This window comes from Ruminiclostridium cellobioparum subsp. termitidis CT1112 (assembly GCF_000350485.1).
GTDB lineage: Bacteria > Bacillota > Clostridia > Acetivibrionales > DSM-1351 > Ruminiclostridium > Ruminiclostridium termitidis.
Genome location: NZ_AORV01000072.1, coordinates 1 through 57,671, shown reverse-complemented (window position 1 = coordinate 57,671; position 57,671 = coordinate 1). Strand labels below are relative to the sequence as shown.

Sequence of the window (57,671 nt, the reverse complement as noted above, 5' to 3'; positions counted from 1 at the left end):
GTTTAAAAAAATAAAAAGTATAAAATCAATTTTTATTTGAATTTTTTACACTACAATTACAAATAATATTATCGGCGGTTTATGAATTTGGAATTTGTACTTTAGTATAAAGATTTGTTAAAAGGAGGGATGAGATGCTGAAAAAATACAGCGGGGTTTTAGGATTGCCGGTAATTTCAGCCAGAGACGGTCTAAAAATCGGAACAGTTAAGGATATGGTATTCAGCGCGGATAATAAAGGCATACTCGCCTTCCTTATGGAAAAAGGCAGCTATGCTGTTAAGGGCAATGTCATTTTGCTCAGAAGTATCATAAGTCTCGGGAACGATGCCGTAATTGTTGATGATCCTGCGAACCTGCTGGAATACAGACGGTTTAAAAAGTTATACCAGCTTCAGGAAAGAAAAAATCTGAGGGGCCTTAAGATATTTACACATACAGGTGAAGATCTGGGAGTAGTGCAGGATGTATTATTTGACTACAGAACAGGAAAAGTTGAAGGAGTTCAGGTATCGGACGGACTGGTTCAGGACATTATAATGGGCAGGAACATACTTCCGTTTTTCGGAAAGATTGAAATTGGAAATAGCAATATATTGGTAGAAAATGAAGCAGTTGAGGAAATGATGAGTACGGGCGGCGGTTTGAAAAGCCGGCTGGAAACCTAATTTTTTATAACAAGGAGGAAATATATTATGATGAGAAATTTTACCAGAGGACTTGTGATAGGCGGGTTAATAGGAGCGTCCATCAGCGTTCTGACAAATCCTGAAATAGTTGACCCGCATATGAGAAGAAAGATGATTAAGTCGGGAAGAAAGATTTGGCACAGATCAAACCATGTATTTGGTGACATGATGCATATGTTCAGATAATCAGAAGAGAAGACCACTAAAAGCCGAACAGTTTATGTTTGGCTTTTAGTGGTTTAAGGAGGGTTGCATATTGAGAAATATGAAGAAGACAGTATTTTACATAATACTGGTATTGCTTGTTGCAGGGATGATATTGTTTGCCTATTATTACGGTGATAAAATATTTAAAATTTTGTCTCCGTTGTTTATGGCTGTCTTTATAGCCTATGCAATCTATCCTATGGTTGTCAGATTTGAGCGCAACGGGGTCAAAAGGCATTATGCGATCATAATAATCTATATTTTTGCAGCATTATCACTTGCATTTTTTGTTATATTCATAATGCCGCATGTTATAAGCAATGCCAAAGAGCTGTTCAATACCCTGCCGGATATTGCGGGCAGATACCGGGAACTGTTCAATTCATACATTTCCAGGATAAAAACAAGCAGATGGCCTGACGAAATTAAAAATATGATTTTTGGTGAGCTGAACGTGGGCACCGGTTTTGTTCAGAATTATGCTTCGCGGGCTATGAAAAAGTCACTTGCCATACTGGCCTCGTCAATAGGCATATTCATGAATATAGTTTTATCAATGATAATAGCATATTATCTGCTCAAGGACATTGAAGACATTAAAAGATCCACTCTTATGCTGGCTCCGAAAAAAATGCGCAACGATTTGATCAATTTGGGAAGGGAACTCAATACCATCATTACAAATTTCATCCGGGGACAGCTGATAACGGCATTGATTGTGGGTTTGCTTGAGACCATCGGACTTTATCTCGTCCATGTCAAATATCCGTTTATACTCGGTGTTATCGGGGGAATAGCAAATATAATCCCTTTTTTCGGACCTGTGCTTGGGGCCATACCTGCTGTTGCGCTGGCACTGCTCCAGTCCCCTACAAAAGCGCTGCTGGCGGCAGCGGTTTTTATAGTAGTACAGCAAATCGACAACGCCTTTATTTCACCTAAAATAATAGAAGGTAAATTAGGGCTTCATCCCATAACAACTATAATAGCAGTGTTGATAGGCGGTGAATTTTTTGGCATTTTGGGCATGCTTCTGGGGGTTCCGGTGACAGCCATGATCAAGGTAATACTTAAAAGAGTAATAGATATAATTGTATAAATTTTGAGCAGCACGCGAGACCCGGATGGTCGAGTCGCTGCGACGGCAAGGAAATTTTTGCTGTGAACCCTACTATTTCAAGTAAGTCCTTTGTGTGGAAGCCATTGGTTGAAGCTTGTAACGGGAGTACCCCGTAATAAAAAAATTATTTTGCAGAAACCAACCGGCACAAAAACTCCTTGCCATAATGAAGTATCGCATATTATTATATTGCTATAGGCACCGGTCATATTTTGAGCTTTAAAAGTCAATACTTTAGACAGTGCTAAATTTACATGTTGGAGGATGGTATGAAACTTTCCAGAAAATTAAAGCTTAGGATAATCATCGGAATAGCTGCTGCCATGATTTTGTACGGAGTGCTTGACAAGTTTTTTAAATTCAATGTTAATCAAAAAGTTGTAGATAATGTGGCCATGGTATTGATGATACTGGCTTTTGGACTCCTGTTCAGCCGCGGTGATCAGAGCGGGAAGAATGAAAAGGCCGGCACCGGGGAAAATGCAGCCCCTGACGAAATTCAGGACCAAAGCCAAATTGAACAGACAGCTCTCGAGAATGATATGGTCAAGGACCAGGATAAAGGCGCTGCCAATAATGATGACAGCAGGAATGATCTGCGCTCTTGACAGAAGCGGGCAGATTTTATATCATAATTTAAGAATGTAAGATAAATTAAAAGAAGATAAATAAAAAGGCGATGAGCAAGAGGAGTAAGCAGTTGAATTTCCACAGAGAGGAACCGGTCGGGTTACAGTGCCCCAGGGTGAGAGGTTCCGGAAAACAGCCTGCCGAAGGTAGCTTGGGAGCTCTGCACCGAAAGAAGTACCTGCCATATAGTCCACTATATGATATCCGGTTTCAAAGTAGGCTGCAGCGGATTTTCGGACGTTATCCGATTGAGAGATTCACACCGGTTTTTAGGCATATTTAGTCATATAGAACTTGTGAAATTTTGGTGGTACCGCGAAACAGCAGCTTCGTCCAAATAATGGACGGGGCTTTTTATGTTGCACCGGTGCAAGGAAAGGAGAACAGATATGAATTTACAGGAAATACTTTCGTTGGTCATTATAGCCATAGGATTTGCTGTTGTATATTCGGCAAAGTTAATTGTAAAAAAGTTTCAGCTTGCTGAAAAACAAAAATGTGTCAATGCAAGTCAGATGTCGGAAGAGGAAATACAGAGTTGTAAGCTCAACAAGGCTGTATTCAATATTAAGTTAATGGGACTGATAATTTCCATACCCGGATTGATTTTGTTTATCATCAGTTTTAGATAATCTGTAAGTTTACAGGCATTATTAAGGTGTAAACCGATTTTATTGATCTCAAGAGATGGCAGTGAGATGGCAGTTTAAAAATAAATGGAGGATATGACTATGGATGAACAGCAAAACATCGCAAAGCAATACGACCCCAGTCAGGTCGAAGACAGGTTATACGGCAAATGGATGGAAGAGGGCTATTTTCATGCAGTCCCGGACAGCAATAAAAAACCGTACACTATCGTAATTCCGCCGCCCAATATCACGGGGCAGCTCCATATGGGACATGCACTTGACAATACATTGCAGGATATTCTCATAAGAACAAAGAGGATGCAGGGTTTCAGTGCCCTGTGGCTTCCCGGTACAGACCATGCAAGTATAGCTACCGAGGCAAAAATTGTTGATGCCATGGCAAGGGAAGGTATCACCAAGGAAATGCTGGGACGTGAAAAATTCCTGGAAAGGGCATGGGAATGGAAAAAGGTTTATGGGGGCAGAATCGTTGAGCAGCTTAAAAAGCTGGGAAGCTCCTGTGATTGGGAACGTGAACGTTTTACAATGGATGAGGGCCTGTCCAAAGCTGTTCAGGAGGTTTTCCTCAAACTTTACGATAAAGGACTCATATACAAGGGTGAAAGAATAACCAACTGGTGCCCTAAATGCAATACCTCCATATCCGATATAGAGGTCGAATACGAAGAGCAGGCGGGACATTTCTGGCATATCAAATATCCTGTAAAGGACAGCGAGGAATTTGTCGTCGTTGCAACCACCCGCCCTGAAACAATGCTGGGAGATACTGCCGTAGCAGTCAATCCAGATGATGAAAGATATACGCATCTGCTGGGAAAAACTTTGGTTTTGCCCCTGGTAAACAAGGAAATACCTGTTATAGCCGACTCCTATGTTGACAAGGAATTTGGCACAGGCTGCGTAAAGATAACACCTGCCCACGACCCAAACGACTATGAGGTGGGTTTGAGGCATAACCTTCCTCAGATAAGGGTTATGGACGACAATGCAATAATGAATGAAAATGCCGGTCAATACAAAGGTCTGGACAGATACGAAGCCAGGAAGAAAATGGTGGAGGATCTGGAAAAACTGGGTCTGCTGGTCAAAATTGAAGGTCATACCCACAATGTAGGTACCTGTCAGAGATGCAGGACTGTTGTGGAACCGCTTATATCAAAACAGTGGTATGTCAGCATGAAGCCTTTGGCTGAGCCTGCCCTGGAGGTTGTAAGAAACGGAACCATAAAATTCGTACCCGAGAGATTTTCAAAGATATATTTCAACTGGATGGAAAATATTCAGGACTGGTGTATTTCAAGACAGCTGTGGTGGGGACACAGAATTCCTGCTTACTACTGTCAGGAATGCGGACATATGATGGTAACGGGCACCGATCCCGATGTATGTCCAAAGTGCGGCAGCACAAGGATAGAACAGGACCCCGACACCCTGGATACCTGGTTCAGTTCCGCTTTGTGGCCTTTCTCCACACTGGGCTGGCCTGAGCAGACAGAGGATCTCAAGTACTTCTATCCTACCGATGTGCTGGTAACCGGCTATGACATCATATTCTTCTGGGTCGCAAGAATGATATTCTCAGGTATGGAGCATATGAAGCAGGAGCCTTTCAAGTATGTATTCATACACGGTATAGTAAGAGACCCCCAGGGAAGGAAAATGAGCAAATCCCTCGGAAACGGCATTGATCCGCTGGAGGTCATCGCCCAGTACGGCACCGATGCCCTGCGCTTTGCACTGACCATAGGCAATTCACCGGGAAATGATCTGAGATTCTCCACCGAAAAGGTCGAAGCCTCCAGAAACTTTGCAAACAAGGTCTGGAACGCATCCAGGTTTGTTCTCATGAACTTTGACGAGAAGCTGGACTTCGGCAAGGTTGATAAAAACAAGTTTACTGTTGCCGATAAATGGATTTTGAGCAGGATCAACACCGTAACAAAGGAAGTAACGGAAAACATAGATAAATTTGAGCTGGGACTAGGCTTGCAGAAGGTTTATGACTTCATATGGGAGGAGTTCTGCGACTGGTACATTGAAATGGTCAAGCCGAGACTTTATGACAGGGAGAGCGAAGGCAGGCTGGAGGCACAGTATGTTCTGAACTTTGTTCTGGGCAATGCCATGAAACTGCTGCATCCATACATGCCGTTCATCACCGAGGAGATATATACCCATCTTGTAAATGACGGCAGAAGCATCATGATTTCAGAATGGCCTGTATATGATGAGGCACTGAACTCCGCAGCCGATGAAGCAAAAATGAATATTATCATGGACGCCATCAGAAGCACCAGAAATATCCGCGCCGAGATGAATGTTCCGCCTTCAAGAAGGGCTAAAATGATATTCGTCGCAGCCGGAGAAACCGAGAGGGCCACGCTTCTGGAGGGAACCTCCTTCTTCCAGAGACTTGCCGGGGCATCGGAGGTCATGGTTCAGGCCGACAGGGCGGGAATTCCGTCAGATGCCGTAGGTACTGTCATAGCAGGTGTGGAAATATTTATTCCCCTGGACGAACTTATAGACATTGAGAAGGAAATCGAGAGACTGAACAAGGAAAAGGCAAACCTGGAAGGTGAGCTGAAGAGAGTCGAGGGAAAGCTCAATAACGAAGGATTTGTTGCAAAAGCGCCTGCCAAGGTTATTGAGGAAGAAAAGGCAAAGAGAGAAAAATACAAGGATATGTATTTGAAGGTTGTTGAAAGGCTGGAAAGCTTGAAGAAATAGCACGTAAATTTAACCGGCACTGCGGGTTGAATTTAATAATTGCATAGGGGAAGTAGATTTGCGGAGAGGCTGCCATACCAAGCATTAGCTGGCGGCCCCTCCTTTTTTATTGCAGTATCACCGGTAACAGATTCAGAAGCTGAAAAATATAATGTATTAAGGATTAAAGATGTGTTGAATAACCCGTAAAAGGATTTTCAATACTGTTTGTGATGCCGTACGGCGGCAGGATGGGGTTATTATGCCTGGATATGATCAGAACAAGGGTACAAACAGATTCAGAAATATGGTAGTAGGGGTCAATGCCGCGGTTCCACTGGATAACGGTACATATACGACCGGAATAAATTTTGACAATGCTGCGACCACTCCTGCATTTGTTTCGGTGGAAAAGGAAATTCACGACTTTCTGCCCTGGTACTCCTCAATACATAGGGGCAAAGGCTATAAATCCGTTGTCTCTACAGATGCATACGAGGCAGGAAGAGAGGTTATAAGGAATTATGTCAGGGCCGACAGGGATGCCGCCGTCATTTACACAAAAAATACCACCGAAGCAATTAATCTTCTGGCATGTGCAATGAACCAGCAGAAGGATGACAGGGATACGGTAATCTCAACATGGATGGAGCACGCAGCAAATGACCTGCCCTGGAGGGATAAGTTCAGGGTCGAGTATGTGGAGGTGGACCGGTACGGAAGACTGGACCTGAATGACTATGAAGCCAAACTGAAAAAATACCGGGGTAAAATACGTCTGGTCACCGTGACTGGTGCGGCTAACGTTACCGGTTATCTCAATGACATTTACCTGCTGGCCTCCATGGCACATAAATATGATGCCCCCATACATGTGGACGGAGCCCAGCTGGTTCCCCATGTCCCGGCTGATATGCGGCCGGCCGGCAGCCCTGAACATATAGACTACCTGTCCTTCTCGGCACACAAGCTGTATGCACCCTTCGGAAGCGGTGTGCTCATCGGGCCGAAGGCCACGTTTGAAGAAGGTGTTCCATATTGCATGGGAGGCAGTGCCATAAAACTTGTGACCCATGACCGCATCTGGTGGGAGGAGCCGCCTGCAAAATGTGAAGCGGGGACTCCGAATCTCATGGGTATTGTTGCAATGGCGGCGGCTTTGAAAACCATGAATAAAATCGGCATGCAAAATGCCTTTGAACACGAAAGGAGCCTTTTGGATTACGCCTATGGCCAAATGTGCAATATTCCGGACATACAACTTTACAGTCATCCTGACAAACAGGAGTCCATAGGCGTGATTCCCTTTACTGTGGAGGGGGTGCACCATTCACTGATATCGGCCATTCTGTCCTATGAGGCAGGAATTGCGGTGAGAAACGGCTTCTTCTGTGCGCACCCGTACTGCGAAAGGCTTCTGGGGTACACTGCAAAGCAGATTGAGGATATTGCAGAAAAAAATGCACTTTTTCCGGGACTGGTCAGGGTAAGCTTTGGCTTGTACAACACATATGGAGAAATTGATAAATTTATAAACTTTATGCACACAATTGTTGACAACAAGAAATTTTTTATAAATAAATACGGAAATTCCAGGGGTCTGTACAATATTAAAAACGAGGTGTAAAAATGGAGTAAAATATGATAAACTAAAGAGTAATACACAGGTTGACAATTAAAAATCCGTAATAAGGGTTATATATATACTGGAGGTTACAAATGAACTATGGATTTGTTAGAGCAGCAGCTGCGGTGCCAATGCTGAAGGTTGCTGACTGTGAATATAATACCGGGGAAATAATAAAAATTTCAAAAGAGGCTGAAAAGCTGGGAGCACAGTTTGTTGTATTCCCTGAACTGGCTGTTACAGCTTATTCCTGCGGCGATCTCTTTTTGCAGAAGACCCTTCAGAATGCGGCAATAAAGGGACTGGAAACTATTCTCACTGAAACAAGAGCACTGGAATGTGTTATAATAATAGGTATACCGCTTGTTATAAACAGCAGGATGTATAACTGTGGAGTTGCTTTGAAGGAAGGAAGGATTTTGGGAGCGGTTCCCAAAACCTATATACCCAATTACAGCGAATTTTATGAGAAAAGGTGGTTCTGCTCCGGCCAGGGGAAAAAGAATGAAACCATCGATCTTTTGGGTTTCAGTGTCCCCTTCGGTACAGATGTGCTTTTTGAAGCAGGGAACATAAGCGGGCTGTGCTTTGGGATCGAGATATGCGAGGACCTGTGGGCACCGGTTCCGCCAAGCAGTGCACAGGCTGTCAATGGTGCCACACTGCTGTTTAACCTTTCGGCCAGCAACGAAATAGTTGGCAAGCACGAATACAGGGAGAGCCTGGTCAACCTGCAGTCTGCCAGGTGCGCCGCAGCGTATGTTTATTCGTCCTCGGGGCCTAATGAGTCCACTACCGATCTTGTCTTCGGGGGACATGCCCTGATAAGCGAGTACGGGTCACTGATGGCCGAAAGTCAAAGGTTCTCCTTTGAAGAACAGCTGGTTGTCAGTGATATTGACATAGAGAGGCTGATAAATGAAAGGCTTAAAAATTCAGGTTTTACACAAGATACAACAGACAATGGGTTCAGAAAAGCAGTATTTAATATAAAAGAGCTTGAAACCGGAAATTTGCTTCGGAGAATAGATCCCCATCCCTTTGTACCTTCCAATCCGGGGGTACGGAATATAAGATGTGAGGAGATATTCAGCATTCAGACCTCGGGACTTGCCAAAAGACTGAAACACACAGGTCTGGACAAATGTGTAATAGGAATTTCCGGAGGGCTTGATTCCACACTGGCACTGCTGGTCATTGCCAAAGCCTGTGACAGGCTGGGACTGGACAGGAGAAATATACATGCTGTGACAATGCCGGGCTTCGGGACTTCCTCCAATACACTTAACAATTCTTTGGAATTGATGAGGCTGATGGGGGTAACGACCTATCAGATTGATATCAGGGAAGCCTGTATGAAGCATTTTGAAGATATCGGACATGATCCTGAGGTATATGATGTAACCTATGAAAATGTACAGGCAAGGGAAAGAACCCAGATTTTGATGGATAAAGCCAATAAAATAGGCGGTCTTGTCATCGGTACCGGCGACCTGTCGGAGCTTGCCCTGGGGTGGGCTACCTACAACGGCGACCACATGTCAATGTATGCCGTAAACACCGGAGTGCCCAAAACCCTGGTCAAGTACCTGGTACAATGGGCGGCCGACTATGTATTCGGAGATGAAACCAGGAAGGTATTGCTTAGCATCCTGGATACACCTATAAGTCCTGAACTGCTTCCAACTGATGAAGCAGGTGAAATAGCCCAGAAAACCGAGGACATTGTGGGCCCCTATGAGCTTCACGACTTTTTCCTCTATCATATGGTAAGATACGGCGCCAACCCGTCAAAGATATATTATATGGCAAAGCAGGCTTTTGAGGGAAAATACAGTGAAGAAATAATCAACAAATGGTTAAATACGTTTTTGAGAAGATTCTTCAGCCAGCAGTTCAAACGCTCCTGTCTGCCTGACGGACCTAAAGTGGGTTCCATAAGCCTCTCACCGAGAGGAGACTGGAGAATGCCCAGTGATGCGGAGGCGGGAGAATGGCTAGGCGATATGAAAAAGTAGCGTGCAACATATAATTCATATATTGCCGGAGGTTAAATTACTCCGGAACAATATACGGTAGTTGTGCAGACCACTAGATTTTAAGAACGTGGAGGACGAATAAATGCAAAGACGGTGGGTAAAATGGGTTGCTGTTATCCTGGCTGTTGTATTCATACTTACATCGGTTATTTCAGTTGGATTATCAGTATTTGCCGGAATGTAGAAACAGCAGTTGAAGGGGGAGATCCCCAAATTATTTTAAAAGTGAAAAAAATGATATAAATGGAAGTAAAATTAGTTATTTTTACCCATTTAAGACTATGGGTTTTTATATTAAAATTATTGTGTATTTATTGTTATTCTTATGTTAATTTGATTTTATTTTATTTCTGTTTACCTTCATTTTTTATAAGGGTGTGAATATGTTTGTTTGATACTTTTGTTACAAACCTCAAAAGTATATTCGATTTTCTATCGGTATATGTTCCTCTTAAGGAACCCCTGGAAGCTCTTAGATCATTAATTGATATAAGTATTGTTTCCTATCTGACCTACAAGCTTATCCAGCTGGTAAAGGAAACCCGGGCATGGCAGCTTGTCAAGGGTATTGTTGTCGTGCTTATTACTGCCATGCTCAGCCAGGCATTTGAGTTCAGGACACTTGCATATATTCTGAACAAAACCATAGAACTTGCCGGATTTGCCCTGGTAGTGGTTTTTCAGCCCGAGCTCAGGAGAGGTCTGGAGCAGATAGGCAGAAGCAATTTTAAGGACTTTTTCAAATTTGATGAAAAGGACGATGTGATAAATACAACCTTTACAATCGAAGAAATAGTAAAATCAGCTACCGAACTTTCAAGAACCATGACGGGAGCTCTTATAGTCGTTGAAAGAGAGACAAAGCTGGGTGAGATCATAAATACGGGAACCAGACTGGATTCAAGCGTCAGTTCCGAATTGATAATCAATATATTCACGCCGAATACTCCTCTGCATGACGGAGCGTTAATACTGAGGGATAACAAGCTGAAATCTGCAGCGTGTTTTCTTCCGCTCACAGACAATCCGAATCTGAGCAAGGAACTTGGCACAAGGCACAGAGCAGCGCTTGGCATCACCGAAGTTTCAGACTGTATTGCGGTTGTTGTTTCGGAAGAAACCGGCAAGATATCCTATGCCCTTAACGGCGGGTTATCAAGAAATCTCACACCCGATATATTGAGAAAAGCTCTGAATAAAAATTTGCTGGAGAAGAAAACAGTCAATAAGAAGTTGACTCTTTGGAAGGGGAAATCAAAGTGAAAGAATTCTTCAAGAAGGATTTGACTTTAAAAATATTTTCAATACTCTTTGCCGTGTTTCTTTGGTTTGCCATAAATCCTGTCAAGACAAATTATTATACCGTTCCGCTTACTATTATAAATGAGGAGAGCCTGCGTGCCAAAGGACTTGTTTTAAACAGCAAGGCATTTCCCGAAAAATATGTGACCATATCTGTGAGGGACAGGGTTGATGTGCTTGACCGTATAAAGGACACCGATTTTGAGGTTACTCTTGATCTGAAAAATGTAAACAGTGTCAATGATAAGGTTGTTCCGATAGATTCACCTGTTTACCTGGGACGTGAAAATATAAGCGAAACCAACATGGAGCTCAAACCAAAATCGGTGACTCTGGATTTGGGTAAGATAGAGGAAAATCCTTTTATTGTACAGGTTGAAACTTCAGGGAAACTTCCTGCGGATTACGAGATAATATCCAAGACTGCAACCCCCGACACCGTATCAATACAGGCACTTGATTCGGTTCTGGGCACGGTTGGTTCGGTAAAGGCCTATGTGGACGTAACAGGCCTGAATAAAACCCTTGAAGTCAAGAAGGAAGTTAAGGTTTATGACAAAAAAGGAATTGAAATACCCGAGCTCGGCAAAAAGATTTCTGTAGACATAAAAATAGAGGTTGGAAAGAGGGTTCCTGTAATACCGATCATTTCAGGCAATCCTGACAAGGATTACATTGAAGGAAGTTATTCGGTAAAACCCGATAATGTTTTAATAACCGGCGATCACACTCTGCTGCAGAAGGTCAATGAGATCAAAACCGCTCCTGTCAGCCTTGACAATATGACAAAATCTTTTACGGCACCCATCATATTGCAGCTGCCGGAAGGTATCAGACTGGTGGATTCAACGAGAGAGGTAAATGTATCTGTTGAGATTATCCCGCTGTCTGAAAGGACGATAGATGTGCCTGTAAGCAGTATTTCCATCGAGGGCAGGAAAACCGAGGACGCCCTCCTGAATTATGAAATAGTTTCACCTGTTACCGTTAAGCTGAAGGGTAGGATAGAAGATGTAAATTCTGTTTCGGTCCAGCAGCTGACGGCGGCAATAGATGTAGACGGACTTGATGAGGGAACCCACACTGTCCCGCTTAAAGTAACCCTGCCGGGGAATGTAACTCAAGTGGGGGAAACACAGGTCCAGCTTAAAATTACCAAAGGAACGGAATAGCGGTTGAATTTGAATTATTAATTAAAATAACAAATGAAAATAAAAATGTGAATGCATTTTAAAGGAAATGAATTAATGAAACTTGTGATATCAAATTTAATCTTGAGCTTGGACGGCCCGCAGGAGGCACTTAAGCAGCAGGCTGCAAAAAAGCTCGGAATAAAGCATCAGAATATAACAAATTTTAAAATAGTAAAACAATCCATAGATGCCAGGAAAAAACCTGGCATACGTCTTGTTTACTCCATTTCCTGTGAGGTGGACGACTGTTTCCAAATACCCGGGGACCGGGATATAAAAATACTTGCGGATAGCAGGGAAGAAATACTATTGCCTGGCAGCAAACCTGTTGAAGGAAGACCGCTGGTCATCGGGACAGGGCCGGCCGGGCTTTTTTGCGGTCTGGTGCTGGCTCAGAACGGCTACAGGCCAATAATAATCGAGCGAGGACAAAAGGTTGAAGAACGGGCCGGGACGGTTGAGCGCTGCTGGAATGCCGGCATTCTTGACACTGAGACAAATGTGCAGTTCGGAGAGGGCGGAGCAGGAACTTTTTCCGATGGAAAGCTTACTACCAGGATCAACGACAGAAGATGCGAAAAGGTACTTGAGGAATTCCACCGCTTTGGTGCACCAGAGGAAATCACATATAAGGCAAAGCCCCACATAGGGACCGACAATCTTAAAAAGATCGTTGCCAACATGCGGAAGGAAATCGAGAGACTGGGCGGAACGGTCCTGTTCAATACAAAGGCTGTGGATGTCAAGCTGAGGGACGGGCAAATATGCGGAGTGGTTACAAGTACCAATTCAACCATAGAAACAAATGCTGTTGTTCTGGCAATCGGCCACAGTGCAAGAGATACCTTCCGGATGCTCTATGACAGAGGTGTGCCTTTTGAGCAGAAGCCCTTCTCTATCGGTGTGAGAATCGAGCATCCGCAGGAGCTCATAAACACTGCACAGTATGGTGCGGCCAGCGGACACCCCGCTTTGGGCGCTGCCGACTATCAACTGTTTATGAAGGGTGCCGGCAGGACGGCATATTCCTTCTGCATGTGCCCGGGCGGAATAGTGGTGGCCTCTGCGTCAGAGCCAGGATCCATTGTGACCAACGGCATGAGCGAATACAGCCGGGACAGGGAGAATGCCAACAGTGCACTTGTTGTTTCGGTAGGGCCTGCAGACTTCGGCACGGGACATCCGCTGGGAGGGATAGAGTTCCAGAGACGCTGGGAGCGGCTGGCCTATGCGGCTGGCGGCTCAAACAACAGTGCTCCGGTGCAGCGGCTGGAGGACTTCCTGAACAACAGGACAGGAAGGCTGGGCAGTGTAAAACCAAGTTATACAGGTGAAACCCGCTGCGCCGATATCAATGAATGCCTGCCGCCCTACGTCACTGACTGTATGAAGCAGTCAATTAATTACTTCGACAGGAAGCTCAGGGGCTTCGGAATGAAGGACGCCCTGCTTACAGGAGTTGAGACCAGAACCTCGTCACCGGTCAGGATACCCAGAAATGATGCCTTTGAGTGTATGGGGATTGCAGGACTGTATCCCTGCGGAGAGGGTGCCGGCTATGCCGGGGGCATAGTTAGCGCGGCTGTGGACGGCATAAGGATTGCTGAACAGATTGTAAGGACCTATGCGTTAAAAAAATCTATTACGTGAAAAATCTATAACATAATACGGTGAAAAAATCTATAACATACGCGGCAAAAGTGTTATATTATATATAGCTTTTTTTATGAGAATAGTTCATAGAAATAAATGTCAATCAATACTTATATATCATGGAGGAAAATCTAATGGGAAAGTTATTCGGAACTGATGGGGTCAGAGGTGTTGCAAATCTGGAGCTGACTCCCAGACTTGCATACCAGCTGGGGCAGGCAGGAGCTTATGTGCTGACGGGAGAAACAAAACACACCCCAAAAATCCTGGTGGGCATGGATACCAGAATATCGGGCGATATGCTGGAAGCGGCGCTCATATCGGGTATTTGTTCGGTTGGTGCCCAGGTGGTAAGTCTCGGTGTCATACCAACTCCTGCCATAGCATACCTGACCAGACTTTATGACGCAGATGCCGGAGTTGTAATATCAGCCTCCCATAATCCTTTTGAATATAACGGAATAAAGTTTTTCAATTCAAACGGCTATAAGCTTCCCGATGCAATAGAGGATAAAATCGAAGAGATCATTTTAAGCGGAGAGGATGAGCTTCCCAGGCCCATAGGTCAGAATATCGGATTTAAAATATACAAGGAAACCGCGCTGGAGGATTATGTCAGCTTTGTAAAGGGAACTATTTCAGGTGATCTGGAAAATATAAAGGTTGCCATCGACTGCGCAAATGGGGCATCTTTTCAGGCTGCACCCATGGCTCTGTACGAATTGAAGGCCAATGTCAATGTAATAAATAACGAGCCTGACGGAATAAATATCAATGCAGGCTGCGGTTCCACACATATGAAGCAGCTCCAGGACTACGTGAGGAAAACCGGGGCCCATATCGGACTTGCCTTTGACGGGGATGCGGACAGAGTTCTGGCTGTCGACGAAAAAGGGAACATAGTTGACGGAGACCAGATCATGGCAATTATAGGACTCCACCTGAAACAGCAGGGCATGCTGGCCCACAATACCATAGTAGCCACGGTTATGAGCAATATGGGCCTGGACATCATGGCCAGGAATAACGGACTGGTTATCGAGAAGACAAAAGTAGGGGACAGGTATGTGCTTGAAGAAATGCTGAACCGCGGGTATATGTTAGGGGGCGAACAGTCGGGGCATATTATCTTCCTGGAGCACAACACCACCGGGGACGGACTGCTGACAGCAATACAGCTGCTGAAGGTATTAAAGGATTCCGGCAAAAAGCTTTCCGAGCTGGCAGGTGTTTTGCAGGTGCTGCCCCAGGTGCTTATCAATGCCAAGGTAACCAATGAAAAGAAAGACAAGTACCTTGACGACGAAGTTATAAAGAAAATGTGCCAGGAGCTGGAGGATGAATTCAACGGTGAAGGCAGGGTACTCATAAGGCCTTCGGGGACCGAGCCTCTGGTGAGGGTCATGATTGAGGGCAAGGATAAGGAAATAATCACAAGGCGTGCGAAAGAACTTGTGCGGGTTATAGAAGGCAGATTGTCATAAGCAGCTGAAACGTGAATAAAGCCCCCGTCAACAGCCGCCAATCATGCCACGGGCCGGAGGCTTTGGCGGGGATATGTATAATTATTTATGGAAATTCTCCGGAAATATTCGAAGCGCCAAAGAAAGGTGCATTAAAGCATTTAAGCTGAGCGAATATGTAAATAATTTCAAATAAGTTTAAAATATTCTTAAATTAGTTGACAATTTCGTCTGTATTACAATATATTATAATATATAGGTTGTAAAGCAGGAGAAAAACCTTGCTTTGAATGAGGGTTAATGCTTTATTGCCTGCGGTATACCGGCTAAAGGCAGTTATGAACAGGAGGTGGGAGAAAAAACAGGATTAAGGTGTAATTAAAAAGGCGCCAGGACAGAATTATCAGAAATTCCTGATTTCTGTTGACGAGGTGAAGGAAGCGGTTCACTAAACAGACGTGGACCGTATCGAAAGATTCGGCGGATACCTTCCGGTTGTTACAATCGACAGAGGCTGAGGAGCAATAATTGTTCCGCACAAAACTTGCAGGCGACTGCAGGAACAAAAAGGTCTCACGTAACTGATCCTGAATTCAATTCTAATTTTTTATTTTCAAATCCCAAGTAAATATTTTTAGGGATCCTGCTATGCCATCGGCTGGCAAGCATGGGTTTTAATTGGTGTTTTTCTTATACCGGCACGGGATTCATTCTTAAATTATGCCCTGGGTCGGATTAATACCCTTTTCAAATTATGCCTGTACAGGTGTGAGTATATGAGCTTGTACTGTCAGATGATAATGATAGTTAATCTTAAAGGCAGGTTTGAAAAAGATTCAAATTTAGTCTGAAATTCTGCAGTTATGCCCTGAGATCCCTAAAGAAGCTTTTATCCGGCTGTTCTTCAACAATAATGAACTGCACTTTTAAGCTTATGCTTTCAATTACAGATATATTTGTGTGAGGTCCCGGATGTTTAGCAGCAGTTGAAAATGCAAATACCTATGTTTATGAAAATTATTTAAATTTAAAAATCAAGGAGAATTAATTATGTGCGGAATAGTTGGATATATAGGAAATAAAAAGGCAATACCTGTACTTATTAACGGTCTTTCAAAACTTGAATACAGAGGATATGACTCTGCGGGAGTTTCGGTGAATGAAAACGGGGTTCTCAAGGTTATCAAGTGCAAGGGAAGGCTTTCGTGCCTGGAGGACAGACTGGAAGCTGAAAAGCTTGAGGGCTGTATGGGGATTGGCCATACAAGATGGGCTACCCACGGCGAACCCAACGATGTGAACTCCCACCCCCATATCAGCCAGAGCGGAGAAATAGCTGTTGTACACAACGGAATTATAGAAAATTACATGCAGATCAAGGAATTTTTAGCAGGTCAGGGCTATACCTTCCAGTCTGAAACAGATACCGAGGTTATTGCACACCTGGTGGAATACTACTATGAGGGAAGTCTTGTTGACGCTGTCATGAAGGTAATTGATGAAATAGAAGGCTCTTACGCTCTCGGTGTGCTTTGCAGGGATGAGCAGGATATGTTCGTATGCGCCAGAAAAGACAGTCCGCTGATTATAGGGCTTGGTGAGGGAGAAAATTTCATTGCCTCGGACATTCCTGCAATTCTTGAATATACCAGGAATATTTATATTCTTGAAGATAAGGAAGTAGCTATTCTGAAAAGGGACAGTGTACAGGTATTCAACAGCCTTGGCGCTCCTGTCAAAAAAGAGGTGTTCAAGGTGGACTGGAATGTTGAAGCAGCTGAAAAAGGCGGCTTCGAGCATTTCATGATGAAGGAAATGTATGAGGAGCCGAAAGTAGTAAGGGATACAATCAATCCCAGAATCCAAAATGGAGAGCTGGTGCTGGATTCGATAAATATAACAAAAGAGGACATAGATAAACTTGACAAGATATATATAGTTGCCTGCGGAACTGCCTATCATGCCGGTGTCATAGGGAAATACATCATTGAAAGGCTCTGCAGGATACCTGTTGAAGTGGATGTGGCTTCGGAATTCAGATACCGCGATCCGCTTATCAGCGAGAGGAATATGACAATCATTATCAGCCAGTCGGGCGAAACCCTCGACACTCTTTTCGCGCTGAGGGAGGCAAGGAAAGGCGGTTCCAGGATACTTTCAATTGTCAATGTCGTTGGCAGCTCCATAGCCCGTGATTCTGATGATGTGCTCTATACCTGGGCAGGGCCTGAAATTGCTGTTGCTTCTACAAAGGCATATAACACACAGCTTGCGGCGCTGTATCTGGTAGCTCTGGACCTGGGACTGAAAAAGGGTACAATCACAAAGGAACAGGTAAACTCCATACTTGATGAAATAAAGAAAATCCCTTCCGGCATAGAAGAAATACTGAAGTATAAGGACGGCATCCAGAAATTCGCACATGCACATTTCAATTCAAAGAGCATTTTCTTTATAGGCCGGAGCCTGGACTACGCCCTTTCCATGGAGGGTTCGTTGAAATTGAAGGAAATTTCATATATCCATTCGGAGGCCTATGCAGGCGGAGAGCTCAAACACGGGACCATTGCACTGATCGAAAAAGGAACACTGGTGGTCTGCCCCATGACACAGGATTGCCTGTTTGAGAAAATGGTCAGCAATATCAGGGAAGTTAAGGCCAGGGGTGCGGTTGTTCTGGCAATAACCCAGGAAAAGCACAGGGAAGAGCTGGAGAAAACAGCGGATATGGTTCTGACAATTCCCGATGTGGACTCACTTGTAGCCCCCATATCGGCAGTAACACCGCTGCAGCTGTTCGCTTACTACATGGCAATTGAGAGGGGCTGTGACGTGGATAAGCCGCGTAATCTGGCAAAGTCGGTGACTGTGGAGTAAGCGGGAAGGGGTTTTGGGGGAGTTTGAGTTATACTTAATGTTTTCATATATTATAACGTCAGAATGGCACAAATATAACTTGAAATGACACTGTAAACTAAAGCATAAATCCGTAGAGGCCTTTAAACGTAGGGTTTCTACGGATTTTTATTATGCAATATACTTATAGTAAAATTATGCTGATTTATGGTATTATATACAGTGGAATATAATGAAAAAGGTAAGAGATATTTACATAGGGGATGTAAGATTTGATGAATGTCAGTTTTTGAACTGAATGATGAAACTGTGGATTTCTATGTTAAAAGATAATGAGATTAGATATAAGAAAGACTGCGTTTACGGACACTCATGGAAAACTATGTGTTTAATTAATGCAACTTTATTCGGTTACTTGACTAACGGTTTTTCACAATATGACATTACATAATAAGTAAGGAGTTTGGTGCTATGCATTGTATAAGAGCTTTTATTGGGAAAAGAGATATTATAAGTACTTTTGCAAACAATTGGATGAAGGCTAACTCAATTATGTTAGCTCAAGGGTTTGCAATGATTTTTTTAACCAATGATTTATATGACGATGTTGTTGAATTAGCTGATAGCATATTAGATATTGATTTCAGTAAGTTTTTTGATTATCTCTCTCCTTCAATCTATGAACTATTATTACAAGAATCAAGAAGTGGAAAACTTGTGTATATAGAAACTGATTATTTTGGTGGAGTAGGTAGACAGTCGGCTATTTTATTTGAAAAGGGAGTAATTAAAATTCAACCACATAAAACTGAAACTTGTTGGGACGAAAAGACATATAGCTTTAATCACAAACCTGAAGGCGATAAAGCTATTAATATAGTGCTTAAAGAGCTTGGGGTATACAAGGATGATGGCAAGGACGAGTTTGATAGTATAGGACTGGGTAATTATAGAAATATGGATAAATCATGAAAGGAAACAAAATGTTTTCAATAGCGGTGGAGCAAGTATTCCAAATTACAAATAGAAAAGGTATAACACTAATTGGAAGAATTCATATATGAAAACCAGTAGTTCAGGACGGAGATGGATATAGTTTTAATCCGGTAGATGAACCGATAATTGATAAGGGGAATGACTTATATCTTACTTATTGAAGTTGCTTAATGGTTTTTCGACAAAATACAGGAGTGTGACCCGCATCATTATAAAGATTGGACAGACATATTTGAAAACAGTTATACCAAATTTAATGACCCAAAAGAGAATAGATACGAATTGCGGAAAAGAGAAAGTAAGGTGATATTGGTTTGATATTAATTTGGAGGCCCTATTGGTATGAACTCGACCAGTCTATCGTTGTTGGAGATATTGATTATTTCTATATAACAAAGGATAAGTTGCAATTTGCAAATGGAACTGTTTCGGATAACGACTATGAAATTAAAGTGGAAATTCAAAGCATTAAACACAACGCATTAGGTGAAGTAAAAGGAATTATAACAATTGGCTTGGACTATACAATTTATTTACACGATGGTGAAAAAATACAAGTAAATGCTGAAGAATCCCCAGGAAAGTTATATGGCTGTGAATTAAAAATAGATGATTGGAACTTTGGAGTTTCTGTTAAGGTTATTGAAGAGACCGGTGTTTCTTCTAAATATAGACTTAACACAATGAGCTGTAGAGAGATTAAAACTATAAATCAAAAACGTTTAGAGAATTATAAACGGTTGTTAAATGATGAAATTTTATAATTATATGACAAAATTTCAGCTTTTCTATCAAGACAGCATTGATTAAATCAAACTGTCAATTGCATCTTGTACGAATTGCCGGCTTTTTTCAATATCCACGGATTGATCCCGGTCTTCATAGAGAGCCGGTATGACCTCACGGAAAGAGGTATAAAGCTTCCTGGTTTTTTCTCCGAGCCGTGGGTTTCCCCGCAGTGTTACGGCTTGCGCACCGTGAATCAGTTCTATTGCAGACAGGTAATACAGGTTGTCTAAAATCGAACTGATCTTTTTTACTGCAAAAGCTGTATTTGCAGCATGATCTTCTATTGCTCCCGCGACTTCAAGAAAATCCAGCGAACTGGGGTTGGCATACATCCGTATTTCCGTGTCTAAAATGCTGACAGTTTTTTGTACCGTTGGAAAACCCAACACATTGGCATTTGGAGTCAGAAAACGGTCAAGTCCGGAAAAACGCGGATCAGATATTCTCAGTATCCTGTGGCATATCATTTTTGAAAGATGAGCCAGTGCAATTGAGGACATCTCAATTCCCTGGACTAAAGAGAGGGTTTCAAAATTGCAATTTCCCATAAAGCATTTTTCTTGGGGAAGCAGGCAGGGGTTGTCCTGTGTGTGATTCAGGTCAAGGGCCAGCTGCTTTTGGGCAAATTGCAATGCATCGAGAACTGCAGCTGCAACAGCGATCTGATTCCGGAAACTCAATGGGTCCTGCAAACTGCGGGATTTATCCGGCTGCCACAGGTAGCTGCCTTCCAGAAAGTTTCTGCATTGCTCGGCACATCTTATTTGATTTGGACTGCCTTTCAGAAAATTTACCTCCTGGTTTAAAGGGTCAACAACACCGTTTATACCCTCCAGGCTGAGACAATATACCAACTGGTTCATATCCAGATAGTTAAATACCCTTTCCAGAAAAAGCGCTGTAAAAGCATGAGACTGTGCATTGGAGGAGATTAAACCCAAACCTTCCTTGGGACCCAGAATGAGAGGAGAAAGACCCAGAGAGGCCAGAACTTCACTGCCTGCCATTATCCGGCCCCTGTACTCTGCTTCGCCTTCTCCCGTAAGCACCAGGCCTATTGATGAAAGCGGGCCGATGTCAGCCTCGCCGATGGAGCCGCACCATTTCATTATTGGACAGACATCCTTTTCCAGGAAAGTAACGAGATATTTGACAAGTGCGGGAGAAACACCGGTATTTCCCCGGAGGAAGCCGTTAATCAAAACCAGAAGTACTGCACGTACTTCTTCTTTGGTACAGCTCTCACGTATGGCCACGTTATGGCTCCGGAGAAGCGAAAGGTTGAATTGCATCACATTCGAAGGATTTACGCTCCGGTCCTTGTTAAGGCCTACACTTGTATTCATACCATAGACCTTATGATTATTTGAGGAACTTATGTCAAGCAGAAGCTGATGGGATTCATTTACCCTGTTCACAGCCTTTTCGGGAATCACGGGAACAGATATCCTGTGTGCAGTTTCATAAATTTGTTTAGTTGTAAGATGGCTGCCATCTATAATAAAGTTTTCCAATTGTTTTCACCTGCTAACGATATGTAAGTTCTGTTCCGATTTTTGCAGCTATGGCTTTTTGCCATATCAGATATCCCAAAGCTATATCATTGAGTGATAAACCGCGGTGCCAGAATAGAATACATTCATCATTTGATTCGCGTCCTTTTTTCTGTCCGGTTACTATTTCGCATAATTCCGCATAAAGTGTTTCCTGAGACAGCTTTCCCGAGTCGACATGATAGCGGAGACTGCCAAATTTACCGCCCTTGCACTGTCCCCAATCATCAACTATTATTTTATCCATTACATCGGTCAAATCATTTTCAACTGCGCTTATTGTACCATAAGGAACAACAAAGGTTCCGGGAGCTACCCACCTGGTCAAAAGAAAAGGCTCCGGCTCTATAAGCCTTGTTGCCTCAACCATGATATCTGCTCCTTTTAAGCAATCCTCACTGTTGTCAACGGCAATAACAGGTTTGCCCAATTTCTCGGTAAGAAGTTTTGCAAAAGCTTCTCTTGATTCAGGCCTTCTGCTGTTAACACGGATTTCATCAAAATTGAAAATACTGTCCAGCAATATTACATTCCAGTATGAGGTTCCCCGGGCACCAAGATGTCCAAGAATTTTACTGTCTTTTCTGGCCAGATATTTTGCACCTATTGCAGTGAGGGCTCCGGTCCGCATATCGGTAATAGCTGTTGCATCCAGGATTGCCAGAGGCATACCGGTACCGGGATCATATAGATTTAACAGGGCAAGCTCGGAAGGGAGATCTTTTTTATAATTGTCCACATAGTCACCTACAATTTTTACACCTGCAACATTGAGAGGTTCTATATAACCTCTTAAAATATTGAAGTGACCGTTAATGGACGGATTGGGAATGAGGTGAACCCGGGGTTCAATTACGGTTTGGCTGCTTCCCTGTGCGACAAGACTTTGTTCCACAGAATTTAAAATTTCTTCATTTGTCAGATTCATGGATTCGATATCTTTGCCGCTGATAAATAGTATCTTATTGTTATTCATAATAATGTCTCCCCAGCATAAGTAATTATTAGTGAGTTCATTATAACTTTGCTGTTTATTAAAGTCAATGAAAAAATCATACTATACCTATTGACATAGTATGAAAAAATGAATATTATGTTAATAATAATTCATATGTAACTTATATGATTAGTATGTTTGTGCCAGCACAAATAGCCTGGAGTTTTCAAAGGACAGATGTATATTTCGGAACATCTGTATCGTACATAATAATTTTAGGGGGTATTATTTTGAAAAAAAATTTAAAAAAGAAATTATTAGCTCTAACACTTTGCGCAGGTTTTATATTATCGGCAGCCGGCTGCGGAAGTAATTCTTCTGCAACTTCGAGTGCGACTCAGACTCAGAGTTCGGCATCTGCTGCTCCAACATCAGAAGCGGTTGGTAAAAAACCTATTATAGTGGGTTCAAAAGATTTTACCGAATCCAAGGTCCTTGCGGAAATATATGCATTGGCCCTTGAAAATAGCGGATACCAGGTTAAACGTGCCGAATCATTGGCAAGTGCGGTCATAAGAGAATCCATAAAGACAGGGGATGTGGATTTATATCCCGAATATACCGGTACGGCTTTAGTTTCTGTATTGGGGCTTGATCCTATATACGATAAGGATGAAGTGTATAAGACTGTAAAGGAACAATATGAGAAACAGTATGACATAGCAATTCTGGATCCGGCGGATGTAAATGACTCGGAAGGTCTTGCCGTTTTGGCAACACGGGCAAAGGAACTTGGCATATCTACCATTTCAGAGGCATGGGCGGCTGCTCAGAAGCAAAAACTGGTTTTCTCCTGCAAAGCGGAATTTACTGAAGCTCAGATCCCGAGACTCGAACAGGTATATGGAAAGCTGCCTTTTAAATTATCAGTTATGGAGCATACGCTCTCATTTTCAGCGGCAAAATCAGGAAATGTTGATGTGTTCAGTGTATATACCACAGAAGGTAATCTGGCAGGAGACGAGTGGACTGTTCTCAAGGATGACCTGGGAGCATGGGTACCGTACTACATAATTCCTGTGATCCGCAATGACGCTTTAAAAGCAAATCCGGGAGCTGAAAAGATTATAAATCTGGTTACTGCAACATTTACTACCGATAATGTTATTAAAATGAATGCTGAAGTTGATGCAGAGGGCAAGGAATATGACGATGTGGCCAGAGAATATTATGAGAGCATAAAAGCCTCTTTAAATTAAGCACCTTGTCAGGAAGCAGAATAATTTTCCGGCAGTAGCTTTGATGCTGCCGGAAAATTTAAAAGTTTATTGCGGGAGGGAAAATGTTTTCGGATCTTATTCAATATTACCTGGAAAATACATCTAAATATTGGTCCTATGTGGCAACGCATATTACTATCAGCCTGGTGGTAACTGTATTTGCAATTCTTATAGGAATTCCTCTGGGGATCGTCTGTGCCAAATTGCCAAAGTTATCGGGAATTATAACAGGAACGGTAAACGCCCTTAGAATTATCCCAAGTCTGGCATTAATGGTTCTTATGGTCCCTTTGATAGGGATAGGGCGGTTCCCTGCAACAATAGTATTGATAATTATCACGTTGCCGCCTATTCTTATTAATACTATAACCGGATTTTTGTCGGTAAAAGATTCTATCCGGGAAACTGCCATTGGAATGGGAATGTCTGCAAAGCAGGTTTTCCTTGAAGTGGAATTTCCTCTGGCACTTCCTTTAATAGCGGCCGGCATCAGAACAGCTGTCGTAGAGGTCGTTGCAACAACAGCAATCGCCTCCTATATAGGTGCAGGCGGTCTTGGAGTACTGGTATCATCAGGAATAGGTTATGGCAGAGTATTCATAACACTGTTGGGAGGAGGTTCCATCGCTGTCATATCCATTGCTGCGGATCTGTTATTGGAAGGTGTTCAGAACATACTGACCAAACGGATGGGACTTGTGGAATAAGCCAAATCATGGAAGGTAAAGAGTATGAAAGATAAAAATATACCGGCAATTGAATTCAATCATGTATATAAATGTTTCCCGGGCATGAAGACAGATGCTGTTAATGATATTACCATGGATATTTATGATGGTGAATTTATTACTATTTTAGGTTCATCCGGCTGCGGAAAGACGACGCTGCTGAAGATGGTAAATCGCCTGTACGATTATACCGGCGGTGATATCCGGTTTTATGGAAAAAGCATAAAAGAGATAAATGAAGTAGACCATCGCAGGAATATCGGCTATGTTGTGCAGGCCGGTGGACTGTTCCCTCATAAAACAGTCAGAGATAATATAGCTACGGTTCCCAAGCTCTTGAAATGGGATAAAAAAAGGATTGAGACACGGGTAGATGAACTTCTTGATACCATCGGTCTTGATGCCGAAGACTACAGGAACCGCTACCCCAGATCATTATCAGGAGGTCAGCAGCAGAGGGTAGGAATAGCCAGAGCCTTGGCCGCAGATCCAAATGTTCTTTTGATGGATGAACCCTTCGGAGCAATAGATGCTATAACCAGAACGGCACTTCAGGCCGAAGTGCAGCGTTTGCAGGAAAAGACGAAGAAGACGATTCTGTTTGTAACTCATGATATTCAGGAAGCATTTAAATTGGGGTCAAGGGTTATTATCATGCACGAAGGGAAATTACAGCAATACGATACACCGGATAAAATCATGCTTCATCCGGCAAATGAGTTTGTTTCAAAACTGGTATCGGCAGACGACCCTATAGTCCGTATGAAGGTAATTTCATTAGGTGCAATAATGGAAAAGGTTCATGGGGATATAGATGCCCAGGGTATATTTAAATCTGAAACCAGTCCGGTAGAAGAAACCCTGCCGATTTTCCTGAAAGACAGAAGTAAAGTAATTTATGTGGAAAATGCAGCCGGTGAAATTGCCGGGATGGTTTCCTGGAATCAGATAGCAAATATTGTCTAAGGAGGAAACAGACTTGAACTGGATAAAATTTGTAGAATATGCTCAAAAACATACCGACCTGCTTGTAAAATGTTTGCTGGAGCATATCCAGCTCGTGGGAACAGCATTGTTCATATCACTTTTAATTGCAATCCCGGTAAGCTTGATTTTATTGAGACTGAAAAAAATATCGCAAGTGGTTATGGCTCTCCTTGGGGCGTTGTATTCCATACCAAGCCTTGCCTTTTTTTCTTTATTATTACCTTTTTTAGGGCTTGGAAAGAAAAATGCAATTTTTGTATTGGTTGTTTACAGTCAGTTTATTTTGGTTCGTAATATCCTTGCAGGTTTTCACCAGTTAGATAAGAATATTATTGAAGCAGGCATAGGTATGGGAATGACAAAATTTACGATTTTCACCGGTGTACAGCTGCCTCTGGTTTTACCTGTTTTAATCGGAGGTATACGTATAGCGGCAATTGTAACTATTGGAAGTGCTACAATAGCACAGACTGTGAATGCGGGAGGTTTGGGAAAGGTTTTGTTCGATGGTCTTTCTTCCATGAATTATATTAAAATGATCTGGGGAACTGTCTACACTGCCGGACTTGCGCTGGTTGTAAACTGGGCTCTTTCCAGATTGGAAATCTACAGTTTAAAGAGAGCCGAAGGGAGATTGGGGAATGCTGGATAAACAAATATTTTATGAGAATTTTAAGATTCCTGAAGCTGCCCGGCCGTACCTGGATATCTTTTTTACCCCGGAAGAAATCAGTATTCTGGGTAAGTACGGGGACCGCATTTTTAAAGCAGAGGATATAGCCGAATATGATAAGGAGAAAGCAGAAGAGCTGCTGCAGGATTATTACTCCAGAGGGTTGGTTTCTTATGAAAATATAGAAAAGGGGGAATACCGGGCTGCGGATTTTTACAGTTACCTTGATTCTTTCGTGGTGACAAGAGTTCCGGAATACCGCAGTATACCGGCAGAAGGCAGAAAGGCTATTGATGGCTGGTATTTTGATGCATACTATGAAGGGCTTGATAAAAATCCGGGAAAAGTACCTACAGGTGATATCATTCTGCCCTTGGACGAAACTCTTCAATATATTGATAAGCAGGAAGGACAGGCTTACTTATCTCTCTGCGACTGCCGTGCATTGAGCGGTGATTGCGGACTGCCCCTGAATACCTGTGTGAGCTGGAAGGACGGCATAAATTCCCGTGCGCACAGAGGTATATCTAAAGAAATTACCAGGGAAGAAGCAAAACAAATTGTTCTTGCTGCAGACAAACAGGGTCTGGTACATACCGTTAATAAAACCGGTGTATGCAACTGCTGCGGTGATTGCTGCTACTTATTCAGGAGCCGGGAAAAAATGAAAAGTCATCAATTTTGGCCAAAATCTTTTTACAAAGTTGAACTGGAACATGAAAACTGTATTGGCTGCGGTTTATGTGTAAAAAGATGCCAGTTTGGCGTGTTTTCATATGGTAAGCCGGTACAGGCTGATACCGGCAGCTGCATCGGCTGCGGAGTTTGTGTCACGGGATGTCCGAAGGATGCGTTGAAACTTATAACCAGTGGTCTGTAACCCTGGCTGGCAATATAAGTTTTAGATGTTACATACCACCAGGCAACAACAAAAGGAGATAATTATGAGTTATAGAGCATATGATAATGATTCATTGGGATTTACTACAAGGCAATTGCATGCGGGATATAATCCGGCTGATCATTACCGTTCAAAGGCTGTACCTATTTATCAGACGGCAGCATTTGAACTGGGTGACTTTGACCGGTGTACCCGTTTATTTGAGTATTCTGAAGAAGGACACTCATATGTACGGTTTTCCAATCCTACAAATACGGTTCTTGAAAAAAGAATCGCTTCATTGGAAGGGGGAACTTCAGCACTTGCACTTGCTTCAGGGATGGCAGCCATATCAAATACAATTTTGAATCTTGCAAACGCAGGAGATGAAATTGTAGCCGTTCACACGTTGTATGGAGGAAGTACCGCATTATTGGCAAAGACCTTGCCGGATTACGGTATTCATACGCGCTTCGTGGAAGATGAGAATGATATAGAATCCTACAGAAAAGAGATTAACGGACGTACACGTGCTATTTACATAGAATCATTAGGTAATCCCGGTATTACAATCCTGGATATCGAAAAAATTGCGTCGCTTGCACATGAGCACAATATACCGCTGGTTATTGATAATACCTTTGCAACACCGTATTTATTTCAGGCTTTTGAGTATGGCGTGGATATCATTTGCTATTCCGCTACAAAGTATCTGGCGGGGCATGGTACAATTATTGCCGGACTGGTGGTTGAAAGCGGTAAATTTAACTGGCTTAACGGAAAATTTCCACAGTTTGAAAAGTTTTATGATGAATTTAAAAATAATATAGAGCCAGAAACACTTAAAAGGGAAATGTTTACTAAACGGCTTCGAATAAGGTTTTTGACAGATTTGGGTTCACATGTGAGCCCTCAGACGGTATTTTACTTGTTACAGGGCATGGAAACTCTTTCATTAAGAATGGAAAGGCATACAAAAAATGCACAAGCTGTAGCGGAATTTTTAGAAGAGCATCCACAGGTGAAATCTGTTGCTTATCCGGGATTGAAATCCAGCCCGTATAACAGCCTGGCTCAAAAATATTTTTCCAAAGGCCCCGGAGCAATTATGTCCATACGCCTGAAGGGCGGTCTGGAAGCAGCAAAAACTGTGCTTGAAAATGTTCAGGTCTTTGATTATATGGTCAATGTAGGCGATGCCAAATCTTTGATTGTACATTCCGCGACCTCTACCCATTTTGGTCTCAATAAGGAAGAATGTGCAAAAGCAGGTGTGTATGATGATACCCTGAGATTGTCGGTAGGAATAGAAGATACTGAGGACTTGATTAATGACCTGTCACAGGCTTTGGGAGCTATAAAATAATACGTATGCCTGGAATATCCGGAATTGAACTTATGAAAATGACAAGGGAAAAAGATATTAGGTATTGACTTTCTATCGTTTATCAGGTAACTTAAATAAGTTGGATGTTAATTAACATCCAACTTAAATTTTTTTAAAAAAGGATGTGAAACAATGGATGGCAATCCCCGAAGTCCGATAAGTGACTTCAAACCCCAGTGTGAAAACATAAACCCATTGGTCGGCGTTTATCGCGGGCTGTTGTCCATTGCTCATTTAACATTGATGGATTAATCTGCCTGTGCAAATACTGCCGTCTATTAGGGACGGCTTTTTTTATTTTCTTTATTATGTTTTCATTGGGGAATCCTAAAAAAAGAAAGGAATGATTCCAGTGAATTTCATGAGCAAAAAAAGACTTGGCAGACAGATCCAGGAAAACAAACAGGACACCGAAGTAAAGCTCCGTTTCTATGCTTTCGTGGCACGAGAGGAACTTTTGGCACAGCTGTCTACCACACAGGCAGGCCTCTCAAGTGAAGAAGCAGAAAACAGACAGGATAGCTTTGGAAAAAACGTAATTACTGTAGGAAATAAAAATACGGTGTTGCACAGGGTGAGGGAAGCAGTCGTCAACCCTTTCAATATCATTTTACTTCTCATTGCCATTATCACGTATTTTACCGATGTTGTGGCAGCATCAAAACCTGATTATCTCACAGTTACTATCATTCTATCGCTGGTCCTTTTGTCCAGTCTGGTTGCCTTCGTGCAGAGCCAGCGCTCAAATGCTGCTGCAGAAAAACTGTCAAAAATGATTTCCAATAAAGCTGATGTCTGGCGGGATGGAAAGCTGACCGAAGTACCTATGGACGAGATAGTCCCCGGGGATATTGTCCGCCTTTCGGCAGGTGACATGCTGCCCGCCGATGTGCGTTTCTTGACCACAAAGGACACCTTTGTGGCGCAGGCGGCTTTGACCGGTGAATCCAATCCTGTGGAGAAATTCAGCGACATAAGGGATAAGCAGGATGATGGGCTGACTGATATACGGAACATTGGGTTCATGGGGTCCAACATCGTGAGCGGCAGTGCCACGGCCGCAGTGCTGGCCACCGGCAACAGCACGTATTTCGGGTCAATGGCAAAATCCCTGTCCGGTGACCGGGCGAAAACAAGCTTTGAGCGGGGAGTGGATTCGGTCAGCCGACTCCTGTTACGGATGATGCTGGTCATGGTTCCCATCGTATTCCTGATTAACGGCTTGGCTAAAAGAGATTGGGCTGGTGCACTGCTTTTTGCCATCAGCATTGCAGTGGGACTTACTCCGGAAATGCTGCCTGTCATTATGACCTCAACACTGGCAAAAGGCGCGGTATCCATGTCCAGGCACAAGGTGATCGTACGTACTCTCGGTGCAATACAGACCTTTGGAGAGATGGACATACTATGCACCGACAAAACAGGGACGCTGACCGAGGATAAAATCGTGCTGGAAAAGTACATGGACCTGCACGGAGAGGATGACGCCCGTATCCTGCGCCATGCATACCTTAACAGCTATTTTCAGACCGGCCTTAAAAATCTGATAGACCTTGCCATCATCAACCGGGCCGTGCAGAACGGACTGCAAGATATGCTGGACGCCTATAACCTGGTGGATGAAATCCCCTTTGATTTTTCACGGCGCAGAATGAGTGTGGTTTTAGCCGATAAAAGCGGAAAACGGCAGCTTATTACCAAGGGTGCGGTGGAGGAGATTATAGCCATATCTTCCTTTGTGGAAATGCATGGTCGTGTTTGGCCCATGGATGAGGAAAACAGGCGCATGGCACTGGCAACTTATGAAAAGTACAATGCCGATGGTCTTCGGATGATTGCCGTAGCTCAGAAAAACGAGGTTCCCGACAGCGGTGCTTTCAGCGTGTCCGATGAACGGGATATGGTTTTAATCGGCTTTGTCGGCTTTCTTGACCCGCCCAAGGAAAGTGCCAGGTCGGCCATTTCGGCACTGCGTGAACACGGTGTGCGGACTGTTGTACTCACCGGAGACAGCGAAGGTGTGGCTGTGAAAGTTTGCGGCAAGGTGGGTGTCAATAACTCCCGTCTGCTGACGGGCCGTGACATAGACCGGATGGACACCGCACAGTTACAGGAGGCAGCGGACACCTGCGACTTGTTTGCAAAATTGTCCCCGTCCCAGAAGGAACGGGTGGTGAAGGCGTTCCAGGCGGCGGGGCATACAGTCGGCTATATGGGTGACGGCATTAATGATGCGCCTCCGCTGCGCCAGGCAGATGTGGGTATTTCGGTTGACAGTGCTGTGGATATTGCCAAGGAAACCGCCGACATCATTCTGCTGAAAAAGGATTTGATGGTGCTTGAGGAAGGCGTCATCGAAGGCCGCCGTACTTTCGGAAACATTATCAAATATATTAAAATGGCGGCAAGCGGAAACTTCGGCAATATGATTTCGGTAATTGTTGCCAGCATCTTTCTGCCATTCCTGCCCATGCTGCCGGTGCAGATATTGACACAAAACCTGCTGTGCGATTTTTCTCAAATGGGCATACCCTTTGACAGTGTGGATAAAGAGTACATCAAAAAGCCGCACAAATGGGAAACACGGTCCATTAAGTCCTTCATGGCGTTTTTGGGACCGCTGAGCTCGGTATTTGATATCCTGTGCTTCGCTATAATGTGGCGGGTTATAGGTGCTAATACGGTGGAGCTTTCACCGCTGTTTCAATGCGGGTGGTTTGTATTCGGTACGGTATCCCAGGTACTGGTCATCCACATGATTCGTACGGCCAAATTGCCGTTCCTGCAAAGCAATCCGTCCATGCCGCTGTTCCTTTCCACGTTTCTTGTGGCGGTGGCAGCACTTGCAACAGGCTTTACAAACATTTCAATCGGCTTTGACATGCAGAGCCTGCCGCTCAAGTTTATTCCCTGGCTGGCGGTGATTCTGGCAGGTTACCTGCTGTGCGTTCAGCTGGTCAAAAGATTGTATATACGCCGGTATGGGGAATGGATGTAATACAGGTTTGGTAGCGTGCCTTTATATATGGCTTTTTCCGTCACGGTTGGCTATTTCTGTTACAACGTGCGCTGGGTATGTTAAAATATCAATAATTGGTATAATGCCAGGCGGAAATTTTATATTTGGTGAGGTCATTATGGATTTAAGAAAATCTTTTGATAGTGATGTTATAAATTATGATAGGTGGAGACCACGTTATTGCAATGAACTTTTTAACGATATTATAGAACATTCAAAGCTCAACGCTGAAAAAGAATGCCTTGAAATAGGCTGCGGCACAGGGCAGGCTACCGAACCCATATTAAAGACGGGAAGTTCTCTTACGGCAATAGAGCTTGGAGAAAATTTTACAGAGTTTACAAGAAACAAATTCAAGGCTTATAAGAATTTTCAAATGAAAAATGCCGATTTTGAAAAATTTGATTTAGAAAATAACAGGTTCGACCTTGTGTTTTCCGGGACGGCTTTTCACTGGATACCGGAGGAAATCGGCTATCCAAAAGTTTATAATATATTGAAAAGCGGAGGAACAATAGCACTTTTCTGGAATAAACCGGCTCCCAAGGGGTTTGATGATCAGCTGCACCTGAAAATGCAAGAGGTATATCAGAAATATTTCGGTCCGGAAGTAGTCGAAAAGGCTAGATCTGAACGTGAAAATCCGCAGGAGCACTATGCAAAAATAAAGGGCACAATTGAAAAATACGGCTTTGTTAAAGCTGAATGCCGCCTGTATAAACAAGTAAGGGAATTTACCGCAGATGAATATGTTTCTTTAATAAGTACATATTCGGAGAATATTACTCTGCCCGAACCAATAAAATCACAGTTTTTAACAGGAATCCGTGATACAATTTATGATTTCAATAATAACATAAAAGTTTATGATACAATAGATTTATATTTAGCAAGGAAACCATAACCATGTGGCAGGCAGCTGTCACGATAGTTCAGGACAGGTGACCAACTGAGGGTGTACCGGCGTTACAGTAAATTTGGAGAACTTAGGAGGCTGTATCCCATATGCCTGAAGGGCAAGTAATCAGCATTATATGTAAGGATTGGGGGATATATAAATGGGTGATGTTTTAAATTCCATAGATAAGCTTTCTGAAAAAGCGGTACAGTACGCCAGGGAATTTTCAAAAAATTTAGATTATTCCGAAAGCAGCATAGGTGCTGTCGAAGAGATTTTGGAATATTATCATAATGATTTGAAAGGGCATTTTATAAAAAACATCCTTAGAAAGATAAAAAAAGAAGCGCCTACCGATTCTCAGATATGGTCAATGGCAACTATTTGGGGTGTATATATCGGAGAAGTAATATGCAAAAACAGCTCAAACAGATGTAAATGGGTATACGAGGATGAGTTCGGAACGGGTGCTGTGCTGCATATAAAAGTTGATAATAATAACCGGGTTTATCCGATTGATAAGGCATTTAAGAGGTTGAAAAACGGTCCTGAGGATAATGTAGTATCATTTTATGAGGTCTTCAAAAAAATGGTTCTCACCGGTAATTTTCCGCAAGATCAATAAGGAGGTATTCCATTTTGGAAAGCATGTTTGCATGTTTGCAACTTATGTCAGGTAATTATCCGCATTGACTGATATACTGGGAAAAGGAGTGAAGCAAATGTCTGTTCAAACGATAGAATTAATGGTGAAATGGGTAGAGAATCACTTAACCGAGGGTCCGACTCTGAAAGATATGTCATCGTACGTTGGTTACTCACCGTTTTACTGTTCTGCGAAGTTCCGGGAACACATGGGAATGACATATAAACAATTTCTTGCTCAATGCAGGTTAACAGCTGCCGCTAAGGATCTTCGCACCACCGATGATAAAATAACCGATATTGCTTTTCGTTACGGGTACTCGTCATCTGAATCCTTGACGAGGGCATTTGCTGCAATATTCAAATGTTCCCCCCGCCAATACCGAAAAGCTTAGGGTGTTTCTTTTGAACAATGCAGGACAATGTAGAACAATGTACTGTATTGGATATTGCTTCCTCCGAGTTTGTGAATATAAAGGAGTAATATATGTCTGACAAACAGGGAAGAAACGATACCTGCTGGTGCGGAAGCGGACGCAAATATAAAAAATGCCATGCCCTTATTGAGGAGCAAATGGCCATCTACCGTTCAAAAGGGTGCGAAGTGCCTCACCCCGGATTGCTTAAAACCCAACAGCAAATTCAAGGTATCCGGGACAGCAGCAAACTGAACATAGCCTTACTGGATTTTATCGGGGATTATGTTGTTGATGGAGTAACCACTGAAGAACTTGACCGGCTGATTCATGAAAAAACCAAAGAGTTTGGAGGTATACCTGCAACTCTTAATTATAATGGATATCCCAAAAGTGTTTGCATCTCAATAAATGATGTTGTATGTCATGGTATTCCGTCTGACCGTGTGATCCTGAGAAACGGGGATATTGCGAATATTGATGTATCTACCATTTACAACGGCTTTTTTTCGGATTCTTCCCGTATGTTTTGTGTCGGTGAGGTTTCCAGCGAAAAACAAAGACTTGTTGATGTTGCAAAAGAATGTATGGAACTGGGGATTGAACAGGTAAAACCCTGGGGATTTCTCGGAGATATAGGGCAAGCGGCTAATGATCATGCCAGGAAAAATGGATATTCTGTTGTTCGGGAAATAGGCGGACACGGTATTGGCCTCCAGTTTCACGAAGATCCTTGGGTCAGTTACGTGTCAAAACGGGGAACAGGAATGCTTTTGGTTCCGGGCCTTGTTTTTACCGTAGAGCCTATGGTCAATATGGGAAAATCCGATGTATCAACGAATGAGAGCGATAGCTGGACAGTTTATACAGTCGATGGAAAGCCCTCTGCACAATGGGAGAAAACCGTGCTGGTAACAGAAACGGGTCATGAAATACTTACGTATTAAAACATATTTCTGATTTATGATCCGCGGATCGGATTGGCTGCCTTTTGGCCGATATGGGCGATTTAACAACAAAATTTTTACTTTACTTTTATGGGGAAAAATATGCGATACAAGGTGAATACAATTGTACGGAATTGTATAAAAAAAGAATGTGAATGTAAAAGCTGCGCGTTTAACGGCATTGAGGGAATGTGCAGTGGGTGTACAGAGTGTTTTGAACATAAAATATTGGCTTCGGTGTCAGAATGCAGGATAATAAAAAAAGGGAATTGGTCAGGGTTTGGCGCTATAGCTTTAAAGGACTCATATATGATTAGTATTCCTGCCGGACCTTGTGATATCCCTGAATATTTTTATATAAGCGAATACGAATTTGACACTTTTGAAGAGTGGAAAGATGATGCTTCCAGGATATTGGAAATCGAACAAAGAGAACATTACTGATATGTCTTTTATGCGGGCGTTCTGCCGCTGCTCAATTGATGCGCAAAATTTTATAAAGATATGACATTATTTTTCCAATATGGATATAATCTACCAAAACTAAAAAAAATCTACTTACAATCTATATCTTTCCATATATAATTTTATTTGGAAATAAAATTATTTTCTAACCTATTTTACAATAATCGTTCTTATAATTTATGTATCGATTATAGTTATATAACGGTTATTGTATTAAAGTTGTACAAAACTGTTAAATGCTGTAATATTTTCGATTTCTTTCAGTGAGTACAAATACAATTATAAGGGACAAGACATATGAGAGTATAATTTTATGGAGAAGAAACTGGGGGTTGTTATTAAACTGGGAAAATTTTATACCATCAGCCGATGTAAAGTTACTATAACTATACTGACTGATGTATAAATAAAACACAAAATTTTAAGGAGGCAAAGATTATGTTAAACAGCAAAAGGTACATCAGGAAAGCCTTAATTTGTCTTCTGGCTGTTGTTTACATGTCGGTGAGTCTTAATTTTCCCGCATTTGCAGCAGACACGAACATCGCACCCCTCGGAAACCCAACCACATCCTACTGTTCTCCATGGGAAACACTGTCTGCAATCAATGACGGTTATACACCGGCCAGTTCAGCAGACCACAGCAATGGCGCATACGGAAACTGGGACAACCCCGGAACCACGCAATGGGTACAGTATGATTTTGCCCAGAATTATGCAATTTCCAGGAGTGAAGTATACTGGTTCGATGACAACGAAGGTCTGGATCTTCCGGCATCCTGCAACTTCCAGTATTGGAACGGCAGTTCCTGGGTGGATTTCAGCAACCAGTCAGGAAAGGGCGTAGCAGGCAATACCTTCAATGTAACTTCCTTTACATCAGCTACAACAAATAAAATCCGCCTGAGCATGACGGCTAAAGCAGGATTCTCTACAGGTATTCTCGAGTGGAGAGTATGGGGCTCACCTGCTTCAAGCGGCACAAACGCCGCACCTGTGGTTAATGCGGGACCGGATGCAACGGTAACATTGCCTGGTGCAATATTGGCAGGAACAGTAACTGATGACGGACTTCCAGCCGGTGCTGCAGTTACAGCGACCTGGAGCAAGGTAAGCGGTCCTGGAACAGTAACATTTGCAAATCCAGGCTCGCCAGGTACCGCAGTAACCTTCTCGGTAGAAGGTACATATGTGCTGCAGCTCACTGCCAGTGATACGGCATTGACGGCTTCCGATACCGTTACCATAACGGTAAATCCGGCAGGCAGTTCCGGCTCATATGTATGGAATTATGGGAATGTTCCAGGTGCAGCCATAGAACCCTGGAACGATAATCCGACCCTTACACCGATTAACATTAATCCCTACGGAACCCCTTCGTTGACAATTCCCTACGGCTATATTTTATTGAGTCAAGGTCCAAACGGCACATCACAGGTACCACAGGCCACTCAAATATCCATACTTAAGCGTATTAATGAAGACTTAAAATGGGAAGGCCAAAGCATGGGTGTACATATGCCTCCCTGGTCAACCGGAAAAACCGGAACAAAATACATGGACTATTTCTTTACCAATACAGGATTGCCGCGTGATCCCGGACCTACGGGAGATCAGGCCTGGGAAGGTTCATATCCGTTTGTTGAAAGCGATGCCAGCGGAATGAATGACCAAAACAGATATAATATTACCCACGAATTTAATCATGTTCTCTTAAATTCATACGGTACTGTACCCGGACAATCGGTATCCTGGATTCAGGAGTCGTTAAACGACTATATGATACTTCGTCTTGCCGAGTGGAGAAGCGGTGCAACACCGGGACAATCACAGCAATTTCCGTTCCCTTCCGGAATCGGTTATCTTGACAGGGAAGTATACAAGCAGCCGCATGTACCCATTGAAAGCTGTGGGATCAATTCATCGGGAGAAGCTACCGGACCATCTGATTATATGAATGACAGCACGGGATACAGATATAATGACTTATTCCCGCTATTTGTATCACAGCGTGTCGGAATGACATTTTATTTTAAAGTATTTGAAGAAGCCAAAACTACCGAACAGAACCTGCAGACCATGACAAGACTGCTGGATAAGCAAAGAGTACAATCGATGGTAACAGAGTATTCTGCCCGTTTAGCCCTGGGAGACTTTATGGAGTTTTCTACCGCTGTCCAGGGTGTTGCTTCAACATCCATGTATGCAGCTACCACCAACCAAAGCGGTTGGCTTGTCCCCTCAGACAGCAGCAAGTTTCCAAGATATACGGGAAGAAACTTTATACCTGTTTCAGTCAACCAGGGAGCAACTTCAGTAAGTGTTAATTTTGCACCCGATTCACTGGGAAGCAATGGCACTACCGCTGATATGAGAGTTCAAATAGCATATCGCGCTACAGACGGCACTACTGTATTCAGCACACCGGTTTCAAGCGGTCAGACTACTATTCAGCTGACCAAGCCTCCAAAAAATGGAGTTGTAATTGCAGTTATCAGCAATGTGACAATGAGCGGATACAAAAAAGCTAAATCCTACGGCTGGGACCCAACGGAAAGGTTCGGATATAAAATCCAGTTAACCGGAGGAACAGCAGCTCCAATTAATAAACTATATTTCTAATATGTAATGTTTAGGCAGCTACAAGATCATTTCTGAAAATTGAAATAAGGCATGACTGCCTCCGGGCTGTCATGCACAAAAAAACCGCCATTTTTGGGCGGTTTTTTTGTCTGTTTCCCTATGCAAGGGAAATATTCAACAATCCGAAAATGAATGAAAAGTCTGACGGGGAGAGCTGGGGCTTTCAATATCAGTACTTGACAACAAAGGACATTATAGTAGAATTGTTTTGTAAGACCATCCTTTTGAAGTCTGCCAGAACTGCTCGGGAGCAGTCTTAAAGTTGAAGTGTGCATATGCTGCAAGTATACTTAAGGTATACTACACGTATGTACTGTCGTTTAAAGCCATTCGTTTTTTGTTTTAACATCAAACTCTGTATTTGAATATAAGGGGTTTATTATGATTCTCAAAAAAATCAGTGAGATTTTTAAAAGCTTTTTTGATGTTAAGCATAGTATCAAGGCCAAAATATTTGTGAGTTTTACAATAGCGACAATAGCTATTACTGCAGCAATTTCCTTATACTGGTACCAGGTTACCATAAAGTCAACTACCGACGCTCTCCGGGTAAACATGGAAAAAAGTACAAACAGCTCCATGGTACAGCTCGAAAATGCCATCGGGGATATAAAGGAAATGCATTCTACGCTTATTTATGAAACCAACAGCCTCGAATACATTATAGAAAACAAATATTCACCTCCTGATGCTGAATGGTTCAAATCATATAAACAAATATATATGAATCTAAGAACCATGAACATAAACTTTTCCAGGACAGTTTCGGGCATCGGCATTTTCAAGGTTAACGGAGAGACCTGCATAAATGGCTATTTGCCTCTGGATAATGATATTTTCTCTATGAATGAAATCAAGAGCCTGAAAAAAAGTCAGGGTAGTGATGTTATTTTCTTTACCTTCAAGGCTGCAGGTGAAACACAAAATGAAGTGCTTAAGTACATTTTTGTCGGGCGTTCTGTTTTGGACAAGGGGGAAGAAAAAGCTGTCATTGTTACAAAGCTTAATGAAAGCATCTTTAACAGAATATTCAGTGAAGGGGTCTACCCGAAAGGTTTTGTATTATTACTGGACAAGGGCGGAAATGTGGTTTATGACAGTTCACCGGGACAGTATTTAAACGAAAAAGACAGGTATATAAAAAACCCGGATTTTAGCATCGACACACAGAACAGGGAGAAATATCTGGTTTTTTCAAAAAAGGCAAAATATACGGGTATGACAGTTATATCAGCTATCCCGTATGAATATATTGATGATCTCAATAAGACAATACGTATGCAGTTGTTTATCATGCTCATAATAGAGGTGCTGGTAATAGCAGTGATCTCTATGTTGATTTCCGATAAGATGACCCTGAGGCTCAAGAGCTTGTCTCGTAACATGAAAAAAGTCGGAAACGGCTCAATGACGGAATTAAGCGGGGTCAATGGGGAGGATGAGGTTGGACAGCTAAGCGTTTCATTTATAAAAATGACCAATCAGATCCAAAAGCTCATGCAGGATATTAAACAAAATGAGAGACAAAAAAGGGAAATGGAGATAAAAGTATTACGGGCACAAATCAGTCCGCACTTTTTGTATAACAGCTTAAACACCATAAATTACCTGGCTCTTTTGCAAAATTCCCAGAATATACATGTGCTGACAGCCTCGTTGATTGACCTGCTGCAGGGTGCGGTAAATGTCGATGACCAGCTCATAAGTGTTGAGGACGAAGTAAAATATGTCAAAAGCTACATAAATGTTCAGCGATACCGTTTTCCCCAGGAAATACAGGTTGATTACCAGATAGAAGCACAGGTTGAAAACTACAAGGTGCCTAAAATGATTTTACAGCCAATAGTTGAAAATGCAATAATTCATGGTTTTGCTGAAGTAAAGAAGGATAGCATGCTGCGGATTAGAGCGTATACGCCTGATCAGGAAAGCCTGGTATTCAATATCACAGATAACGGCATTGGTATGAGTGCCGAAAAAATTGAGACTGTTTTAAATAATAATTCAAATAACAGTAAAATAAGATTCAGCGGAATTGGGGTAGGTAATGTCGACTCAAGAATAAAACTGCAATTTGGTGATGATTTCGGGATATCCATTTATTCAAGGGAAAGGGTTTATACCACAGTAGAAATCAAGCTCCCCATCATTGAGGAGCACGCAGATATATGAAGCAAGCAATGATTCAGAAAACTATGTTACCGCTGAAGCGGCTTATGGAGGCTGGCACGTATGATAAAAGTCCTGTTGGTAGATGATGAATTTCTGGTTTGCAGCTTTTTGAAAAATATTATAATCTGGGAGGACTATGGCTATTCAATTGTAGGGCAGGCCAGCAATGGAGCCCAGGCGCTGGAAAAAATCAGCCAGTTGAATCCTGAGCTGATCTTTCTGGATGTCAGTATGCCTGAGTTGGACGGAATAGAATTGATTCACATAATACATAACCGTTATCCCGCCATAAAGGTAATCATGCTCAGCAGCTATTCAGACTACAACTATGTTCGTGAAACCATGAAAATGGGGGCAGTGGATTATCTGCTGAAGCATCAGTTAAATTCAAACGATTTGATTCAACTGCTGACAGGCCTGGGATTTGAAACGAATGAGAACGTAAATACAGCTGTTATGGATTCGCAGGAACTTTCCGGATATAATTTCAATGTGCTGCGGGACAGCAGGACACGCAGCTTTTTTGAAAAAGGCCGGCCGGAGGTGCCCGAACCCTTGAAATATTTGAGAAATCCAATGATGACTGTTGCCAAAATCAAAATATATATTGCCGATATTACCAATAACGGTTCTTTGGAACAGCAGGAACGTTTTATCCAGGGAGTTTTATCCACCTGCATTCAAATATGCAACCAGGAATATCAGACAAAAGTGATTTATCAGGGAGAGCTCAAGCTCATATTCCTTTTTTCGGCACTGGCGGGAGAGAACGTTCAGGAACAGGAGCTCAGGGTGCAGCGCTGTATGAACATTGTTCATGATGCAATATTGAAATACCATAATATCTATCTGCACTGGAAGCAGGGAAGAAGATGCCAGGCACCGGAACAGCTTCCCCAGGAATACTCTTATGTATTGGAGCTGTTTGAAAAAGACATAAATACTGAGAAATTTGTGCAGTCATTTCAATTGTCTATTGAACAGGAGAGGCAGATCATCTTAAGTGTGCTGAGTAAAAACAAACCAGGTATACATGAGGTATTGACTGAGATTTTTATGCCTATGACCATGACAAAGGTTCACAGTACCGGATTGGCACTTCTGGCAGGTGATATTCTGACCTTGGCTGTAAAGCTGTATAAAGAGAATCATGTACATTTTTGTGAAAGGTCAAACTATGAAATCCTCAATTCCGACATTGAGAAAACTCTTTTATATTTTGATGAACTGTTTATAACCCTTATCAACCATATTGACAATTCAGCCAATTACTCCAAAACTATCACTACTATTATCGATTATGTGGATAAGCATTACAAAGGGGATATAAGCCTGAATGATATCGGCAGACATTGTTCAATGAATCCCTCGTATTTAAGTACTATCTTCAAAAAGGAAACCGGTGTCAGTTTTGTTCAGTATATAAACCGCATCAGGGTTTACAATGCAGGAAAACGAATGCTCATGGAAGGGATCACGCCGACACAGGTATTCGAACATGCCGGTTTTAACAACTACAATAACTTTTTTACCATATTCAAATCAATTACCGGTATGACACCTACTCAATTCATAAAACAGGCTACCGTTGACTGGATTGCAGAGTTTAACCCCTTAAAGAAATAATCTATAAAATTATTATGTCAAATCCAAAAAATATTCATTTCAATATATATTTTCTTAATGGGAGCATATTGATTCGGATGCTAAAATGATCTCATTAAATATACAGAAGGAGTGGTTAAATGAAAAAGAACTTTAAGAGTCTGGCAGCGCTTGGAGTTGTAGCAGCTATAAGTTTATCCATGTTTGCAGGATGCTCGGATGCCGGGAAAAAGTCTGAACCGACTGCTGGTGTTTCATCAACTGCGGAAAACTTTAATGCAACGGGCTTTCCTATTGTAAATGAAACCGTAACCAAGAAATTCATGATCAGAAAGCCGACTCATATCGGAGACCCTTCAAAAATGCTCACATTGCAGGAATATGAAAAGAAGACCAATGTGAAGATAGAATGGGATGTTGTATCGTCGGATGGGTTTCAGGAACGTGTGAATCTTGTCATGGCTTCCAATTCCATGCCGGATGCTATTTTAAAAGGTGTTCCGGACATTACCAAAACTTCGGCGGATGGATCAATCGTAGATATATCAGGATTGATAGACCAATATTCAACCGGGTTGAAATCTTTGTTTGAGTCATATCCGGAGGCTAAGGCAGCGTCTTTGTCACCGGACGGAAAGATTTATTCCATACCCAATATCAATAGTCTTGCTCCCAATAAGACCGACCATAAAAATATGTGGATCAATAAAAAATGGCTGGATAATTTGGGATTGGAGGTTCCAAAGACACTGGACGAGTTCGTTAATGTTTTGAAAGCCTTCAGGGATAAGGATGCGAACGGGAACGGCGATCCCAATGATGAGATCCCTTATGTTGTGGAATACAGCGGAGGAGACCATATGGCAAGGACAAATATTTTCAGCGGGTTATGGGGTATCTATTCCAACATGGGTTATCCCAACGCAAGAATAACAGATCATAAAGTAGAAATTTATTCGACCTCCGATAAATTCAAGGAAGTACTGCAATTTATGAATATGCTGTATAAGGAAAAACTGCTGGACAATTCTATTTATACTCAGACCTCCGATGTGGCACTGTCCAAGTTTAACAGTGACAGATCAGGAAGCTTTGGACTGTCGTCTGATGATCTGTGGAATAAATACTCCGACGACTACATAGCATTGGCTCCGCCGGCAAACAGTAATGGAGACACGCCTGTAATAGGTCTGGGCTCCACATATGCAGGCCCCAGCATGGTTATTACAAAGGCGGATAAGACGCCTGAAATCACTTTGAGATGGATTGACTATTTTTATACTGAAGAAGGTGCAAATTTTATCGGTGGCTTAACCGACGAACTTGTTGGAAAGACATGCCAGAAATTACCTGATGGGAGCTTTGATTATACCGATGAAATGCTGAAGAGTGAAAAGGGTGTTTCAATGGCATTAGGTGCAGTTTGCCCATTACCTGGCGGAGGCTTCCCGTATTGGAGAAACGAAAACAATTCGAATTTTGTCTATTCCAAGAAAGTAAAAGAATCGGTTCCTGTATATGAAAGCTATTATCAAAAAGATCCTGCATATGCATATCCGGTATTCACAGTGGATGAAAATGAAAAGGTAAATGATATCCGGCGTGATCTGGATGTTTACCTGAGAGAATGTGAAGCTAAATTTATTACCGGGGAATTGAGTTTTGACAAGTGGGATGAATATGTAAAAACATGCGAGAAAATGAAGATCAAGGATTTGGAGAGTTACTTCCAAAGTGCGTATAACAGAATGAATTAAGGTACGAAACCAGGCCGTGCTGTTTAGAGACAGAATTAGCATGCTTCAGCTGTTGAGGTTTGGCACTTGCAAATAAACAGTACGGCTTTAAAAAAAATTATAATACGTAAGTTGGGAGTGATTACAGTGTACAGTACAACAAATTACAGTCCGGGCAAAAGACAAAATTTTTTCATACATGCATTTAAAGAACATTGGCAGTTATATTTGATGTTATTGCTTCCAATCATATGGTATGTTGTTTTTCTATATGTTCCAATGTATGGTATTCAGATTGCATTTCGTGACTATATGCCCTCTTCAGGTTTTCTGGGCAGTGAATTCGTGGGAATAAAGCATTTTCAGCGTTTTTTCGAATCGTTTTATTTCGGAAGAGTGCTAAAAAATACATTATCAATAAATTTTTACTCTCTGGTAATTGGTTTCCCAATACCGGTTATATTTGCACTGTTATTGAATGAAATAAAATATAACAGGTATAAAAAGCTTATACAAAATATAACATATTTACCGCATTTCCTATCGGCAGTCGTAATTGTGAGTGTCTTACAGCTCATACTGTCACCCGACAACGGGGTGCTGAATATGATTCTTTCTTCCATTGGTATGGAGCAGAAAAACTTTTTGGCGGTACCGTCCTATTTCCAGCATATATATGTATGGTCGGGGATATGGGAAAATATGGGCTGGGACGCTATTATGTATATTGCAGCTCTTTCAGCGGTTGACCCGGCCCTGTATGAGGCGGCAACCATAGATGGTGCTTCGCGTTTCCAGAAAATACGTCATGTGTCAATTCCGTGCATCATGGGGACTATCATTATAATGCTTTTGCTAAGATGCGGTTCAATTATGAATATAGGCTATGAAAAGATTCTGCTGATGCAAAACAGTTTGAATATGGATGCCAGCGATGTCATATCAACTTATGTATACAGGAGCGGTATTTTAGGAGCGGAATATTCATTTGCCTCTGCCGTGGGACTGTTCAATTCGGTATGTAATTTTGCACTTCTGATTTTTGCAAATACAATGGCAAAACGCTTTGGAAAAACAAGTCTGTGGTAAATGCGGCAGCGCAGAAGGATATGCAATTTTGAGGAGATGAGGTTATGGCAAAATATAGAAATACCATTGGAGATACCAGCGGAGATAAAGTATTTTTAGCGGGAGTAATGGTAGTCAGTACATTGATTTTATGTATTGTGATCTATCCGCTGCTTTATGTATTGAGTGCTTCCTTTAGCTCCGGTGATGCCGTTATGAATGGCAGAGTTTACTTATTTCCGGTTGAACCTTCCGTTGAAGGCTATAAAATGGTGTTCGAGGATCAGAACATTTTAACCGGATTTAAAAATTCACTGATATACACTTTTCTTGGGACTATGATTAATATGGTTATGACAACCCTGATCGCTTTCCCTTTATCAAGAAAAAAACTTCCCGGCCGGCAGGCTATTATGTTTATAGTAACTTTTACAATGTTTTTCAGCGGAGGTTTGATACCAACCTTTCTGGTGGTGGAAAAATTGAAGATGGTTGATACTGTCTGGGCGATGGTGGTTCCAACTGCAATATCAACCTTTAATTTAATTATTATGAAAACTTATTTTGAAAACTCAATTCCTGAGGAGCTGGGCGAGTCGGCAGCTCTGGACGGATGTAATAATTTCAGGTTTTTACTGTCTATCGTATTGCCGCTTTCAAAACCCATACTGGCGGTTTTGGTGCTGTATTATGCCGTAGGACATTGGAATCAGTATTTTAATGCTTTGATTTACCTGCGCTCAAATGAAAGGATCAGCCTGCAGCTGGCCTTGAGAAATATACTGCTGGCCAACCAGATCAGCAGCGGAGGAAGCGACTCGGGGGGCTTCGGAGAAGTGGCAAAAGTCGGCTTGACGGTAAAATATGCGGTGATCATTGTTTCAAGTATACCGGTCATGATATTGTATCCTTTTATTCAGAAATATTTTGTTAAAGGTGTAATGATCGGTGCAATCAAGGGCTAATTTTTAAATTGACAGGGAGGGTTCGAGATGTTGAATTTTAATATAAAGGATTTACAGAAGGATTGGCGGGTTGAGGAAATTACCTGGGGAGTACTGCCTTATAAGAGACCAAGGGTCGCCGGCTGCAATGCCAGGTTGGGGGTACACGGCCCTGGCGGCAATGTGCCTGTTGCCCGTATCAAAATAGGCGGTATATATGGTTTTGGCTGGTGTGAACTAAACAGGGAAAAGGCGGGAAAAATTATCGGATTGCCGGTAACTGCCTTGTTTGACCATAAAGGTATGCTGAAGGAAGAGTACTACGGTTTGGACTTTGCTATTCTGGACTGGCTGGGACAGGTTTTTGACAAGCCTGTTTACCAGCTGGTGGCTAAGAATCCTGACGGTATAAATTGCAGGAATTTTTCGGTTCCCGTATATGATACGTCGATTTATTTTGATGAGCTGGAAATCAAGGATAACGAGGAAGCGGTAGAATTTATATGCAAAGAAGTGGACTACGGTTTGGCAGCGGGACACAGGAATTTCAAGGTGAAAATCGGACGCTGCGGCATGTGGATGGATATTGCTGAAGGGCTTCAGAGGGATATAGATGTCGTTCTGGCAATCCGCAAGCGTATCGGTCCTGACGGGAAATTGATGGTGGATGCCAACAACGGATATAACCTCAATCTGGCAAAACAGTTCCTCAAGGCAACTGAAAGCGCAAAGCTTCATTGGCTGGAAGAAGCCTTTCACGAAGATGACCAGTTATATATGAGACTGAAAAAGTGGATGAAAGAGGAAAACATCCAAACCATGATAGCGGATGGAGAAGGTTATGCAAGTTCGGCCATTGAAGATTGGGCAAAAAAAGGTCTTATAGACGTCCTGCAATATGATTTGAGAGGTTACGGCTTTTTCCGCTGGATGAAGCTGGGGGCCGAACTGGACGGTTTTGGAGTATTGTCCGCACCTCATAATTACGGTGGTTTCTATGGGAATTATGCACAGGCGCATTTCGCGGCAGCGATAGACTGCTTTGCATTTGCAGAATGGGATCAGGCGGCTGCCGAAGGAATTGATACCTCGGCTTATTCCATAAAGGATGGCAGGATACTTGTTCCGAATAAAAAGGGCTTTGGGCTGGAACTGGATAGTAAGGTATTCGATGCTGCGGCAGAAAAAAACGGTTGGAAACTATAAATTTGCAGTATAATGAATACTTGAATTTTTTGTCGAAACAGGTATATAATGAAACCGAAATAATTAAATGTGAAATATAAAATTTAAATTATACGGGTGTCATAAATGCGGAGTGAGAATGCGTTGGGGAAAAGGATTTTAGCGGTTTGTTTGTTAATATTGACAGCTTTCTTATTAATTCCCCTGTCAATTGCAGGAGATCATAATCAACTGACGCAGAACACCAAGGCTGTAAAAGGGATCATAAACCTTGAAGAATGGGATCTCAAAATTGATAAAGTGATTCAGTTGAACGGGGAATGGGAGTTTTACTGGGACCAATTATTGACACCTGAAGATTTCAAAAAAGAAGGTAAAGAAAAGCCTGATTTGACAGGATATATGAAAGTGCCTTCCCAATGGAACGGGAAAGTTTTGAACGGAATTTCCCTGCCTGCATATGGCTGTGCCACTTACAGGCTTGTTCTGAAGAATATGCCTTCAAATCAGGTTTATGGTTTAAAAAAGAACATTATCCGTTTTTCCAGCAGAATTTTTCTTAATGGCAGCAAGTTCATGGAAGACGGGAATCCGTCAAAAGATGACGGAGCATACAGATCGGGTAATTTACCAAAGGTTGCCTTTTTCTACAGCAACGGCGGGGAAATGGAAATCCTTATACAGGTTGCCAATTACGAATATATTAATTCAGGTATTCCTGTATCCATAGTTATTGGAGAACAGTCAACAATACTGGCTACCCAGCAAAAAAACAGTCTGCTTGAATTCTGTGTCTTCGTAATATTGGGAACTATTGCACTGATATATTTTATATTTTTTATGACCGCCGTTTTATCCCAAAGAAAAGATTATTCATTATTGGCCTTTGCCGTATTATGTTTGATACTTGCGGTCAGCAATGCGTTTACAAGCGAGAGACCCATTCTGGACATATTGCCGCGTATTCCCTTTGTGGTTGTGTTTAAGCTGAGGGACTTCTTCATATTTGCCTGTTTCATAGCGTTGGCATGTCTGATGTACCAATTAAAAAAAGGTATTCTTTCTTTAAGAATTACCAAACTTATATCCTTTGTTTTTGGTGTATACCTCCTGGCAATTATTTTTCTGCCGATACATACCTATATAAGGGCTCAGATATTTATAGTGCTTTTTGATGAGATATTCCTTATTGGATTACTTGCAAGAACGGCAGTACTTTTTGTTAAAAGCCGCAGAAAAGATACCATTGAGCATTTGATACTTTTTATTGCTGTGCTGATCATAAACCTGTATTCCGTTGAGCTCATCCTGCTTGGAGCAGCTTTAAAAACAAATATCTGGTACGGACAGATTTATATAATCTGCTTTGCCATCATGGTGATTTTTCTGTTATTCCTCCGCTATTTTGATGCATACAGCACCATCAAAAGCATGTCAAACCGGCTTCTCCAATTGGACAGGCTGAAGGATGATTTTCTGGCCAATACCTCCCACGAACTGAAATCACCCTTAAATGCCATCATCAGTATAACCGATTCCATTATAAAAGGGGTGGAGGGCCCTGTAAATCACCTGCAAGCTCAGAATCTTTCCATTGTTGTCGGAAGCGGAAGAAGGCTTTCAAACCTTGTAAACGATTTATTGGATTATTCGAAAATGAAAAACGGAGACATTGAACTGTATAAAACCAGTATAGATGTAAAAACCATTGTGGATTCGGTAATCAAGGTTTACAGGTTTATTACCGGAGGAAAGGAAATCTCATTGATAAATAATGTTCAGTCTGACATTCCGGCTGTTTATGCAGACCGTGACAGGCTGACACAAATCCTGTACAACTTGATCGGAAACGGCGTGAAATTTACTGAAAGAGGTCATGTCGAGGTAAGTGCCACCCTGTACCAGGATAAGGTCAAGATCTGTGTTTCAGACACAGGGATCGGTATTGCCGAAAACATGCAGGAAATCATATTCAAATCCTTTGAACAGGTCGATACCTCTGAAACAAGAAGGTATGAGGGAACAGGCTTGGGATTGAGCATAACCAGGAGACTGGTAGAGCTTCATGGGGGAGAAATCAGTGTGAAGTCCAGTCTGGAGGAGGGAGCGGCCTTTACTTTCACATTGCCGGTGTCCCATGGCAACCCGGCAGCTGTGGATAAGACAATGCATTATGAACCGCAGTCCGGGAAAACCTATGAACCGGATTCCGGGTATCCCATCCGTATTCGCGGCGATTTGCCCGAGAATATCCTGGTAGTGGATGATGATTATGCAAATCTTCAGTCCATTATAAACCTGCTTAAGATGGAGAAGTACTCAATTACTGCGGTAAACAGCGGACAGAAAGCGCTGGACGAAATAGCCGGATGTCCTGATACGGCTCTGGTCATTCTTGATATAATGATGCCCGATATGTCAGGGTATGAGGTGTTGATAAAGATACGTGAGCGTTTCTCATTGTTTGAACTGCCTGTTCTGATGCTGACGGCAAAGAACCGTATTGCAGATATTGTCATGTCACTTGAAAATGGAGCTAATGATTTTGCCGGTAAGCCTTTTGAGGCCGAAGAGCTGAAAATGAGAGTAAAGACCTTGACCAAGCTTAAAACATCCGTAAAGAGAGCAAAAGATGCCGAGATTGCGTTTCTGCGTTCCCAGATAAAGCCCCACTTCCTGTATAATGCGCTCAATTCCATTGCGGCATTGTGCATAGACGAGCCTCAAAAGGCGGAGGATTTGATAATACAGCTTTCAGCGTACATAAGAAACAGCTTCGATTTTAAAAAATTGGACTCCCTGGTTACCATGGAAAAAGAGCTGGAACTGTTAAAAGCGTATTTAAATATCGAAAAGGCACGTTTTGGTGCAAGGCTGAATGTGGAATATGATATTGATGAAAATCTGAATATCCTCATTCCTCCGCTGATTCTGCAGCCTTTGGTGGAAAATGCGGTCCGGCATGGCCTGATGTCAAATTTACAGGGCGGAACAGTCAAAATAACCATAAAAAAGCTGACCGGCATTGTTAGTTTTATTGTAGAGGATAACGGCAGTGGAATCAGCGGGGCAAAGCTGGGGGAAATACTCGGCTCCAATGTTGAAACAAAGGGAGTCGGGATCTGGAATATAAACCAGCGGCTGAAGCTGCTTTATGGGAAAGGCATTCAATTTGAAAGCAGAGAAGGAGCAGGCACCAGGGTTTCATTCCATATTCCGGTATAGATAGGAACCGGAATCTCAAATCCGGTTATCTATTGGAGCAACGCAGAAATATATACGGTAAAGTGTAAAGGCAGGGGAAATCATGTTAAAAACCATCCTGGTAGATGATGAGGAATTATCAATTAAACGTTTGAATAAAATTCTGGCAGAGTGCGGCGAAATACAAATATGCAATACGTTTTCCAATTCATTGGAGGCTTATGAATATATAAAAGAAAATAAAATTGATGTGGCCTTTCTGGATATTTCAATGCCGGATATGGACGGTATGACTTTTTCCGGTATGCTGCGGGATATGGACAGTGACATCGATGTAGTTTTTATAACGGGATACGATGAGTATGCGGTTAAAGCTTTTGAACTGAATGCCCTTGATTATCTCCTGAAGCCGGTGACTTCGGAACGGCTGCAAAAGACCCTGGATAAAATTAAAAAGAAACGCAGGTATGTGCAGAAAAATCCCGGTTTAAAGGTTTCCTTTTTTAACGGGTTTAAAATTTGCACGGCAGGAGATGAGGGAAGGGAAATAAAGCTGAGAAGCCCCAAAACCGAAGAGCTTTTTGCCTTTATTGTATATAAGGGAACCACAAACCGGGAAGAAATTGTCGATACACTGTGGGAGGGTTTTGACTTTGATAAGGCATTAAAGAATATAAATTCCAATATATATTATATCCGTAAGGCTTTGAGTGTTTATGGGCTGGAGGATTGCATAAAAACAGGCAAAAAGGAAATCGGCATTGAAAAGGGCAGGGTTGCCTGTGATTTGTTTGAATTTGAGAGATTGATCAAAGAAAGTAAAAAAAACAGTATAAAGGATGCGGGTATTAATGAGAAAGCAATAGAACTCTATTCGGGAGGTTTCCTGAACGGGAAGGGTTATGAATGGGCTCTTGAAAAGGCACGTAATCTTGAAAAAGACTATATGGAATTGTTGGAGGAAGCAGCCCGGTATTATGCGGAATCAGAACAGCCGCAAAAGGCGTTGGCAAAGTTATTCAAAATTCTTGAAACTGATTCTTTAAGAGAAGATGTCCATTATCAGATCATTCTTCTATACATGGGCTTGGGAAAGAAAAATGAAGCCCGGCAGCAGTATCTGATGTTGGAAAAACTTTTAAAGGAAGAACTGGGAATAAGGCCGAAGGCAAAAATACGAAGACTCTTTCAATAAAGAAGATGTGCAGTTTGTAGAAAGATTCCGGAGAACACCGGAATCTTTTTTTGTTTATTTTTTGTTTATTGCTGTCATATAAAATAAAATAAATGTCAAATAATGAAAAAAGAGAGGGAAATACAGAGTAGATTTTCCAAATTGTAATGCAATTAAAAAGATATTAAAGGAGAATATGCTAATGTTCAAAAGAAAAGAAAAGCTGAAAAAAATTTATAAAAATAAGCGTAAACTGCTTTCCATGTGGCTGATCATATGCTTTATATTCGCCATGCTGCCACTGGTCCCGGTTTCTGCGGCTACATTTGTATCAGGCGGACTTTTGTATAATGTACTTACCTCCGGCACTGTAGAAGTAGCTCAAAACAATTATACGGGGACAAGTTACACAATACCCAAACAGGTGACAAACGGCGGCACTACCTATGATGTGGTAGGTATCGGAGATAAAGCGTTTTATCAGTGCTCCAGCCTTAAAACGGTTACCATCAATGCCAACCTGAAAAGTATAGGAAGTATGGCGTTTTACTACTGTGTTGCTTTGGAAACAATTAATTTACCGAGTACACTCAATACTATAAAATCAGCTGCATTTGACAACAACTATGCACTTAAGGCGATTAATATTCCGGATAATGTTACAGCTATTGACCACTCGGTATTCCGCCGCTGTGACAGTCTTACATCACTTACAATGAAGAATGTGACAAGCATTGGAAACAGTTCGATTTCTTATTGTGCAAATCTTGAGTCAGTTACGGTGCTGAGTAATTTAGCAAATCTTGGAGGTCTGGCGCTGGCCTACACCCCGAAACTCAAAACACTGAAGCTCACAGGAGTGCCTCCTGCTTCAGTGTATCAAAACCCCTTTGTAGACGAAGACTTTGGTGAAAAAGACACTGTTGACAGGGAGCTGATTTTGGTGGATTCATCAGGCACTCCTTTGACAGGTACGGCCTTTACCAATGCCAGCGCAGCCTACAGAGCGGTAAATGATGGCAATACTGCTGATAATAAATGGTACAGCTGCAATATAGTACAGCCTAAAAGTACAAATGCCGGACTGGCCAGCGTAGCTGGACAGACGGATAGTACTCCCGGGCCTCAGCCAGGTATTAAAGCAAGCCCTATTGCATGGGAGATAAGTGTTCTTAACAATGTATCCACCCTCACTACTGCCAATATTGTACGTTCAGATCCAAGTTCGGCAGTTGCTTTGTACAGTGACAGCAATTTTTCAAATGCTACCTCAGCTCTTGCACTTGCCGATGGCGGAACTACCACAGCATATATTAAAGTCACTGCAGAAGATACTTCCATTGTAAAGTATTATGCGGTTGCAATTAGCCGGGCTGTGGCACCCAAACCGGGAACGCTGGCATTCAGCAGCAGTGCATACAGCGCAGCAGAGGATGGAACCAGTGTGAACATTACTGTAAACCGTACCGGGGGTAGTGATGGCAGCGTATCAGTAAAATATGCCACCAGCGACGGAACAGCCGCAGCAGGAAGTGAATACACCGTAGCCAGCGGAACTCTGACCTTTGCAGACGGACAAACCAGCAGTACCTTTACGGTAGATATAATAGATGATTCAGTTTATGAAGGAGATAAAACCGTAAACCTTGCATTGAGCAATGTTGCAGGAGGAGCCACTCTCGGAGCGCCGAATACAGCAGTGCTTACTATTATAGATAATGAACCGGCAAAACCGGTCCTTGCACATAACGTACCCGGGAATACAAAAAGCTTCTATAGCCTAATGGAGGGGTATGGCGCCGGAAACAGGGAAACCCTCAATGTAAAGATTATCTCTACCGGAACCAACAGTAATGTGAAAGTGGTTTTGAGCGGCAATGATGCCAATTGCTTCATTTTATCAGGAAATATAGATGCTCTGGGCAATGGAGAGGCCGGAATGTTTACGGTGGCATCAAAAGTAGGGCTGCCTGCAGGAACCTATAATGCAACGGTTACCGTCACCTCGGATGAATTCCCCGAAGGCGTCAGCTTCAGCGTAATTCAGCCGGTCGATGCTCCGGGCTGGTTTGCCCTGACTGCGGTACCGGGCAGCAGGCAGGTAAGGCTGAACTGGGATGCAGTGCCGGATGCACTTTATTACAATGTATACAAAGACGGTATCTATGTGGATACTGTGTTGGATGAGTATTCATATATGGTTGAGAACCTTACAAACGGCACGACCTACAATTTTGAAGTCAAAGCCGAGAATGACGACCACATAGTTATTGCCATATCAGATCAGGCGGCTTCAACACCGGCAGGTTTGCCTGAGGCACCTACAGGAGTGACTCCCATAGCAGGTGACGAAGAGGTTACGTTATACTTTATCCCACCTGTTGACGATGGAGGAAGTCCCATTACAGGATATGTGGTAACTACTTCCCCGGGAGGGATTACGGTTTTGGGAACAGAGAGTCCAATCACCGTCACGGATCTTACCAATGATGTGAGCTACACATTTACGGTAAGGGCTGTGAATAAAATTGGAGAAAGCGGAGAATCAGAACCGTCAAATCCTGTAATACCCACGGCTGAACCTGTATTGACAGTACCCGGCATAACAGCCCAGCCGGAAAGCCGGACTGTAAGGATAGGACAGACGGCAACCTTTGCAGTAACGGCTGCAGGGAGTTCTCCTCTTTTCTATCAATGGAAAAAGGATGGCGTCGATATAGACGGAGCTACCTCCAATACTTTGATAATAAATAATGCGCAGGGTTCGGATGCAGGGAGCTATACCTGCTATGTAAGCAATTCGGCAGGAAATACAACCAGCAATGCGGCTGCTCTCACAGTTAACGAGGCTGGATCACTGGTTCTTACTGCCGTGCCCGGCAACCAAGCTGTAAATTTAACCTGGAATAATGTTCCTGATACGGTTTACTACAATATATATAAGGACAATTTACTCATAGAAACTGTAAGTGGAAATGCATATACGGCTACCGGACTTGCCAACGGAATAACGTATAACTTTGAAGTTAAGGCAATGGACGCTGATATGAATGTTATTGCAGCTTCCGGACAAATCAGTGCCACTCCGGCAACAAATCCGGGGATACCCACCGCGGTGACTGCTGCAGCCGGAAACGGCCAGGCAACCGTAAGCTTTACTCCGCCCTCCGACAACGGTGGGAGTCCCATTACAGGATATATTGTAATTGCAAATCCCGGCGGCCTTACCGCAGGCGGAACGGGTACAAGCATTACAATCACCGGTTTGACCAACGGTACAGACTATAGCTTTATTGTAAAAGCCATCAATAGTGTCGGAATGAGTGCGGGCTCGGCACCGTCCAATGCAGTAAGGCCTTATAGCCCTTCCAGCGGAAACGGAGGCGGCTCTTCCCCTTCAACACCTTCGGGCGGAGGAGGGGGCAGCTCTTCCCCTTCTGTACCTTCAAAACCTGATTCCGGAGTGGATATACTGGTCAACGGAAAGGTTGAAAATGCGGGAACTGCAAACACTACAACACAGGGAAGTCAGAAAGTGACAACCATTACGGTGGACTCCCGGAAACTTCAACAGAAGCTGGAGGCAGAGGGGGATCATGCGGTGGTTACAATTCCTGTAAACACAAAAGCAGATGTGGTAATAGGTGAGCTCAACGCCCAAATGGTAAGGAACATGGAAAACAGGCAGGCAGTACTTGAGGTAAAGACTGAAACAGCAGCCTATACCCTGCCTGCACAACAGATCAATGTTAATTTCATATCCGAACAGATGGGCAGGGATGTGGCATTGCAGGACATCAAGGTGCAGATAGCCATTACCCAGCCAACACCTGAAACTGTAAAAATAGCTGAAAACTCGGCGCAAAAGGGCAGTTTTGCCATAGTGGCGCCTCCGGTAGACTTCTGGATAAAGGGCAGCTATGGGGGCAAGACTGTGGAAGTGAACAAGTTCAATGCCTTTGTGGAAAGAACCCTTGCAATACCCGAAGGGGTTGACCCAAATAAAATCACAACGGGAATTGTCATGGACCCAGGTGGCGAGGTAAGACATGTACCTACACAGGTTACGGTAATAGACGGCAAATATTATGCAAAAATTAACAGCCTGACCAACAGCACTTATTCTGTTGTATGGCATCCGTTGGAATTTAAGGATGCCGCCGGCCACTGGGCTGAGGAAGCCATTAACGATATGGGCTCCAGGATGGTCATAAGCGGAGTGGGCAGCGGGATTTTCCAGCCGGACAGAGATATAACCCGCGCCGAATTTACAGCCATTGTTGTAACGGCTCTGGGCCTGAAGCCGGGAATGGGAACGGTCAGCTTCACCGATGTTCAGGATTCCGACTGGTACAGCGGCTATATTAAAACTGCTTTTGAATACAATTTAATCTCCGGTTACAATGCGGAAAAATTCGGACCCAAAGACAGCATTACCCGGGAGCAGGCCATGGCTATAATCGCCAGGGCAATGAAAATCACACCGCTGAAGGTGGAACTGGACGGGGGCGAGGTGCAGAAGCTTCTTGGGGCCTACCTTGACGGGGAGAGAACGGCAGTTTACGCAAAGGACGGCATTGCCGCATGTGTGAAGGCAGGAGTGGTACGGGGCAGGAACGGCAATGTTCTGGATCCCAAGAAAAACATTACCAGAGCGGAAGTTGCCGTTATTGTGAGAAATATGCTGCAAAAGGCAGAACTCATATAAAAGGGCAGTATACCCGGAAATTGGTTGTTATTGCCGTCAAATTTATTCAAACCGGTTAAGTTCAGAGATAGGAGTAATGCCCTTAAAAGGGAGAAATGCTATAAGTTCAAGGAGAAAAAATAATGCTTTTAAAGGGAGAAATGCTATGAGAAGACAAAAATTACGGGTTCTTAATGCAGTATTATCGGCAGCCATAGTATTGACTACGGTGTTTGTTCCTGCAAGTGCCGGTGCAGCACAGCCGGAACAGGGAAAATACATCGTTGGTGACGGCAGCGGAGGAGGAGGAGGCGGCGCGTGCGGATCGAACCGTGCCGGGGGAGCAGGCGGTAATGGCGGCGGCGGTAACGACACAATTACAGGTACCTCCGGAAATGATGTTATATTTGGTGACGGCAGCGGCGGAGGTGCCGGATGCCGAAGTATAGGAAGTTCCATTAATCCACGCGGTGGCACCGGCGGCGGCGGAGATGATATAATTTTCGGAGGTGCCGGAGATGACATTATATTCGGTGACGGCTTTAACGGGCAGGATTATACAGGCTGGTATCCCGGTAACGGCGGCCTGGGCGGCGGAGGAGCAGGTGGATCCGGCGGTGACTTTGGTCAGCCTCCAACAGGGGGATTCGGAGGTATTGGCGGAGGCGGCGGAGGTGCCGGTGGAAGAGGGGATTGCTTTCCCGGAGCAACCTTAATTCCCGGAGTGGGAAACCCTGGTAGTTATCAAGTTGAAGAATACGGAGGAAATGGCGGAGAGAGTGCCTTGGCAAATGAAAATAGTCTGCCCGGACAAGGCGGTATGGCAAATTATTATTCAGGCGGCGGAGGAGCAGGTTTCGGCGGCGCTGCAGGAGGAAACGCCGGTTATAACTTAAACGGTCTTGGCGGGGCTGACGGAGATGACAATCAATATACATATGACGACAGTACAGGCAGTATTTTCGGATATTTCACGGGAACTGTACTCAGGTCTCTTTTATTAAACAATCCTAATTTCGGCGGCGGAAATGATGTTATAAATGGTGGTGCAGGCTATAACAACCTTTTTGGCATGGGCGGAAATAATACATTTATAGTTGACTCAGCCGATAATGCCGTCAGAACGGTTATATGGGATTTAAAGTTCGGCGATAAATTGCTTCTGGAGAATGATGGGATACTGGTGTCGGAAATTACGACAGGAAGTATATTGGATAATGCCATATACGGAGATTTTGACGGAGATGAGCTGGATGATGATACCCGTATTACTTTTAATGGAAGACCAATCGATCTCATAGATGTTATTTTATCGAACACAAATAATCTTGGAACCGGCGGAGAGATATCTCCGGCTAATTCGGCTCCTACTGTAAATTTAAATGACGGCATAATTGCATGCAATTTTACCAGTGCCCATGAGCCGGGTTTCGGGTATGGATTTGTCAATGACCGTGACGGTGATAAGGATTGGGACGGCGGTACTCTTGAAGTACAGATAACTTCAAATGCAAATGTTAATGACAGGATAGGTGTTTATGAGGAAACTCTGTTAACCCCGGTTCTGAATATTTCCGGAACCGACGTGTCCTCAAACGGTGTGACTTTTGGTACCATACCTCCTGTTATATCCACCGGGGCAAATACGCATCTGAAGTATTTTGTTACCGGCAGTTCGAAATATACCGTAGAATTCAATAATAATGCCACAAACGAGCTCGTGCGCAGATTTGTTAATATGCTTATTTTTAACACTTCGGCAAGTGGTGACGGAAACAGAATAGTTACCGTCAAACTTACCGATAAAAATGGCAATTCCTCAATTGATACGGCAGTGATAGGAAATACTGCTGTTCAGGCGGCACCTGTTCTCACGGGTGCTTATACCGATACATCAGGCAGAAAAGTCTATGCAACTTTCGATAAAGATATGATGGGTAATCCCGCAGGAAGACATAAACAATTTACTGTTACTGTTGATAATGTAGACTATTCAGCTATAGAAGTAAGTAATGATAACCGGGGTTCCACGTTGGAATTGACTTTGCCTTTTTCAATTTCATATGGGCAGTCTGTAAAGCTTTCCTATACAAAGGGGAGCATAAAGGCCCTTGATACAGGAGCTTTGGAGAACTTCCAACTCCAGGAGGTTGTCAATAATATTCCGTGTACCTATACTGTACCGGAAGCTCCTTTGAATGTTACGGCAACAGCCGGAAATGGTCAGGTAACAGTGAGCTTTGATGCACCCTTCGACGGAGGGAGCCCCATTACGGAGTATATCGTAACAACAAGTCCGGGTGGAATTACAACAACAGGCAGTGCAATATCTATAACAGTGGATGGCCTTACCAATGGAGTATCCTATTCGTTTACCGTTAAAGCAGTAAACGCTGCAGGAGAAGGGCCTGAGTCCTCCGCTTCAAATGAGGTGACTCCGCAGGTACAGGATAACGGCGGAGGAGATAACGGCGGAGGAAACAACGGCGGAGGAGATAACGGCGGAGGAGAT

At 42.8% G+C, this 57,671-nt stretch carries 41 protein-coding genes and 1 other annotated feature; of the genes, 39 read left to right on the top strand and 2 right to left on the bottom strand.

Annotation, left to right across the window (positions count from 1 at the left end; all coding sequences use genetic code 11):
• The first annotated feature begins 134 nt into the window (after window positions 1-134).
• From CTER_RS25685 to CTER_RS27320, 16 genes are all read left to right on the top strand, one after another.
• On the top strand, window positions 135-668 hold the full coding sequence (locus CTER_RS25685; protein ID WP_004630869.1) for a PRC-barrel domain-containing protein: 534 nt from the start codon (window positions 135-137) through the stop codon (window positions 666-668).
• A 27-nt stretch (window positions 669-695) separates the two neighbouring features.
• Window positions 696-875: a hypothetical protein gene (locus CTER_RS25680; protein WP_004630817.1), complete on the top strand. Its 180-nt coding sequence runs from the start codon at window positions 696-698 to the stop codon at window positions 873-875.
• Between the two features lie 79 nt (window positions 876-954).
• Window positions 955-1,995 carry an AI-2E family transporter gene (locus tag CTER_RS25675; RefSeq protein WP_165585986.1) on the top strand — a complete coding sequence of 347 codons (1,041 nt, stop codon included), beginning with the start codon at window positions 955-957 and terminating at the stop codon, window positions 1,993-1,995.
• A gap of 290 nt (window positions 1,996-2,285) precedes the next feature.
• Complete coding sequence (locus CTER_RS27325) at window positions 2,286-2,624, top strand: hypothetical protein (RefSeq protein ID WP_004630871.1); 339 nt, start codon at window positions 2,286-2,288, stop codon at window positions 2,622-2,624.
• Window positions 2,625-2,686: 62 nt separating this feature from the next.
• Window positions 2,687-2,986: a binding site (T-box leader), on the top strand.
• A 49-nt stretch (window positions 2,987-3,035) separates the two neighbouring features.
• On the top strand, window positions 3,036-3,278 hold the full coding sequence (locus CTER_RS25665) for a hypothetical protein (RefSeq protein WP_004630892.1): 243 nt from the start codon (window positions 3,036-3,038) through the stop codon (window positions 3,276-3,278).
• A 99-nt stretch (window positions 3,279-3,377) separates the two neighbouring features.
• Complete coding sequence (locus CTER_RS25660; protein WP_004630975.1) at window positions 3,378-6,029, top strand: valine--tRNA ligase; 2,652 nt, start codon at window positions 3,378-3,380, stop codon at window positions 6,027-6,029.
• Between the two features lie 241 nt (window positions 6,030-6,270).
• Window positions 6,271-7,635 (top strand): aminotransferase class V-fold PLP-dependent enzyme, encoded by a 1,365-nt coding sequence (locus tag CTER_RS25655; protein WP_004630951.1) that lies wholly within the window; start codon window positions 6,271-6,273, stop codon window positions 7,633-7,635.
• 92 nt (window positions 7,636-7,727) lie between these two features.
• Window positions 7,728-9,653: an NAD(+) synthase gene (locus CTER_RS25650; RefSeq protein ID WP_004630798.1), complete on the top strand. Its 1,926-nt coding sequence runs from the start codon at window positions 7,728-7,730 to the stop codon at window positions 9,651-9,653.
• Window positions 9,654-9,756: 103 nt separating this feature from the next.
• Window positions 9,757-9,858, top strand: coding sequence for a hypothetical protein (locus CTER_RS29340; protein ID WP_004630840.1), 102 nt, complete (start codon window positions 9,757-9,759; stop codon window positions 9,856-9,858).
• A 203-nt stretch (window positions 9,859-10,061) separates the two neighbouring features.
• A complete protein-coding gene (cdaA, locus tag CTER_RS25645) occupies window positions 10,062-10,937 on the top strand; it encodes a diadenylate cyclase CdaA (protein WP_004630843.1) in 876 nt (291 codons plus the stop codon).
• On the top strand, window positions 10,934-12,148 hold the full coding sequence (locus tag CTER_RS25640; RefSeq protein ID WP_004630842.1) for a CdaR family protein: 1,215 nt from the start codon (window positions 10,934-10,936) through the stop codon (window positions 12,146-12,148). The genes cdaA and CTER_RS25640 overlap by 4 nt, the downstream gene beginning before the upstream one ends.
• 75 nt (window positions 12,149-12,223) lie before the next feature.
• The gene (locus CTER_RS25635) at window positions 12,224-13,819 is read left to right on the top strand and encodes an NAD(P)/FAD-dependent oxidoreductase (RefSeq protein ID WP_004630826.1); all 1,596 of its coding nucleotides are present in this window, start codon (window positions 12,224-12,226) and stop codon (window positions 13,817-13,819) included.
• A 137-nt stretch (window positions 13,820-13,956) separates the two neighbouring features.
• Window positions 13,957-15,306 carry a phosphoglucosamine mutase gene (glmM, locus tag CTER_RS25630; protein WP_004630906.1) on the top strand — a complete coding sequence of 450 codons (1,350 nt, stop codon included), beginning with the start codon at window positions 13,957-13,959 and terminating at the stop codon, window positions 15,304-15,306.
• A 1,029-nt stretch (window positions 15,307-16,335) separates the two neighbouring features.
• Window positions 16,336-18,162, top strand: a complete 1,827-nt coding sequence (gene glmS, locus CTER_RS25625) for a glutamine--fructose-6-phosphate transaminase (isomerizing) (protein ID WP_004630921.1) — start codon at window positions 16,336-16,338, stop codon at window positions 18,160-18,162.
• Window positions 18,163-18,612: 450 nt separating this feature from the next.
• Window positions 18,613-19,113 carry a hypothetical protein gene (locus tag CTER_RS25620; RefSeq protein WP_004630890.1) on the top strand — a complete coding sequence of 167 codons (501 nt, stop codon included), beginning with the start codon at window positions 18,613-18,615 and terminating at the stop codon, window positions 19,111-19,113.
• 338 nt (window positions 19,114-19,451) lie between these two features.
• Entirely contained in the window at window positions 19,452-19,901 is a 450-nt protein-coding gene (locus tag CTER_RS27320) for a hypothetical protein (RefSeq protein WP_004630881.1), read from the top strand.
• 42 nt (window positions 19,902-19,943) lie between these two features.
• Here the strand turns inward: CTER_RS27320 and CTER_RS25610 are convergent, their stop codons facing one another.
• On the bottom strand, window positions 19,944-21,440 hold the full coding sequence (locus CTER_RS25610; RefSeq protein WP_004630948.1) for an HAL/PAL/TAL family ammonia-lyase: 1,497 nt from the start codon (window positions 21,438-21,440) through the stop codon (window positions 19,944-19,946).
• A gap of 13 nt (window positions 21,441-21,453) precedes the next feature.
• Window positions 21,454-22,455: an ornithine cyclodeaminase family protein gene (locus CTER_RS25605; protein WP_004630941.1), complete on the bottom strand. Its 1,002-nt coding sequence runs from the start codon at window positions 22,453-22,455 to the stop codon at window positions 21,454-21,456.
• 251 nt (window positions 22,456-22,706) lie between these two features.
• Between CTER_RS25605 and CTER_RS25600 the strand changes: the two genes are divergently transcribed.
• The 23 genes from CTER_RS25600 to CTER_RS29010 form a co-directional block, all read left to right on the top strand.
• Entirely contained in the window at window positions 22,707-23,675 is a 969-nt protein-coding gene (locus tag CTER_RS25600; RefSeq protein ID WP_051066706.1) for a glycine betaine ABC transporter substrate-binding protein, read from the top strand.
• Window positions 23,676-23,758: 83 nt separating this feature from the next.
• Window positions 23,759-24,403, top strand: a complete 645-nt coding sequence (locus CTER_RS25595) for an ABC transporter permease (protein WP_004630935.1) — start codon at window positions 23,759-23,761, stop codon at window positions 24,401-24,403.
• Between the two features lie 24 nt (window positions 24,404-24,427).
• The gene (locus CTER_RS25590) at window positions 24,428-25,390 is read left to right on the top strand and encodes an ABC transporter ATP-binding protein (RefSeq protein WP_004630859.1); all 963 of its coding nucleotides are present in this window, start codon (window positions 24,428-24,430) and stop codon (window positions 25,388-25,390) included.
• A gap of 13 nt (window positions 25,391-25,403) precedes the next feature.
• The gene (locus tag CTER_RS25585) at window positions 25,404-26,063 is read left to right on the top strand and encodes an ABC transporter permease (protein WP_004630771.1); all 660 of its coding nucleotides are present in this window, start codon (window positions 25,404-25,406) and stop codon (window positions 26,061-26,063) included.
• Window positions 26,053-26,964, top strand: coding sequence for a 4Fe-4S binding protein (locus CTER_RS25580; RefSeq protein ID WP_004630960.1), 912 nt, complete (start codon window positions 26,053-26,055; stop codon window positions 26,962-26,964). The genes CTER_RS25585 and CTER_RS25580 overlap by 11 nt, the downstream gene beginning before the upstream one ends.
• A 64-nt stretch (window positions 26,965-27,028) precedes the next feature.
• The gene (locus tag CTER_RS25575) at window positions 27,029-28,330 is read left to right on the top strand and encodes an O-acetylhomoserine aminocarboxypropyltransferase/cysteine synthase family protein (RefSeq protein ID WP_004630793.1); all 1,302 of its coding nucleotides are present in this window, start codon (window positions 27,029-27,031) and stop codon (window positions 28,328-28,330) included.
• A 382-nt stretch (window positions 28,331-28,712) separates the two neighbouring features.
• Window positions 28,713-31,349 carry a magnesium-translocating P-type ATPase gene (gene mgtA / locus CTER_RS25570; protein ID WP_423219211.1) on the top strand — a complete coding sequence of 879 codons (2,637 nt, stop codon included), beginning with the start codon at window positions 28,713-28,715 and terminating at the stop codon, window positions 31,347-31,349.
• A gap of 139 nt (window positions 31,350-31,488) precedes the next feature.
• On the top strand, window positions 31,489-32,274 hold the full coding sequence (locus CTER_RS25565) for a class I SAM-dependent methyltransferase (protein WP_004630848.1): 786 nt from the start codon (window positions 31,489-31,491) through the stop codon (window positions 32,272-32,274).
• A gap of 154 nt (window positions 32,275-32,428) precedes the next feature.
• Window positions 32,429-32,893 carry a DUF3806 domain-containing protein gene (locus CTER_RS27315; protein ID WP_004630954.1) on the top strand — a complete coding sequence of 155 codons (465 nt, stop codon included), beginning with the start codon at window positions 32,429-32,431 and terminating at the stop codon, window positions 32,891-32,893.
• Between the two features lie 97 nt (window positions 32,894-32,990).
• Complete coding sequence (locus CTER_RS25550; RefSeq protein WP_004630824.1) at window positions 32,991-33,308, top strand: helix-turn-helix transcriptional regulator; 318 nt, start codon at window positions 32,991-32,993, stop codon at window positions 33,306-33,308.
• A 92-nt stretch (window positions 33,309-33,400) separates the two neighbouring features.
• A complete protein-coding gene (locus CTER_RS25545) occupies window positions 33,401-34,276 on the top strand; it encodes a methionyl aminopeptidase (RefSeq protein WP_004630815.1) in 876 nt (291 codons plus the stop codon).
• A 102-nt stretch (window positions 34,277-34,378) separates the two neighbouring features.
• Window positions 34,379-34,720, top strand: coding sequence for a hypothetical protein (locus tag CTER_RS25540; protein WP_004630875.1), 342 nt, complete (start codon window positions 34,379-34,381; stop codon window positions 34,718-34,720).
• Window positions 34,721-35,179: 459 nt separating this feature from the next.
• Window positions 35,180-37,363, top strand: coding sequence for a PKD domain-containing protein (locus CTER_RS25535; protein ID WP_004630774.1), 2,184 nt, complete (start codon window positions 35,180-35,182; stop codon window positions 37,361-37,363).
• A gap of 402 nt (window positions 37,364-37,765) precedes the next feature.
• Window positions 37,766-39,556: a sensor histidine kinase gene (locus tag CTER_RS25530; RefSeq protein WP_004630780.1), complete on the top strand. Its 1,791-nt coding sequence runs from the start codon at window positions 37,766-37,768 to the stop codon at window positions 39,554-39,556.
• A 60-nt stretch (window positions 39,557-39,616) separates the two neighbouring features.
• Window positions 39,617-41,182 (top strand): response regulator transcription factor, encoded by a 1,566-nt coding sequence (locus CTER_RS25525; RefSeq protein WP_004630777.1) that lies wholly within the window; start codon window positions 39,617-39,619, stop codon window positions 41,180-41,182.
• A 119-nt stretch (window positions 41,183-41,301) separates the two neighbouring features.
• Window positions 41,302-42,918 carry an extracellular solute-binding protein gene (locus CTER_RS25520; protein ID WP_004630789.1) on the top strand — a complete coding sequence of 539 codons (1,617 nt, stop codon included), beginning with the start codon at window positions 41,302-41,304 and terminating at the stop codon, window positions 42,916-42,918.
• A 126-nt stretch (window positions 42,919-43,044) separates the two neighbouring features.
• The gene (locus tag CTER_RS25515; protein ID WP_040762216.1) at window positions 43,045-43,986 is read left to right on the top strand and encodes an ABC transporter permease; all 942 of its coding nucleotides are present in this window, start codon (window positions 43,045-43,047) and stop codon (window positions 43,984-43,986) included.
• A 44-nt stretch (window positions 43,987-44,030) separates the two neighbouring features.
• Window positions 44,031-44,930, top strand: coding sequence for a carbohydrate ABC transporter permease (locus CTER_RS25510; RefSeq protein ID WP_004631000.1), 900 nt, complete (start codon window positions 44,031-44,033; stop codon window positions 44,928-44,930).
• 27 nt (window positions 44,931-44,957) lie between these two features.
• Window positions 44,958-46,115, top strand: a complete 1,158-nt coding sequence (locus tag CTER_RS25505) for an enolase C-terminal domain-like protein (RefSeq protein ID WP_004630956.1) — start codon at window positions 44,958-44,960, stop codon at window positions 46,113-46,115.
• Between the two features lie 105 nt (window positions 46,116-46,220).
• Window positions 46,221-49,319, top strand: coding sequence for an ATP-binding protein (locus CTER_RS25500; protein WP_004630989.1), 3,099 nt, complete (start codon window positions 46,221-46,223; stop codon window positions 49,317-49,319).
• Between the two features lie 82 nt (window positions 49,320-49,401).
• Window positions 49,402-50,493: a response regulator gene (locus tag CTER_RS25495; protein ID WP_004630802.1), complete on the top strand. Its 1,092-nt coding sequence runs from the start codon at window positions 49,402-49,404 to the stop codon at window positions 50,491-50,493.
• Window positions 50,494-50,674: 181 nt separating this feature from the next.
• Window positions 50,675-55,180: a fibronectin type III domain-containing protein gene (locus CTER_RS27310; protein ID WP_004630858.1), complete on the top strand. Its 4,506-nt coding sequence runs from the start codon at window positions 50,675-50,677 to the stop codon at window positions 55,178-55,180.
• A 145-nt stretch (window positions 55,181-55,325) separates the two neighbouring features.
• A partial coding sequence (locus CTER_RS29010) for a fibronectin type III domain-containing protein (protein WP_004630794.1) occupies window positions 55,326-57,671 on the top strand: 2,346 nt, incomplete at its 3' end.

What these genes read in the sequence shown, in the direction of transcription:
- CTER_RS25685 (WP_004630869.1), top strand. Translation starts at nt 135, where the DNA reads ATGCTGAAAAAATACAGCGGGGTTTTAGGATTGCCGGTAATTTCAGCC.
- CTER_RS25680 (WP_004630817.1), top strand. Translation starts at nt 696, where the DNA reads ATGATGAGAAATTTTACCAGAGGACTTGTGATAGGCGGGTTAATAGGA.
- CTER_RS25675 (WP_165585986.1), top strand. Translation starts at nt 955, where the DNA reads ATGAAGAAGACAGTATTTTACATAATACTGGTATTGCTTGTTGCAGGG.
- CTER_RS27325 (WP_004630871.1), top strand. Translation starts at nt 2,286, where the DNA reads ATGAAACTTTCCAGAAAATTAAAGCTTAGGATAATCATCGGAATAGCT.
- CTER_RS25665 (WP_004630892.1), top strand. Translation starts at nt 3,036, where the DNA reads ATGAATTTACAGGAAATACTTTCGTTGGTCATTATAGCCATAGGATTT.
- CTER_RS25660 (WP_004630975.1), top strand. Translation starts at nt 3,378, where the DNA reads ATGGATGAACAGCAAAACATCGCAAAGCAATACGACCCCAGTCAGGTC.
- CTER_RS25655 (WP_004630951.1), top strand. Translation starts at nt 6,271, where the DNA reads ATGCCTGGATATGATCAGAACAAGGGTACAAACAGATTCAGAAATATG.
- CTER_RS25650 (WP_004630798.1), top strand. Translation starts at nt 7,728, where the DNA reads ATGAACTATGGATTTGTTAGAGCAGCAGCTGCGGTGCCAATGCTGAAG.
- CTER_RS29340 (WP_004630840.1), top strand. Translation starts at nt 9,757, where the DNA reads ATGCAAAGACGGTGGGTAAAATGGGTTGCTGTTATCCTGGCTGTTGTA.
- CTER_RS25635 (WP_004630826.1), top strand. Translation starts at nt 12,224, where the DNA reads ATGAAACTTGTGATATCAAATTTAATCTTGAGCTTGGACGGCCCGCAG.
- glmM (WP_004630906.1), top strand. Translation starts at nt 13,957, where the DNA reads ATGGGAAAGTTATTCGGAACTGATGGGGTCAGAGGTGTTGCAAATCTG.
- glmS (WP_004630921.1), top strand. Translation starts at nt 16,336, where the DNA reads ATGTGCGGAATAGTTGGATATATAGGAAATAAAAAGGCAATACCTGTA.
- CTER_RS25620 (WP_004630890.1), top strand. Translation starts at nt 18,613, where the DNA reads ATGCATTGTATAAGAGCTTTTATTGGGAAAAGAGATATTATAAGTACT.
- CTER_RS25605 (WP_004630941.1), bottom strand. Translation starts at nt 22,455, where the DNA reads ATGAATAACAATAAGATACTATTTATCAGCGGCAAAGATATCGAATCC.
- CTER_RS25595 (WP_004630935.1), top strand. Translation starts at nt 23,759, where the DNA reads ATGTTTTCGGATCTTATTCAATATTACCTGGAAAATACATCTAAATAT.
- CTER_RS25590 (WP_004630859.1), top strand. Translation starts at nt 24,428, where the DNA reads ATGAAAGATAAAAATATACCGGCAATTGAATTCAATCATGTATATAAA.
- CTER_RS25580 (WP_004630960.1), top strand. Translation starts at nt 26,053, where the DNA reads ATGCTGGATAAACAAATATTTTATGAGAATTTTAAGATTCCTGAAGCT.
- CTER_RS25575 (WP_004630793.1), top strand. Translation starts at nt 27,029, where the DNA reads ATGAGTTATAGAGCATATGATAATGATTCATTGGGATTTACTACAAGG.
- mgtA (WP_423219211.1), top strand. Translation starts at nt 28,713, where the DNA reads ATGAGCAAAAAAAGACTTGGCAGACAGATCCAGGAAAACAAACAGGAC.
- CTER_RS25565 (WP_004630848.1), top strand. Translation starts at nt 31,489, where the DNA reads ATGGATTTAAGAAAATCTTTTGATAGTGATGTTATAAATTATGATAGG.
- CTER_RS27315 (WP_004630954.1), top strand. Translation starts at nt 32,429, where the DNA reads ATGGGTGATGTTTTAAATTCCATAGATAAGCTTTCTGAAAAAGCGGTA.
- CTER_RS25550 (WP_004630824.1), top strand. Translation starts at nt 32,991, where the DNA reads ATGTCTGTTCAAACGATAGAATTAATGGTGAAATGGGTAGAGAATCAC.
- CTER_RS25545 (WP_004630815.1), top strand. Translation starts at nt 33,401, where the DNA reads ATGTCTGACAAACAGGGAAGAAACGATACCTGCTGGTGCGGAAGCGGA.
- CTER_RS25540 (WP_004630875.1), top strand. Translation starts at nt 34,379, where the DNA reads ATGCGATACAAGGTGAATACAATTGTACGGAATTGTATAAAAAAAGAA.
- CTER_RS25535 (WP_004630774.1), top strand. Translation starts at nt 35,180, where the DNA reads ATGTTAAACAGCAAAAGGTACATCAGGAAAGCCTTAATTTGTCTTCTG.
- CTER_RS25530 (WP_004630780.1), top strand. Translation starts at nt 37,766, where the DNA reads ATGATTCTCAAAAAAATCAGTGAGATTTTTAAAAGCTTTTTTGATGTT.
- CTER_RS25525 (WP_004630777.1), top strand. Translation starts at nt 39,617, where the DNA reads ATGATAAAAGTCCTGTTGGTAGATGATGAATTTCTGGTTTGCAGCTTT.
- CTER_RS25520 (WP_004630789.1), top strand. Translation starts at nt 41,302, where the DNA reads ATGAAAAAGAACTTTAAGAGTCTGGCAGCGCTTGGAGTTGTAGCAGCT.
- CTER_RS25510 (WP_004631000.1), top strand. Translation starts at nt 44,031, where the DNA reads ATGGCAAAATATAGAAATACCATTGGAGATACCAGCGGAGATAAAGTA.
- CTER_RS25505 (WP_004630956.1), top strand. Translation starts at nt 44,958, where the DNA reads ATGTTGAATTTTAATATAAAGGATTTACAGAAGGATTGGCGGGTTGAG.
- CTER_RS25500 (WP_004630989.1), top strand. Translation starts at nt 46,221, where the DNA reads ATGCGGAGTGAGAATGCGTTGGGGAAAAGGATTTTAGCGGTTTGTTTG.
- CTER_RS25495 (WP_004630802.1), top strand. Translation starts at nt 49,402, where the DNA reads ATGTTAAAAACCATCCTGGTAGATGATGAGGAATTATCAATTAAACGT.
- CTER_RS27310 (WP_004630858.1), top strand. Translation starts at nt 50,675, where the DNA reads ATGTTCAAAAGAAAAGAAAAGCTGAAAAAAATTTATAAAAATAAGCGT.